General features: G+C 66.1%; 54 protein-coding genes and 2 tRNA genes (1 of these 56 running past the window's edge). 24 read left to right on the top strand and 32 right to left on the bottom strand.

Features of this window, described 5'->3' with window-relative positions:
* Positions 1 to 2: 2 nt before the first annotated feature.
* Positions 3 to 701, bottom strand: coding sequence for an RlmE family RNA methyltransferase (locus B215_RS0108415; protein WP_019369203.1), 699 nt, complete (start codon positions 699 to 701; stop codon positions 3 to 5).
* A 30-nt stretch (positions 702 to 731) separates the two neighbouring features.
* The gene (locus tag B215_RS0108410; RefSeq protein WP_019369202.1) at positions 732 to 1,781 is read right to left on the bottom strand and encodes a Ppx/GppA phosphatase family protein; all 1,050 of its coding nucleotides are present in this window, start codon (positions 1,779 to 1,781) and stop codon (positions 732 to 734) included.
* 179 nt (positions 1,782 to 1,960) lie between these two features.
* Between B215_RS0108410 and B215_RS0108405 the strand changes: the two genes are divergently transcribed.
* The 5 genes from B215_RS0108405 (at position 1,961) to B215_RS21300 (ending at position 4,451) form a co-directional block, all read left to right on the top strand.
* Positions 1,961 to 2,034 (top strand) — tRNA-Gln (locus tag B215_RS0108405).
* A 605-nt stretch (positions 2,035 to 2,639) separates the two neighbouring features.
* Positions 2,640 to 3,125 carry a helix-turn-helix domain-containing protein gene (locus tag B215_RS20595; protein WP_058805444.1) on the top strand — a complete coding sequence of 162 codons (486 nt, stop codon included), beginning with the start codon at positions 2,640 to 2,642 and terminating at the stop codon, positions 3,123 to 3,125.
* 40 nt (positions 3,126 to 3,165) lie between these two features.
* Positions 3,166 to 3,516, top strand: a complete 351-nt coding sequence (locus B215_RS0108395; protein ID WP_152997807.1) for a hypothetical protein — start codon at positions 3,166 to 3,168, stop codon at positions 3,514 to 3,516.
* A gap of 30 nt (positions 3,517 to 3,546) precedes the next feature.
* The gene (locus B215_RS21520; RefSeq protein ID WP_019369199.1) at positions 3,547 to 3,990 is read left to right on the top strand and encodes a hypothetical protein; all 444 of its coding nucleotides are present in this window, start codon (positions 3,547 to 3,549) and stop codon (positions 3,988 to 3,990) included.
* Positions 3,987 to 4,451: a MarR family transcriptional regulator gene (locus B215_RS21300; protein ID WP_160327949.1), complete on the top strand. Its 465-nt coding sequence runs from the start codon at positions 3,987 to 3,989 to the stop codon at positions 4,449 to 4,451. Before B215_RS21520 ends, B215_RS21300 begins: the two co-directional genes overlap by 4 nt.
* Positions 4,452 to 4,478: 27 nt before the next feature.
* On the opposite strand, the gene B215_RS19810 is transcribed toward B215_RS21300, so the two are convergent.
* The 10 genes from B215_RS19810 to B215_RS0108335 form a co-directional block, all read right to left on the bottom strand.
* Positions 4,479 to 5,261, bottom strand: coding sequence for an alpha/beta hydrolase (locus tag B215_RS19810; protein ID WP_019369197.1), 783 nt, complete (start codon positions 5,259 to 5,261; stop codon positions 4,479 to 4,481).
* 67 nt (positions 5,262 to 5,328) lie between these two features.
* Positions 5,329 to 5,829: a DUF6932 family protein gene (locus tag B215_RS0108375; RefSeq protein WP_019369196.1), complete on the bottom strand. Its 501-nt coding sequence runs from the start codon at positions 5,827 to 5,829 to the stop codon at positions 5,329 to 5,331.
* Positions 5,826 to 6,395 (bottom strand): DUF6932 family protein, encoded by a 570-nt coding sequence (locus B215_RS0108370; RefSeq protein ID WP_019369195.1) that lies wholly within the window; start codon positions 6,393 to 6,395, stop codon positions 5,826 to 5,828. Before B215_RS0108370 ends, B215_RS0108375 begins: the two co-directional genes overlap by 4 nt.
* The gene (locus B215_RS0108365) at positions 6,388 to 7,593 is read right to left on the bottom strand and encodes a beta-ketoacyl-[acyl-carrier-protein] synthase family protein (RefSeq protein WP_026009086.1); all 1,206 of its coding nucleotides are present in this window, start codon (positions 7,591 to 7,593) and stop codon (positions 6,388 to 6,390) included. The genes B215_RS0108370 and B215_RS0108365 overlap by 8 nt, the downstream gene beginning before the upstream one ends.
* Positions 7,590 to 7,859, bottom strand: a complete 270-nt coding sequence (locus B215_RS0108360) for an acyl carrier protein (RefSeq protein ID WP_019369193.1) — start codon at positions 7,857 to 7,859, stop codon at positions 7,590 to 7,592. Before B215_RS0108360 ends, B215_RS0108365 begins: the two co-directional genes overlap by 4 nt.
* The gene (locus B215_RS19805) at positions 7,849 to 9,996 is read right to left on the bottom strand and encodes a peptidase domain-containing ABC transporter (RefSeq protein ID WP_082664447.1); all 2,148 of its coding nucleotides are present in this window, start codon (positions 9,994 to 9,996) and stop codon (positions 7,849 to 7,851) included. Before B215_RS19805 ends, B215_RS0108360 begins: the two co-directional genes overlap by 11 nt.
* Positions 9,993 to 11,288 carry an HlyD family secretion protein gene (locus B215_RS0108350; RefSeq protein ID WP_082664446.1) on the bottom strand — a complete coding sequence of 432 codons (1,296 nt, stop codon included), beginning with the start codon at positions 11,286 to 11,288 and terminating at the stop codon, positions 9,993 to 9,995. The genes B215_RS19805 and B215_RS0108350 overlap by 4 nt, the downstream gene beginning before the upstream one ends.
* Positions 11,228 to 12,181 (bottom strand): LpxL/LpxP family acyltransferase, encoded by a 954-nt coding sequence (locus B215_RS0108345; RefSeq protein WP_152997805.1) that lies wholly within the window; start codon positions 12,179 to 12,181, stop codon positions 11,228 to 11,230. The genes B215_RS0108350 and B215_RS0108345 overlap by 61 nt, the downstream gene beginning before the upstream one ends.
* An 84-nt stretch (positions 12,182 to 12,265) precedes the next feature.
* A complete protein-coding gene (locus B215_RS0108340) occupies positions 12,266 to 12,514 on the bottom strand; it encodes a hypothetical protein (RefSeq protein ID WP_019369189.1) in 249 nt (82 codons plus the stop codon).
* Between the two features lie 76 nt (positions 12,515 to 12,590).
* Positions 12,591 to 13,217, bottom strand: coding sequence for a MarR family winged helix-turn-helix transcriptional regulator (locus B215_RS0108335; protein ID WP_019369188.1), 627 nt, complete (start codon positions 13,215 to 13,217; stop codon positions 12,591 to 12,593).
* 317 nt (positions 13,218 to 13,534) lie between these two features.
* On the opposite strand from B215_RS0108335, the gene B215_RS19800 reads away from it, so the two are divergent.
* From B215_RS19800 to B215_RS0108320, 3 genes are all read left to right on the top strand, one after another.
* Positions 13,535 to 14,992 (top strand): TolC family outer membrane protein, encoded by a 1,458-nt coding sequence (locus B215_RS19800; protein ID WP_156804362.1) that lies wholly within the window; start codon positions 13,535 to 13,537, stop codon positions 14,990 to 14,992.
* A gap of 65 nt (positions 14,993 to 15,057) precedes the next feature.
* On the top strand, positions 15,058 to 16,101 hold the full coding sequence (locus B215_RS19795) for a S8 family serine peptidase (RefSeq protein ID WP_160327948.1): 1,044 nt from the start codon (positions 15,058 to 15,060) through the stop codon (positions 16,099 to 16,101).
* Between the two features lie 126 nt (positions 16,102 to 16,227).
* Complete coding sequence (locus B215_RS0108320) at positions 16,228 to 16,899, top strand: phosphatase PAP2 family protein (protein WP_019369185.1); 672 nt, start codon at positions 16,228 to 16,230, stop codon at positions 16,897 to 16,899.
* Between the two features lie 13 nt (positions 16,900 to 16,912).
* Here B215_RS0108320 and B215_RS0108315 read toward each other — a convergent pair whose 3' ends face one another.
* The 3 genes from B215_RS0108315 to B215_RS0108305 all read right to left on the bottom strand — a co-directional run bounded on the left by B215_RS0108315 (position 16,913) and on the right by B215_RS0108305 (position 19,901).
* A complete protein-coding gene (locus B215_RS0108315) occupies positions 16,913 to 17,776 on the bottom strand; it encodes a hypothetical protein (RefSeq protein WP_019369184.1) in 864 nt (287 codons plus the stop codon).
* Positions 17,777 to 17,861: 85 nt separating this feature from the next.
* Positions 17,862 to 19,313, bottom strand: a complete 1,452-nt coding sequence (locus tag B215_RS0108310; protein WP_019369183.1) for an ATP-binding protein — start codon at positions 19,311 to 19,313, stop codon at positions 17,862 to 17,864.
* Positions 19,314 to 19,388: 75 nt separating this feature from the next.
* Positions 19,389 to 19,901 carry a GAF domain-containing protein gene (locus tag B215_RS0108305; protein ID WP_019369182.1) on the bottom strand — a complete coding sequence of 171 codons (513 nt, stop codon included), beginning with the start codon at positions 19,899 to 19,901 and terminating at the stop codon, positions 19,389 to 19,391.
* 109 nt (positions 19,902 to 20,010) lie between these two features.
* Here B215_RS0108305 and recQ point away from each other — a divergent pair, with 109 nt between their 5' ends.
* Positions 20,011 to 21,780, top strand: coding sequence for a DNA helicase RecQ (gene recQ, locus B215_RS0108300; protein WP_026009084.1), 1,770 nt, complete (start codon positions 20,011 to 20,013; stop codon positions 21,778 to 21,780).
* Positions 21,781 to 21,843: 63 nt separating this feature from the next.
* On the top strand, positions 21,844 to 22,269 hold the full coding sequence (locus B215_RS0108295; RefSeq protein ID WP_019369180.1) for a TIGR01244 family sulfur transferase: 426 nt from the start codon (positions 21,844 to 21,846) through the stop codon (positions 22,267 to 22,269).
* Positions 22,270 to 22,523: 254 nt separating this feature from the next.
* Here the strand turns inward: B215_RS0108295 and B215_RS0108290 are convergent, their stop codons facing one another.
* The 4 genes from B215_RS0108290 to B215_RS0108275 form a co-directional block, all read right to left on the bottom strand.
* Entirely contained in the window at positions 22,524 to 23,948 is a 1,425-nt protein-coding gene (locus B215_RS0108290; RefSeq protein WP_019369179.1) for an ammonium transporter, read from the bottom strand.
* Positions 23,949 to 23,962: 14 nt separating this feature from the next.
* Positions 23,963 to 24,301, bottom strand: coding sequence for a P-II family nitrogen regulator (locus B215_RS0108285; protein ID WP_019369178.1), 339 nt, complete (start codon positions 24,299 to 24,301; stop codon positions 23,963 to 23,965).
* Between the two features lie 154 nt (positions 24,302 to 24,455).
* On the bottom strand, positions 24,456 to 25,064 hold the full coding sequence (locus tag B215_RS0108280; RefSeq protein WP_019369177.1) for an LON peptidase substrate-binding domain-containing protein: 609 nt from the start codon (positions 25,062 to 25,064) through the stop codon (positions 24,456 to 24,458).
* Positions 25,061 to 25,957 (bottom strand): tetratricopeptide repeat protein, encoded by an 897-nt coding sequence (locus B215_RS0108275; protein WP_019369176.1) that lies wholly within the window; start codon positions 25,955 to 25,957, stop codon positions 25,061 to 25,063. The genes B215_RS0108280 and B215_RS0108275 overlap by 4 nt, the downstream gene beginning before the upstream one ends.
* 216 nt (positions 25,958 to 26,173) lie before the next feature.
* Here B215_RS0108275 and B215_RS0108270 point away from each other — a divergent pair.
* Both B215_RS0108270 and B215_RS0108265 read left to right on the top strand, forming a co-directional pair.
* A tRNA-Gly gene (locus B215_RS0108270) sits at positions 26,174 to 26,248 on the top strand.
* A 115-nt stretch (positions 26,249 to 26,363) separates the two neighbouring features.
* On the top strand, positions 26,364 to 26,762 hold the full coding sequence (locus B215_RS0108265; protein WP_026009083.1) for a DUF2147 domain-containing protein: 399 nt from the start codon (positions 26,364 to 26,366) through the stop codon (positions 26,760 to 26,762).
* A gap of 14 nt (positions 26,763 to 26,776) precedes the next feature.
* Here the strand turns inward: B215_RS0108265 and B215_RS0108260 are convergent, their stop codons facing one another.
* A complete protein-coding gene (locus B215_RS0108260) occupies positions 26,777 to 27,472 on the bottom strand; it encodes a FadR/GntR family transcriptional regulator (RefSeq protein ID WP_019369174.1) in 696 nt (231 codons plus the stop codon).
* A gap of 66 nt (positions 27,473 to 27,538) precedes the next feature.
* Here B215_RS0108260 and B215_RS0108255 point away from each other — a divergent pair, with 66 nt between their 5' ends.
* Positions 27,539 to 28,369, top strand: a complete 831-nt coding sequence (locus B215_RS0108255; protein WP_019369173.1) for a DUF72 domain-containing protein — start codon at positions 27,539 to 27,541, stop codon at positions 28,367 to 28,369.
* 285 nt (positions 28,370 to 28,654) lie between these two features.
* Here B215_RS0108255 and B215_RS0108245 read toward each other — a convergent pair whose 3' ends face one another.
* From B215_RS0108245 to hemC, 6 genes are read right to left on the bottom strand one after another with little or no spacing between them, the layout of a single operon-like run.
* The gene (locus tag B215_RS0108245; protein ID WP_019369171.1) at positions 28,655 to 29,761 is read right to left on the bottom strand and encodes a CaiB/BaiF CoA transferase family protein; all 1,107 of its coding nucleotides are present in this window, start codon (positions 29,759 to 29,761) and stop codon (positions 28,655 to 28,657) included.
* Positions 29,758 to 30,276 (bottom strand): GNAT family N-acetyltransferase, encoded by a 519-nt coding sequence (locus tag B215_RS19790; RefSeq protein WP_019369170.1) that lies wholly within the window; start codon positions 30,274 to 30,276, stop codon positions 29,758 to 29,760. The genes B215_RS0108245 and B215_RS19790 overlap by 4 nt, the downstream gene beginning before the upstream one ends.
* Positions 30,276 to 31,460 (bottom strand): acyl-CoA dehydrogenase, encoded by a 1,185-nt coding sequence (locus B215_RS0108235; protein ID WP_026009082.1) that lies wholly within the window; start codon positions 31,458 to 31,460, stop codon positions 30,276 to 30,278. The genes B215_RS19790 and B215_RS0108235 overlap by 1 nt, the downstream gene beginning before the upstream one ends.
* 1 nt (position 31,461) lies before the next feature.
* Positions 31,462 to 32,346 carry a hypothetical protein gene (locus B215_RS0108230; RefSeq protein WP_037513402.1) on the bottom strand — a complete coding sequence of 295 codons (885 nt, stop codon included), beginning with the start codon at positions 32,344 to 32,346 and terminating at the stop codon, positions 31,462 to 31,464.
* Positions 32,347 to 32,377: 31 nt separating this feature from the next.
* Complete coding sequence (locus tag B215_RS0108225) at positions 32,378 to 33,040, bottom strand: uroporphyrinogen-III synthase (protein ID WP_019369167.1); 663 nt, start codon at positions 33,038 to 33,040, stop codon at positions 32,378 to 32,380.
* The gene (gene hemC, locus B215_RS0108220) at positions 33,037 to 33,942 is read right to left on the bottom strand and encodes a hydroxymethylbilane synthase (protein WP_019369166.1); all 906 of its coding nucleotides are present in this window, start codon (positions 33,940 to 33,942) and stop codon (positions 33,037 to 33,039) included. Before hemC ends, B215_RS0108225 begins: the two co-directional genes overlap by 4 nt.
* Before the next feature lie 314 nt (positions 33,943 to 34,256).
* Between hemC and tsaD the strand changes: the two genes are divergently transcribed.
* The 3 genes from tsaD to B215_RS0108205 all read left to right on the top strand — a co-directional run bounded on the left by tsaD (position 34,257) and on the right by B215_RS0108205 (position 38,819).
* Entirely contained in the window at positions 34,257 to 35,282 is a 1,026-nt protein-coding gene (gene tsaD / locus B215_RS0108215) for a tRNA (adenosine(37)-N6)-threonylcarbamoyltransferase complex transferase subunit TsaD (RefSeq protein WP_019369165.1), read from the top strand.
* Entirely contained in the window at positions 35,279 to 36,256 is a 978-nt protein-coding gene (locus tag B215_RS0108210; protein ID WP_019369164.1) for an NAD(P)H-dependent glycerol-3-phosphate dehydrogenase, read from the top strand. The genes tsaD and B215_RS0108210 overlap by 4 nt, the downstream gene beginning before the upstream one ends.
* A gap of 1,732 nt (positions 36,257 to 37,988) precedes the next feature.
* Positions 37,989 to 38,819: an alpha/beta hydrolase family protein gene (locus B215_RS0108205; RefSeq protein ID WP_152997764.1), complete on the top strand. Its 831-nt coding sequence runs from the start codon at positions 37,989 to 37,991 to the stop codon at positions 38,817 to 38,819.
* A 63-nt stretch (positions 38,820 to 38,882) separates the two neighbouring features.
* Here the strand turns inward: B215_RS0108205 and B215_RS19785 are convergent, their stop codons facing one another.
* Positions 38,883 to 39,044 carry a DUF1674 domain-containing protein gene (locus B215_RS19785; RefSeq protein ID WP_082664422.1) on the bottom strand — a complete coding sequence of 54 codons (162 nt, stop codon included), beginning with the start codon at positions 39,042 to 39,044 and terminating at the stop codon, positions 38,883 to 38,885.
* 112 nt (positions 39,045 to 39,156) lie between these two features.
* Between B215_RS19785 and B215_RS0108195 the strand changes: the two genes are divergently transcribed.
* The 4 genes from B215_RS0108195 (at position 39,157) to purH (ending at position 44,574) form a co-directional block, all read left to right on the top strand.
* Complete coding sequence (locus B215_RS0108195) at positions 39,157 to 40,437, top strand: RsmB/NOP family class I SAM-dependent RNA methyltransferase (protein WP_019369160.1); 1,281 nt, start codon at positions 39,157 to 39,159, stop codon at positions 40,435 to 40,437.
* 131 nt (positions 40,438 to 40,568) lie between these two features.
* Positions 40,569 to 41,225, top strand: a complete 657-nt coding sequence (gene rpe, locus B215_RS0108190; protein ID WP_019369159.1) for a ribulose-phosphate 3-epimerase — start codon at positions 40,569 to 40,571, stop codon at positions 41,223 to 41,225.
* Positions 41,222 to 42,952, top strand: a complete 1,731-nt coding sequence (locus B215_RS0108185; RefSeq protein ID WP_019369158.1) for a heparinase II/III family protein — start codon at positions 41,222 to 41,224, stop codon at positions 42,950 to 42,952. The genes rpe and B215_RS0108185 overlap by 4 nt, the downstream gene beginning before the upstream one ends.
* Positions 42,953 to 43,005: 53 nt before the next feature.
* Positions 43,006 to 44,574: a bifunctional phosphoribosylaminoimidazolecarboxamide formyltransferase/IMP cyclohydrolase gene (gene purH, locus B215_RS0108180; RefSeq protein WP_019369157.1), complete on the top strand. Its 1,569-nt coding sequence runs from the start codon at positions 43,006 to 43,008 to the stop codon at positions 44,572 to 44,574.
* Between the two features lie 479 nt (positions 44,575 to 45,053).
* On the opposite strand, the gene B215_RS0108175 is transcribed toward purH, so the two are convergent.
* The 4 genes from B215_RS0108175 to nadB form a co-directional block, all read right to left on the bottom strand.
* Positions 45,054 to 46,502 carry a lipopolysaccharide biosynthesis protein gene (locus tag B215_RS0108175; protein WP_082664423.1) on the bottom strand — a complete coding sequence of 483 codons (1,449 nt, stop codon included), beginning with the start codon at positions 46,500 to 46,502 and terminating at the stop codon, positions 45,054 to 45,056.
* Positions 46,503 to 46,558: 56 nt separating this feature from the next.
* Entirely contained in the window at positions 46,559 to 49,315 is a 2,757-nt protein-coding gene (gene polA / locus B215_RS0108170) for a DNA polymerase I (RefSeq protein ID WP_019369155.1), read from the bottom strand.
* 55 nt (positions 49,316 to 49,370) lie between these two features.
* The gene (locus tag B215_RS0108165) at positions 49,371 to 50,480 is read right to left on the bottom strand and encodes a serine hydrolase (RefSeq protein ID WP_019369154.1); all 1,110 of its coding nucleotides are present in this window, start codon (positions 50,478 to 50,480) and stop codon (positions 49,371 to 49,373) included.
* A gap of 133 nt (positions 50,481 to 50,613) precedes the next feature.
* A complete protein-coding gene (gene nadB, locus B215_RS0108160) occupies positions 50,614 to 52,218 on the bottom strand; it encodes an L-aspartate oxidase (RefSeq protein ID WP_019369153.1) in 1,605 nt (534 codons plus the stop codon).
* A 93-nt stretch (positions 52,219 to 52,311) separates the two neighbouring features.
* On the opposite strand from nadB, the gene B215_RS0108155 reads away from it, so the two are divergent.
* Both B215_RS0108155 and B215_RS21295 read left to right on the top strand, forming a co-directional pair.
* Positions 52,312 to 53,205 carry an alpha/beta hydrolase family esterase gene (locus B215_RS0108155; RefSeq protein WP_026009080.1) on the top strand — a complete coding sequence of 298 codons (894 nt, stop codon included), beginning with the start codon at positions 52,312 to 52,314 and terminating at the stop codon, positions 53,203 to 53,205.
* A 328-nt stretch (positions 53,206 to 53,533) separates the two neighbouring features.
* Positions 53,534 to 53,950, top strand: coding sequence for a hypothetical protein (locus B215_RS21295; RefSeq protein WP_152997766.1), 417 nt, complete (start codon positions 53,534 to 53,536; stop codon positions 53,948 to 53,950).
* A gap of 3 nt (positions 53,951 to 53,953) precedes the next feature.
* Here B215_RS21295 and B215_RS0108145 read toward each other — a convergent pair whose 3' ends face one another.
* Complete coding sequence (locus tag B215_RS0108145; protein WP_019369150.1) at positions 53,954 to 54,871, bottom strand: ABC transporter ATP-binding protein; 918 nt, start codon at positions 54,869 to 54,871, stop codon at positions 53,954 to 53,956.
* Between the two features lie 67 nt (positions 54,872 to 54,938).
* On the opposite strand from B215_RS0108145, the gene B215_RS0108140 reads away from it, so the two are divergent.
* Both B215_RS0108140 and tldD read left to right on the top strand, forming a co-directional pair.
* Positions 54,939 to 55,169 (top strand): zinc-finger domain-containing protein, encoded by a 231-nt coding sequence (locus B215_RS0108140; RefSeq protein ID WP_019369149.1) that lies wholly within the window; start codon positions 54,939 to 54,941, stop codon positions 55,167 to 55,169.
* Between the two features lie 49 nt (positions 55,170 to 55,218).
* A protein-coding gene (gene tldD / locus B215_RS0108135; protein WP_019369148.1) for a metalloprotease TldD crosses the window boundary here: on the top strand, positions 55,219 to 55,838 show its 5' end (the start). The gene runs 808 nt beyond the window's last position; the window shows 620 of its 1,428 coding nt (coding positions 1-620); its start codon is at positions 55,219 to 55,221; its stop codon lies beyond the right edge, outside the window.

Here is a 55,838-nt window from a genome sequence, read left to right as displayed (position 1 = left end):
GTTCAGCCCTGCTGCTCCTTCGGCGGCGCGGCATCGTCGCTGCGCCCCTTGAAACCCTGCGCGACGACATACCATTCGACCGAGCCCTTGCGGCTCGCCGGCGGCTTGGCGTGCTTCACCGTCGCGAAATTGCGCTTCATCTCGGCGATCAGCGCCGAATCGGCACCGCCGGCGAACACCTTGGCGACGAAAACGCCACCCGGCGCCAGCGTCTTGATCGCGAAATCAAACGCCGTTTCCACCAGCGCCATTGTGCGCAGCGCATCGGTCTGCGGATGGCCCACCGTGTTGGCGGCCATGTCGGACAGGATCAGGTCGGGCGTGCCGCCCAGCGCCTCGATCAGCCTGTCCGGCGCGGCATCGTCCATGAAATCCATCTGCAGCAGCGTCGCGCCTTCGATGGGATCGACCGGCAGCAGGTCGATTCCCACAACCGCCGCCTTGGGCAGAACGCGGCGCACCACCTGCGTCCAGCCGCCGGGCGCCACGCCCAGATCGACTACGCGCCTGGCGCCCTTCAGAAAGCCGAACTTCTCGTCCAGCTCGGTGAGCTTGTAGGCGGCGCGGCTGCGATAGCCCTCCGCCTTGGCGCGCCGGACATAAGGGTCGTTCAGCTGGCGCTCCAGCCAGCGTGTCGATTGCGCCGTGCGGCCCCGTGCCGTGCGCACGCGGACATGGCCGCGGCCTCCGCCCCTGCTCATCGAATCTTCCTCACACGCTTGAATGCCAGTTTACAGGGGCGCGCCGCCGATCAGCCGCCGCAGGATTCCTTCGCGGATGCCGCGATCGGCAATGCCTAGCCGCTCGGCAGGCCAGATGTCGAGGATCGTCTCCAGGATGGCGCAGCCCGCAACGACCAGATCGGCGCGTTCGTTGCCGATGCACGGCACCTGCGCGCGCTCTTTCACGCTCATCGCGGCAATGCGGGCACTCACCGCGCGCATCGCTGCACTCGGCACGATCAGCCCATCTACCGCGGAGCGATCGTAGGAAGCGAGCCCCAGATGCACGCTCGCCAGCGTCGTTACCGTGCCGCTGGTGCCCAGCAGCCGGCGCGTGCCCTTGGGGGTGCGCAGCCGCGCGACGAAGGGGGCGAAGCTGTCCCGCACCCGCGCGCGCATGTCCGCATAGGCGGCGGCCCGGGCATCGGCGTCGACGGCCTTGCTCTGCCCGGTCGCTTCGCTGAGCGATACCACACCCCAGGGCGCGCTGTGCCAGTCGAGGATATGCGGGATCGGCGCGTGCGAATCGACCAGCACCAGCTCGGTCGAGCCGCCACCAATGTCGAACACCAGCGCCGGCCCGTCGCCGGGTTCGAGCAGCGCGTGGCAGCCCAGCACCGCCAGCCGCGCTTCTTCCTCCGCCGTGATGATGTCCAGGGCGATGCCGGTTTCGCGGTACACGCGTTCGATGAACGCGCCGCCATTGCTCGCCTGTCGGCACGCCTGCGTCGCCACCGATCGCGCCAGCGTGACGTTGCGGCGCTTCAGCTTGTCCGCGCAGACGCGCAGCGCCGCCAGCGTGCGCTCGATCGCGGCATCGGAAAGCCGGCCGGTGGTGGCCAGCCCCTCGCCCAGCCGCACGATTCGCGAAAAGGCGTCGATCACCGCAAAGCCGCCTCCCTGCGGACGCGCGATCAACAGCCGGCAATTATTCGTGCCCAGGTCCAGCGCGGCATAGTGGCGCGCGTCGTTCCATCGATTCGCCGGGCCCTTCGCCGGCCCATTTGCTGCCGGTGGCCCAACAGGGCGGGCATCGGCAACGCGCCCTCCGCGGGGCATTCTGGCGGAGCCATCCCCCATCACATCAACTCGCTTATGCTCTTCCGTCACCGAGCCAAAACGGCTCGGCCGGTGCTTGGATGCGAGGCTAGACGAGCGAACGCTGCAGCGCAAGGCGAGCAGGCGAATGCAGCGTTGACAGCCGCGCTTCCCCGCCCTATCTGCCGCGGCCTGATTGATGCCCCGTCGTCTAAAGGTAAGACTACGGACTCTGACTCCGTCAATTGAGGTTCGAATCCTCACGGGGCATCCACCGCTTCCTTGCCATTGCTTCGATCACGCGTGTTTTTGGGCGCGTTGACTCGCAATGCTATGTGGCGTCTCGCAGCCGACTCGGTGGCACCCTCCGGTAGAAGCCCGGCTCCATCGCTTGCGACGCAGCCCGGCTGGCGCTCGCAGGGCCCTCTTCGCGGCGCAAGCCACGCTTGCAGACTCATGCTGTCGAGGGGATGATCTGTTGTGCCTTCCAACAGAATTTGGCGCCGCCCCAATCATCGATCTTTGCAATTTTTCGCGATGCCTACTACCACGGATATCCATTCCAAGACATGGCTAAGGTTATGGAAGGCACAAGACAATTGTTACACTAAACAGTCCGGTCTTTCTCGAATCCGAAATCATCACAACGTAAATGGCACGGTATTAATCCATTTTCAATATATACATAAAGGATACTTTTATTCGCCGGCAATTTTAACTAAACTAAACCTTCAGTAATCTTTAACAAAATTGCAATGCTCAACCCTGTAGATATGTGGCTTCCTGCTTCATCGGACGGAAGGGTGCCGCTACACTCAACCAGTGCTATCGATAGCGAGTTGTCACTGTCCCCGGTTAGAAGTAAATGGCTCTACTGTGATGAATTCGTTCGAAAACGCGGCAAAGGTTGGCTCGCTCAACGAAACCCAACGTGCCTATCTGCGCCTCGTCGCGCAGGGCATGACTTCGAAGCAGATCGCGTTGGCGGTCCACGGATCACATCATACCGTCAATGCCGAAATCGGGATCGCAATGCGTCTCCTTGGTGCGAAAACGCGCCATGAGGCTGCAGCGATGGTCGGATACGCCGACATTTCCTCTTCATACGAGCCTTCGTACGAGCCGGCTGCGCTTGCTGTTCCGCCGCGAGAGGCAGCAGGATCCGACGAAGATGAGGGGGACGAAGCGGACGCCGGGACGGGCTGGGCGCTACCGGTGGCGACAAGGAAACGGCCAATCAACACGCTGACCACGGGGCAGCGCATCGGCTGGGTTCTGATAATCGCCGCGTTGGTCGCACTTCTATTAGGGGGGCTGGTGAGCGGAATCGCCACGATCCTGGTAAGTCTTCACCGGTTAATGTGACCCTCATCCAGACGGCAACCTGATGAACGGGGGAATAAAGATGCGTCGTGAACGCCGAGCCATTGCCATGAACGTTGCGGAACAGATGTGGGAATCCGAACGGGCGAACGATCTCGCCATCGCCAGCACGGCGCGCCTCCTAGCGACCGCATTGGACGCGCGGCTTCAGCTAAGAGCCGGCGCCTGCATCGGCCATGGAGCGGTGGAAGCGCTGGCGAAGACCATAAGCCAACAGACCGCAAGTCGGCGCGCGCTTCTCGAGGCACATGACGTACTCAACGATATTAAAGGAATCGCAGTTTCTGCCGAAGAGGATTTCGGGGGCCTGAGCGACAAGGACGCCAAGAAGATCCTGGGCGCGCATGTCACGCCCCTGCGGCGCGTTAGCTGATCTGCCAACCGACGACAGCTCGCCAACGGCATGACCTTTTTCCTAGCATTGCGCGTAATCTATGCAGCGTTCCTGATCGCCACGACGGTGTTGGGAATGGCTTTTGGTGGCCGGAGCGAACGGCTTGGGACGATGATCGTCCTGACGGCGTCTCTGGCCACCATTTTTATCGAGATACCAATGCTGTTTGAATGGAACAGCTACAGGTCGGGGCTAATCGCCGTCGATATACTAGCACTTATTGCTTTTCTATGTCTCGCGCTTAAATCAAGGAGGTTTTGGCCATTATGGGCAACAGCCTTTCATCTCATAGCAGTTTGCAGCCACTGCGTCGTTGTGATGGGATTGAGTCAGACTCTGCAGATCTACATCTTGTTCCAGGGGTTCTGGGCTTATCCAATCATGGTGCTCATTATCTTCGGTGCCCTATCACGCCAGCGAAGGCTGAACTCGGGGAGACTCACAACTATTTGACGGTGCGGTCTGCGCTCGATCAGTTGGAGAGCGCTGTCTATAAAGTGCTCGATCGCGAAGTTGGCCCACGCGGCATATCGCTTCGCTTGGTCCATCACGCACGGCGGCAATATGCGATGCGGCGGCAGCGGGACGTCCTCGTTAAGGACATGTTCGGCGAGCCTGCATGGGACATGCTGCTGGAGTTGTTCATCGCGGAAGCGGAGGGTCGGCCCACACCGGTTAAGAACCTCTGCCTGGCGGCATGCGCTTCCGTCTCGACCGCGCTCCGGCGTCTGGATTGCTTGGTCGAGGCGGGACTGGTGGGCAAAGTTGACGACGCGACCGATGCACGGCGGTCCCTGATTCAGCTGACGGATCGTGGCATGGGCGTGATGACCATGCTGCTGCAGTATGAAGTCTTCGAGCGCTTGCCGGCGGAAGGCGGACATCGACAAAGTCACCATGTCTCTCAAAAGTAAATTCGGGTGCAACCATGCCGCAGCACGTTAGTCTTGATGGACGCCGTCCATCGCGATCGCGGCAGCCGGCTGATGTCGCGCTATATGGATCAACTGATCCCAGATCATCCGTGCGATCGGGTCTAGTCGTATCCGGTGTGGGGCGTCGCGCAGAATGATGATCTGCGGCGGCGGGCTGGCCGCCCTTCCGATCTTGGACGCTTCGGCGATGGGAATCGTTTCGTCGCGGGAACCGTGAAGGATCAGGAGTGACGTGCGAAGCCGCCGTGCAGCGGAAACATTATCAAACCGATCCGGAAGAAAGGGCCCCGCCCACCAGGGCGCCACACTTGCCAGGGAAGAGAAGGCCCCAAGTGTCACGACACCATCCACGGGCTGGTCCGCCGCAAGACGCAACGCCACGCTCGCACCTAGGGAAAAGCCGAAGAGGTACAGGTGTTTCGGCGTACCCAAGCGCGCCGCGCGCAGAAAGGCAGCACCATCGCGATAGAGGCCAGCCTCGCTGGGGCGACCAGGATTACCCCCATAGCCGCGATAGGATGCGACGATGATCTCCACGTCGGGACGTCGCAGCGGGGCAGCCATGGCAGCCGCCGTGTAGCGGTTCCCGGCGTTGCCATGGAAAAAGATCAGCGTCGCGAATGAAGCCGTGGTTGCGGGCCAGCGATACCCCTCGATGGTGAGGCCATCCTCAGTCTGTACCCTCATTGGCAGCGGCGGCGGCACCCCCTGCCAATCCAGTTCCGCCGGCAGCGGATCCGGGAAATAGACATGGCTGCGAATCAGCGAGGCGCCGACGCAGGAGGTCAAAAGAACCGTAAGTGGCCCGAGGGTAGCGAACGCTCCATAGCGCCGCCAGGATCTTCGGAGCATCGACTCAGTCCTGCAAGACGATAAGGTAACTCGCCTGGTCTCCGCCGCGATCGCGGGATTGATAAAGTGTGTGAAAGAAGCACGACATTTTGATTAGCGGGACGGGACCTGCATCCCCCGCGACAAAGCGTAGGTCGAGCCCTTCCCGCCGGCGTCGTAGCAAAACATCAATCGCGTCGGGCCGAGCGTCCGGCGCGAGTCGATACACGACTAGCGCGTCCAGATCATTCGGACTTTCCCCGTCACCAACAAAGCTACCCCCGATCAATAGGCACATGGGAGGGACTCCTTGAGACCGCATGAAGTGCAACTCGCTGATCATCGACGTCCAGAGTTGCTGCCGTTTCGGCGCGGCGCAAAACCGCGCTTTGAACGCGTCGAGCCGCATCAGGTGCGGGCTGCTGCGAGTGACGAGAGGAGCGTCGATAGGATCGAGCAACATAGCAGGGCCGGAAGTATCCTGTCTGCGCGACGTCGCGCGCATCGCCGTGATGCTATCGGTCATCTTGAGCGGCCTCCTTTCGCCATGTCGTCCGCAACATCATTGGGCACCACCATCACGCTACCACGCGACAGCGTATGCAAATCCTTGTCGTACCCAAACACGTTGGAGAAGAATAAAAGTCGCTTCACCAATATAATCGGCTCAACATCTACCGGACAGAACTTGAAATCCACTTTTGAAAAGCGCCGCAGATGAGAGCGTATGGCGTGTATCGCTCGCTCGACATCTGCCACGTCCGTCGATGCAAGCGAATAGACGACCAGCGCATCAAGATCGGAGGGAGATTCACCCTCCCGAATGAAACTGCCTCCCACTAGTAACAGGTGCCAGCCCATTCCTTCGCTTCGAAGCGCGTCGAGCGCTGCCTGCGCATCGGCAAGGATCGCAATCCGATGCGCGCTGGTGCCGAACGTGGCACCGAAGGCGGCGAGATCGAAAATATAGGGACCGCTATTCAGCGGCGTTTCGTTCTGGAAGGCAGCCGCGAACGGCGGAAAGCCGGCGGCCGCAGCGGCAGGATTGATAGCCTGGCAAGCGCGGACGAAGTGACCGAGCGGATCAGACACGCTGCACCAGCAGCGATGCGTTTAGGCCTCCGAACGCGAAGCTGTTCGACAAGATCGTCGACACATCGGCATCACGCGAGGCGTGCGGGATGCAATCAATCGGGCAGGCCGGATCCGGCGTCTCGAAATGCGCCGTACACGGTAGGATCTGCTCGCGAAGGCTCATCACCGACATCGCCAGTTCGAAGGCCCCCGAAGCGCCTAGCGCGTGCCCCAGAACCGATTTGTTGGCAGTGACTGGGATGCGGGGAAGACGATCGCCGAAGACGAGGTGAAGCGCGGCGCACTCGGTAACGTCATTCGCCTGCGTCCCAGTGCCATGCGCATTGACGTGATCGACGGCATCGGCGGAAATCCCCGCATCGCCGAGTGCACCTATCATCGCTCGAGCCATGCCGCCCGCGTCGGGCGCGGTGATCGACCCGGCATCGGAACTCATGCCGAAGCCGATCAGTTCGGCCAGGATATCCGCTCCGCGCGCAGCCGCGATGTCATAGGCTTCTAATACGAACATCGCGGCCCCTTCGCCGAGAACGACGCCACGCCGGCCGAGCGAGAAGGGACGACATCCGTTATCGGAGAGGATATGCAGCGCCTGCCATCCTTTCATGCACCCGTGCGAGAGGCACGCTTCGCTGCCACCCGCGATCGCGACATCGACGGTGCCGGAACGGATATCGGCGAATGCCTGCCCCACGGCATGCGCCGCCGAGGCACAGGCGGAACTGACCGCGAAAACTCCGCCCATGATCTTCCTATCGAGAGCGACATGGCTCGCCGCGCCGCTCAACATGATTCGAGGTACGGTCATCGGATGTAGCCGCGCGGCCCCTTCGCCATATACTCTACGCGAGGCCTCGTCGTGGGTCCGCTCTCCCCCGGTGCCCGAGCCGACGATGCACCGCGTGCGCTCGGCGGGTGTGTGGGCGATGTCGATCCCGGCCATCGCCACCGCCTCTCGCGCTGCGATCACCGCAAATTGCGCCACCAGATCAAGGGTCGTCAGCTGACGCCGTTCGAAATGCGCCTCCGCATCGAAATCGCGAACCTCGGCAACTAGCAGATCTGCGGTATCCGCATATCCGGCGGAAGCAGGCCGCAACAGCCACCGCCCCTCCCGAACCGCATGCCAGCTCTCCGCCAGCGTCCGTCCCCCGGGCGAGATCATGCCCGCTCCGGTGATGGCTACACGCCTCATGCCGTTTGGTGCTTCTGCTCAATCAGCAGTCGCACCGCGTCCGCCGCACACCCAACCGTATCGAACGGGAACGTTCCGTCCGTGTTCGCATTAAACTCAACTAAAATATCGTATCGCTCTTCGATCATGAACATCAAATCTACGAAGTCCAATGAGTCAATTCCAAGCATCGATATCTGCGTATTCGGTCCTATTTCCAAGTTATCATCGCGCTTTATATTACGAAGCATCACAGCGATGTCCGCAATGATGACATCATTTTTCATGCAGATTCTCCATTTCTCCGGCAGCGACTGGGCGAATGGTCGCGATATCCACTTCCGTGAGCACGCCGGCCTCCATACGGAAGACTCGGTCGCTCATCGCAACGACGTGGAGATCGTGCGAGGTAATCACCTTCGTCGCAGGGTGAGCGACAAGGTTTCTGAGAATCATGCCGGCTGTATGGTCGTCCAGATTGGCGGTGATTTCATCCAGCAACAGGAGCGGCGGATCATTGTAGAGCGCACGGGCGAGCATCAGGCGTCGCCGCTGGCCACTCGACAACACGCCGTTTTCTTCGCTGACGACCGTTTCGATGTTGCGCGGGAGATCGGCCACGATCTCCGATAGACATGCCAGGCGCAGGGCCGCGTGGACCTTTGGGATATCGGGTTCGAACGAAAACGCCGTAACGTTCTCGACAATCGAGCCATGCAGCAGCTTGTCGGCCCCAAGCAACAACCCGATGTTCCTGCGATACGCAGCGAGCCCCCACGCATGCAGCGGTGTGCCATCCACTTCTATTTCGCCGTCGCTGGGCTTGTACAGCCCGGCCATCACCTTCAGCAGCGTCGTCTTGCCCGATCCGGAAGGGCCCAGGATCGTGATGGTCTCGCCAGATCCCGCCGGTACTTCCAGATCGATCGCATCCAGGATCGGTTTGTCCGCAAAGCCGGCCCGATAGGAAGCCTGCCGAAGCGACACGCCTCGCCGAATCTGGCGTTCCACCATACGATTGACGGGCTCAGGCTCGATCTCCAGGAAGTCGGAAAGGCGCGCCATATTTGCACCGAGCATCGAGATCTGGGTCATGGTGGTGACTAGATTGTCCACCCGGTCGAAGAACATTGTCCGGTACGTGAAGAAGGCGTAGAGCATGCCCACGGTAAGCTGCGCTTGAAGCACGGAGCTCACCCCGAGATACAGCGTCGCTGCAGTGCCGATCCCGGTGACGATCTCCACGAGCAATACGGCGCTCGCCTCCGTCAGCTGCATGTGGAACGATGCGTTCACAAAGCGAACGAAGCTGTCATACCACCGGGCAGCCGCTGGAACCGTCGCGTTTGCCGTCTTCAGCGCGGCGATTGCACGAAGGCTGTCTATCATTTTCGAGCGCTCTTCCGAACGCGCCTTGAGCGACACCGCCCCCTGCCGCTGCATGCGCGGATACAGTGATAGCCGTATCGCGATCACGACCAGGAATATCGAGGAAACGATCAGCGCAAGCTTTGGTGCGTACAGAAACATGATCGCTCCACTGAAGACGATCATGACCAAATCCACTGCTGCGGCCACAAAGGCGTTCGTGACGATGTTCCGGATGAAATCTATCGATTCCAGCCGGGTAACGATATCGCCTGGATGCCTCGCCTCGAAATAGCGCAAGGGAAGCCTTAGCATTTGCCCGACAGCATTGCGCGTCAGTTGCGCGAAGAACGCACCGCCGGCGTTGGCGATAATTCGCTTCTTCAGCCAATCGGCCACCGCGGTTGTCAACGACACCAGCAACAGGCCTATGGCGAGCGCGCCAAGCAGATCGAGATCGCTCTGGGGCAGTACGGAATCGAGCGCAGCTTCGACGAACAGCGGCAGCGTCATCGATACCATGCTGGCAATGATCGCGACGCAGATGATCTGTACGAGCGACGTTTTTAAGCCGTGGGTAAGTGCGAGGATGCGTGCAAGCGGATAGCGCTTTTCCTTCACGATCACCCGGAACGCCTCGGACGGTTGCAGTTCGAGGACGAATCCCGAATAGCTCGCTTCGACATCCTCGCGCGTCAGCGTGCGCACGCCCGCCGCGGGATTATGGATCACGAAGCGGCGGCCACGAACACGCTTTAAGACGACGAAGTGGTTGCCCTCCCAGTGCAGAACGGCAGGCAGCCGCACGCGCTTGAGATCGTCGAGCACATCGACCTTGTAGCCACGGACGTCGAATCCCAGTTGGTCCGCGACCATCGCAAGATTGGCAAGACTAAGACCGCGACGGGTGGTCGGATACGACGCCCGCAGGTTGGTGAGATCCATGCGATGGCCATACCATTGCCCGATCATCGCAAGGCAGGCGAGGCCGCATTCGCCGTTGCTGTCTTGCAGGATCATTGGCAGCCGGCGGCGACCTGTATGAAAGAGGTTCATGTCAGGCGTCCGGCTATGGAAAGGAGGGGGGCGAGCCACCACGCCAGGATGCTGCGGCGCTCCACCTCGATGTCTGCGGTGAGCATCATGCCGACGCGGAGCGGCCGCGGCCGCCCATAGGCGGTGATGAACAGGTCGTCGGGCTTAATCTCAACCAGGAAGCGGCGGTCCGCTTCCGCCTCTTCGGTGGCGGGGCGTTCGCCTTCTAGCGACGCAGCCTCGACGCGGGTGACCCGTCCATAGTGCAGCCCGTAGGTCTGAAACGGAAAGGCGTCGTATTTAAGCGACACGCGCTGGCCCTGTTCGATCAACCCGATCGCCCTCGAAGGAACTTGGAGCACAGCTGTCAGAGTCGCGTCCGGCCGCGCTATCGCGAAGATGCGTTGCCCCTCCTCCACGCGCCCGCCCGTCCGAATATTGACCGCGACAACGACGCCGGATTCGGGGGCTACGATTGTCTGCTCCTGGCCAACTTGCAGGGAAACGAGTTGCTGCTCGATCTGCAGCCGCTGAGTCCGAAGCGTCATGGCCGCCTGGAAGAGTTCGCGGCTTCGGCTCTCCAATGCCCCCACCCGCTCGTCACGGCCCCTGGCAATCTCGTTGATCGTCATGTCCGCGTCGGCGGCTTCTTGGAGAAGCTGCATGGACTGAACTCTTGCCTGATCAACCGCCATCTGCGTCACCAAGCCCTCAGAAGCGAGCGTCTCCAGCCCACCCAGGCGCTTTTGAGCGACCAGCTTGCGCTGCTCGGTCAGGCTGCGGCGCGCGCTCGCGGCGGTGGTCGAGATACTGGCGCCGCGACGGATCTGTGCGATCTGCGCTTGGTTTGCCGCGATCGAGCGCGCGTTGTCCGACAGTTGCAAGTCGATGTTGCGCAGCATCGCCGTGCTCTGCTGAATGGAAAGCTGCGTCGCGTCGCCGCCTGCGACGACGATCTGCGGACGGGTAAGGCGTGCCAGCGCTTGGCCTTTGGCGACGTGTTGCCCAGGCCGTACCAAGATGGCCGCGATTACGCCGCTATGTTCCGCGACAAGCGCGGAGAAACCGCTCGCCGCCGCCACCTCGCCACGTGCGGCAGTGGTGCGGGAATATTGGGTCAGCGAGCAGAAGGCGACAGCGACGATGAAGGTGATGCCGAAAAAGATCGTCAGCACCCGCTCCAGCAGCGGTTGCGCCAGCAGCACGGGAGTCTGCATGTGATAAGCGGTGCCCAGTCCGGGCGTAGTTTTATTCACGATGCGGGGTCCGATTGTTGCTGCAGATACTCTCCGAACCGCGACCACATGTGCCATTGCTCGGGGTAGACGTGCAGGGTTTCGGAAACGAAGCGGGTGATCCGAGATACCGCGCGATTGCGTGAGCCGGCATCGTGGTGCGCGACGTCGAAAATGTCGCCGATCTCGATCCGATCGCCTCGACGATCGGCACGAACGCGAAGCAGCATCAGCGGCGCCCGCCCCATCGCCGCTAGGTCGACGGCGCCCGTCGCTACGGCTACCTGGCGCCCCAGCAGATCGAAGTCGTCGCTGCGGCTGGCGGCCGGCGGCAGGTCCACCATGATGATGACGATCGCGCCTTTGCGCACTTCCTTTATGATACGGTGAAAGTCTAGAAGTGCCGTCGGCGAGACGAATTCTACCTCAGCACCCAGGTTGCCGAGTCGCTCGATCGCACGCGCTTCTTCCCCCGCATTGGCATTCTTGAAGATGATAACCTTGCGGTTCTGAAAATGGGAATGAATCAGCCAGACCAGCCCGAGTGCATAGGGCCCAAAATGCATCGTTCCGATGATCGCGCCGCGTTGCGCGGCAAGCCATTGCAGATCCTCGGCTGCGTCGCTGGAAAGACACTGAATGTCGCTTGCCAGCCCGGCAATGCTCCGTCGGCCAAGGGCAAGCCATTCGATCATCGCGACCATGTCGTAGTACATCTTACGGCCGGCGAACTTTCGTCCCTGCCGCTTCGACGAGGCAAGGATGGTCGCAAACGCACGCGAGGTAGAGTCGAGATCGAGCCCGGCCATCACGGGCGCCAGGAACAGGAACGCGATTCGCAGCGCCTGTCGTCGTAGCCGATAGGGCAAATAGGAAAATGCGTGCAACGACCCGTTCAGCAGAATCAGGAACGTCACCTCAAGTACGCGGCGATACGCTCGCGTCGCCCCGACCAGGGTAGCAGCCATCATGGCTGCATCCGCCGTGTGCCGGTCGCCAACAGGGTGGTGCACCGCCAGGCGCACCACCGCGACGTTTCGCTACGCGATTTCCCGTTAGGAAAGCTTGATCTTCGGGGTCGTGATCGAGACCTTGAAGCCGCCGCCAAGATCGATCGGGATGGTGATCGGCGGAATGGTGAGACCGGCAGCCTGCATCTCCGCGACGCCGCCATTATAATCGGCAGCCGTGACGGTAATGTGCGCATTGTCGCCGTCGAGGACCAGCGACGAATCCCCGTACGCATAGGAGTCGCTGTACCCGCCGACGATGAGTTCCAGTTCAATTGTAGAAAGCTGACGCATATCGATTCCCCTGTTGAAATGCCCTCCTCGAAGTCGTTTTCGAAGACGACACCGCAATGATTACGGAGACCCGGCATCATGGTAAGGTAGTTTCTGCTTCGGATACGGATCGATCCGAAATCGACGGGATCTCGTGCGCGCTACTATGCGCATCTTCTTGATCACCGCTCTGAGAAACTTTGAGCGACATGCGCATCGGCAGGAGCCGGAGGTCGCTCTGCTGATTGAGATATTCGCCGAGCACTGCTTCGGCATAGGGCGTAAGCTTCAGCAAGCGTCTGCGAGCATCCTGAACATCGCCGGAACTGGCGACCAGACCACGCCGCTCCAGTTCCAGGATGGTTCTGTTCGCTGTGGAAGGTGCCCTGCCCAGAGTGATAGACGCCGCCTTGATCGAAACGGGCTTGTTCGAACGCCCGGCGACGAACAGTTCAAGCATCAACAACCATTCGGCATTGCGGAAAAGCGCCGGCGCCCCAAAATCCGGCTGTTGCAGATGGGCCGCAATGGCACGCTTCGACGCATCGACCAGCTTTTCGCCGACATAGGATGGAAGGTCGTCGCGCTGCGACGCCTCATCGGCGGAGGTCGTTAACGTCGCCTTCTCGCGCCCCCGTTGCGCGATGTCCTGGGCAAGGCGCGCCATGCGCTCGGCTGCCCGCACAAGACGAGCAACATCGTCTGCCACGATGGCATGTTGCATCCTGCCCCTCCCAGGAAAATGAACCCGTATGCCGATTTGTGCCGGATCGGCATTTGCCTGTCACCGTCGCACCAGGAACAATAAGCATTCAGATTGGACTTGAAAAACGTCCGGTCATTTGTGGATTTCGGACTCCAAATCTTAGTCAATGTTTCGTCAATCCACTGCGGCTTTCCGATATCGGCAACGAGAAACATTTCAGTTTGGGTGCTATTGATTTTTGAGGCGTACGCTCCCGCACGATACGTGTTGCCGCCATAGGGGGAGCCATAGTGACATCGTCGACGTCGCCTGTTGGAGCGTTACCGTGCACGCATTTGGCCTTGAACCTGGCTAAGGGATGCATCCTCGCCGGCGCAGCATTCGCCACCCTCGCCATGAGCTTTGCAGGAGCGGCGCACGCCGATACGCTGGAAGAGGCCTTGCGTCGCGCGCTGCAGACAAACCCGAATCTGGCCAGCGCCTTCGCTGATAACCTCGCCAGCAGCGAAGGGGTTGTGCAGGCGAAAACAGCCGGGCGACCGCGTGCCGCGTTCACGAGCAGCGAAACCGAGTTTCTGAAGCGGTCCGCCAACAGCGCGTTGTTGCCGGACCGGACGCTCAACGCCGATCTTTCGATCACCGTCCCACTCTATCGTTCCGGCGTGGTCAAGTTCGGGGTGAAGGAAGCGCAGTCGCGCTACGAGGCGACCCGCCAAGGCTTTCGCAGCGTCGTCTCCGCCCTCTTCGCCTCTGTGGTCGAAGTGTATAGCAACGTTCTTCGTGACGAAGCCATTGTCCGGGCCAGTGAGCGGAACGTTGCATCGCTCCAGGCGAACCTTCGCAGCGTCCAGGGACGCTTCTCGATCGGCGACCTGACAGTGACGGATGTATCGCTCTCGAACGCGCGGCTTTTGCTCGCTGAAGGTAGCCTGCAGGCGGCACGGGCGCAGTTGATCAGCAGCCGCGAAGACTATGTCCGGGTCATTGGCGCACCACCCAACGACCTGGTCGATATTGGCGATTGGTTCGATAAACCATTGATGGTTGAGGACGCGATCAACGAGGCGATACGCGACAATGGATCGCTTTTAGCAGCACGGATGAATGTGAACGCTGCCGAGTACCGGATACGTTCCGCGCAGGGAGAGCGCGGGCCCCAGGTTTCCGCCTTTGGTTCCGGAAGCTATTTCAACAACCTCCAGTCGGTCTCCAGCCAATCGATCTTTCGGCCTCAGGATCGCGGCACAGCGGCACAGGTAGGTATTACCGTCAGCCTTCCGCTATACCAGGGCGGATTGCCGGCCTCTCGAGTGCGCCAGGCCCATGCGGGCTTGAACAGCGCCATTGAGCAAGTGATTGCGCTGGAGCGAGACGTGGTCGCGCAAGTGCGGTCGGCGTACGCGACCTGGCGGTTATCGCTCGACTATCTGCAGAAGGCGCAACAAGCCATCGCCGCGAATGAAACCGCGCTCAAGGGCGCCAAGTCCGAGAACAATATCGGCGCACGGACCTTGTTGGACGTTCTCGATACCGAGCGGGAGATATTCAACAACTATGTGACAGCTGCCATGGTTCGCAGAGACGTCAATGTCGCTTCTTTCAGATTACTGGCGCTGATGGGCCGGGCGGACCCAGGGGATCTTCGCCTGAGCGATGTCGCAACAACGCGATGGGCCTTGCCGGTCCGCCCGCGCCAATCGTTCAGCGATTGGGCGGACGGCCCGTCGCGCTACGCTTCCGACAGCACCGCCACCGAATCTGTTCCCCCCCAAGACGGAAACGTCCATCGATGAGCAAGGAAGCGAGAATGCAACCAGCGAAGCCGCGTTCACCTGCCGCCTGCGCGTATGGCATGGCCTTGGCAGGCGCCCTCCTGGCCGGTGGATGCGGCGGCGGGTCAGGCCAGGGCACGGTCGTCGTTCCCGGACCTCCAGCCGCCACGCCGACGCCGAGTCCGACCCCTACTCCGACGCCCCCGCCGACGGCGGAACTGCTCGAAGAGCAACGGTCGAACGCGGCGGTCGCATCGGCGGCTAGTGCCGCCTATCGCGCGGGAGCGACGGGACGCGGCATCAAGATCGCCATTCTAGATACCGGGATCGCACCGGGTCTTGGCGAATTCGGCGGCCGGATCGATCCCGCCAGCGCCGATATGGCGGGCACTCGCGGCCTGGTCGACAGTAGCGGGCACGGAACGTTCATGGCGTCGGTGGCAGCGGCCGCGCGCGACGGCAGTGGCATCCACGGCATTGCCTACGACGCGACGATCGTCTCACTGAATATCTCCAATCCAAGCACGTGCACCTCGCTGGCGAATTGCACCATCATGAGCTTCCCCTTGATCGCGTCGATCGATGCCGCGATCGCCGCCAAGGTGCGGGTGATCAATCTGTCGTTCGTATTCGACGAAAGCTATGACCTGTTCCTCGACGCCGTTCGACGCGCAGCTGCGGCAGGGATCGTGGTGGTCATTAGCGCCGGCAACAACGATGCGGGAGGGCAGGAACCGCTGCGGATGGCGCGCAGCTTCGCCGAAGCCGCACCCGGCTGGGTCATCATCGCGGGCGGGCACGATGCTGCGGGCAATTTCGATTACACGTATGCCAATCGCGCGGGCAGTGGTCCGTCGTCGGTCTGGTATCTCGCTGCCCTGTCGCGCGATGTGAACATGATCGCGCCGGACGGACGCACAGTGACCTACAGCGGCACGTCCCCCGCCGCAGCCGCGATAAGCGGTGCGGTCGCGCTTGTTGCCCAGGCCCGTCCCAAGCTGACCGGCGCGCAGATCGTGTCGCTGCTGCTCGACAACGCCACCGATGCAGGTGCGCCCGGTCGGGATCCGGTTTTCGGGAACGGCATCTTGAACCTGTCCAAGGTCTTTGCGGCGCTCCCGCCGCAGTGACGGCTCGACCCACGCGCCAGCCCGGTGGCGCACGTGCAACTTGCACAACTGCAGCCATTTGGCCACATCGCCGCTGATTCCGGTGGCGCCTTGCCGCTGCCGCCGAGCCCTGCAGAACGGAGTATCATGACCAGCCGTCCCCAGCACCGACGCGACCAGTGGCTTTGGCCCGCCCTCGCGTTGCTCGCTCTGTCGCTCACCGGAATAGCAGTGCATCTCGCGCTCGGTTTTGCCACCGGCTTCGCAATCGACAGCCGCATCCTGCTCGCGCTGCGCGAGCCGCAGGCGCTGGGCACGCCGATCGGGCCGCGCTGGCTGCTGCAGTCGGCGATCGACATCAGCGCGCTGGGTGGGTTCACCGTGCTCTGCCTGTTCGGCGTCGCTGCCGTGCTGTTCCTGTTCGCCTTCGGCCGCCGCGCCGAGGCGCTGCTGCTCGCCGGATCGATGCTCGGCGCCTCGACCTGCAACGCGCTGCTCAAGCTGGTGTGGCAGCGGCCCCGTCCGGAGCTGGTGCCGCATTTGGCCGAGGCGTCGAACGCCAGTTTTCCCAGCGGCCATGCGATGACGTCGGCCGCCGTCTACCTCACCCTCGCGGTGATGCTCGCCCAGACCGAATCGAGCCGCTGGGCGCGCGCCTATCTGCTCGCCTTCGCCACCCTGCTGGTGCTGCTGATCGGCTGCAGCCGTGTCTATCTGGGCGTCCACTGGCCGTCGGACGTGCTCGCCGGCTGGTGTTTCGGGGCCGTCTGGGCGCTGTGCATTTTTGCGATCAACGCGCGGATCCACCGCCGCCGGTGAGGGCAATGCGGCGCTAACGGCAGCGCAGCGTCACCTGTTTCGCGGCCTTGTCGAACAGGATCGATGCGCAGCGCGACAGAAGCTCCGCACCGATCGCCAGCGTAAGCGTCGGCTTGCCCTTTGCCTTGCCGGTAACGACGATCTCGTTCGGGTCGACATCGCCTTCGGGAATGGTGCTGGTCGAACCGAAGTCGCTGGTCCGCACCAACATGCCCGCCAGCCGCAGCGGCCCGATCGCCAAGGGCTGATCAAGCGCAAGGTGGCGCACCGGGCGTTCGACGCCAAGCTCGATCGGCATGCCGTGCGGCGCGGCGTCGAAATGCCCGCCCTGTGCCGACGCCAGTGCCGCACCCGCGCCGGCAGTAGCGAGGCTTTCGGCGCGATACGGCGCGAAGGCGACGTGCATCACTTGGCCCGCCACCGCGATTTCGATGCCCAGCCCGTTATAGCCCCAATCGGCCATGGCGAAGCGCGCGATCTCGTCTTCGGGGCTGTCCGGGCGCAAGCGGAACAGGATTCGCGGTTCGGGCAGGCCGCCCGGCCCGATGATTCCATCGGCCCCGGTCACGACGGGTGCAGCGAACCATGTCACGCGCCGCTTGAATTCCCCTCGTTCGAAATCCAGCCGAACCACCGCCGACTTGCCGGGAACCTTTACCGGCCCGATCGCCGCCCGGGTGCCGAACAGCCCGGCTTCAAAACCGGCACGGCTGGCAAATTCCGGGTTGAAGACGGGAATGGTGGGCGCCGCCGGATCGATGCGCAGCGTTGCGGCCGTCGCCTTCACGGTCGCACGCACCGGCGCCATCGCCAGTTCCAGCGGCGGCGCATCCGCCGCCAGCCCAAAGACTGCTACGACCGCAACGAACCGCCCCATGCCCCACGCTCCCCCAGCCGACGTGCGATTTTCCACACGCAATGCGGCGAAATGCAGGCGGGGGCATGGTGGCCGTCGCTAAAGCTCAGCCGTCCGAAGCCTGAGTCGTCCAGCCCAGCCGGGGAATGGTGATCGATCGCTTGCCCGACAGATCGACGCGGGTGACGAACAGGCCCTTGCTCTCGATATACTGCATCAGCCGCCGCACGCGGCCGAGCGAGCTGGTGCCGTAGCTGGTCGCGATATCGGTATCGCTCGGGCAGGGCAGCCCCTCGCGCGCCGCCTTGGCGACGAGCAGGAAAGGCCCCAGCATATCGTCGGGCAGCGCCCGCGCCGCTTCCAGTGCCTGCGCCCAGTCGTCGTCGGGATCGCCATGAATGCCGGCGCGCGCTGCGGAAAGCCGGCGCACGAAGTTGGAGAGGTCCAGCGGCGGGCGGGTAAGCCCCACCATCCGGCAGCGCACCTGAAAATCCTGGTACAGCACCGAAGGCGAACGCAGCGCCGATTGCTCGTCTTCGACGATCGCGCGCAACACATCGGCGACGAGGCCGGCGACTTCCTCCGGATCGCGGTCGGGCTCGACTTCCATCGGTGCGGGCACCGAGCGGGCGAGCGCCTCGAGCATCGTCTCCGAATGGGCATAGGTCGGCGCGGGCGGCGGGGCCGGCGGCACCCATTCGGGCTCGGCCGGCGCCAGCAGCAGGTCCTTCATGTCGTCGGTGGGCGCCTGGGGCAGCGGCGTCAGCTTCGGCGAGGAGCTGCGCGCGCTGGTCTCGACCGATCCGATGCGGATCGCCACCGGGCGGCGCGTGATCGCGGGCCCCAGCCCGAGGAAATGTCCGCGCGCCAGGTCGCGGATCGCCTCGGCCTGGCGGCGTTCCATGCCGAGCAGATCGGCGGCGCGCTGCATGTCGATGTCGAGGAAGGTCCGCCCCATCAGGAAGTTCGACGCCTCGGCCGCGACATTCTTGGCGAGCTTGGCCAGGCGCTGCGTCGCGATCACGCCGGCCAGGCCGCGCTTGCGGCCGCGGCACATCAGGTTGGTCATCGCCGACAGCGAGGCGCGCCGCACCTCTTCCGCCACTTCGCCGCCACCGGCTGGCGCGAACAGCTGTGCTTCGTCGACCACCACCAGCGCCGGATACCAATGGTCGCGCGGTGCATCGAACAGGCCGTTGAGGAAGGCGGCGGCACAGCGCATCTGCCCCTCCGCTTCCAGTCCTTCGAGGCTGAGCACCACCGAAGCACGGTGCTCACGAATGCGCGCGGCGAAGCGGGCGACGTCACGCTCGCTATGGTCGACCGCCTCGATCGCGAGATGCCCGTAGCGATCGGAGAGCGTGACGAAATCGCCTTCGGGATCGATCACCACCTGCTGCACATGGCCGGCGGATTGTTCGAGCAGCCGCCGCAGCAGGTGCGACTTGCCCGATCCGGAATTGCCCTGGACGAGCAACCGGGTCGCAAGCAACTCCTCCAGATCGACCGGCACGGGGCTGCCCGTGCCGTCGACGCCCATGTCCACGCTGACGGTCATCGCCGCCGCTTTGCCGGATCAAGGGGGGCAGCGGCAAGGGCGCCCGCGCGAAAAGCTGTGGGTGTTTGTTTCGTCTCAGGCAGCGTCGGCCGCCGAGAGCCGCTGGCGGCGGCGTTCGAGCGCCGCCATCGTCTTCTCGGCGAGCAGCGTGAGCCGAGCAGTGTCCTGCTCGGTCAGCTGCGGGCGGGCTGTGCTGTCGATCACGCACAGCGTGCCGATCCGCTTCCCCGTCGCCGTGCGCAGCGGCGCACCGGCATAGAAGCGGATATTGGGATCGCCGGTAACCAGCGGGTTTTCCGAGAAGCGGGGGTCCGCCTTGGCATCGTGCACCACGAACACGTCCGGCCCGCGGATCGCATGGGTGCAGAAGGAAATCGAACGCGGCGTCTCCTGCGGCTCCAGCCCGACGCGCGCCTTGAACCATTGGCGGTTCTCGTCGATCAGTGAAATGAGCGCGATCGGCACGCCCAGCGCGGCGGCCGCCTCGCGAACGATCGCGTCGAACTCGGCCTCGTTGGGCGTGTCGAGCACGCCATAGCCCTTGAGCTCGGCGAGGCGGGCGGGTTCGTCAGAGGGTTCCACCGGCATCGTCTGTCTTCCTGCGTTTGCGCCCCCCGGCACATTCGGTCTACTACCGAGCCACAAGTTAACATTTGCTCGACAGTGCAAGCATGTGCCGGGCAGTCTGATGGCAGCCATGCATCCCGATCCCATTGAACATCTCCGCCGGGTTTTCGGCTATGACGCCTTTCGCGGCGTGCAATCCTCGGTGGTGGAGCGCGTGCTCGCGGGCCAGCGCACGCTGGCGGTGATGCCCACCGGTGCGGGCAAGTCGCTCACCTATCAGCTGCCTTCGGTGATGCTGGACGGCACCTGCGTCGTCGTCAGCCCGCTGATCGCGCTGATGCACGATCAGCTGCGCGCCGCGGAGGCGGTGGGCATTCGCGCCGCCACCCTCACCTCGGTCGACGACAATCGCGCCGAGACGATCGAGCGGTTCCGTGCCGGCGAACTCGACCTGCTCTACATCGCGCCGGAACGTGCCTCGGGCGAGGGGTTCCGCAACCTGTTGACGCAGGCGCCGCTCAGCCTGTTTGCGATCGACGAGGCGCATTGCGTCTCCGAATGGGGGCATGATTTCCGCCCCGATTACCGGCTGCTCCGCCCGCTGCTCGATCGCTTCCCCGAGGTGCCGCGGCTGGCGCTGACCGCCACGGCCGACGCGCATACCCGCGCCGACATTCTCGAGCAGCTGGGCATCCCGGAAGACGGGCTGATCGTCGCCGGCTTCGATCGGCCGAACATCCGCTACCATATCGCCCCGCGCGAAAACACGACGCGGCAGATCATCGACGTGGTGGCGGAGAATCCCGGCCCTGGCATCGTCTATGCCCAGACGCGCAAGGGCGTGGAGCAGCTCGCCGAGAAGCTGGCGGCAGAGACCGGGCGGCCGGTGCTCCCCTATCATGCCGGGCTCGATCCCGACGTGCGCCGCCGCAACCAGGCGCAGTTCGTCGCCAGCGAGGACATGGTGGTGGTCGCCACCGTCGCGTTCGGCATGGGCATTGACAAGCCCGACGTGCGATTCGTCGCCCATGCCGGGCTGCCCAAGTCGATCGAGGCCTATTACCAGGAAACCGGTCGCGCCGGTCGCGACGGCGATCCGTCGGTCGCGCACCTCTTCTGGGGTGCCGATGATTTCGCCCGCGCCCGCCAGCGGATCGGCGAGGTAGAGCCTTCGCGCCAGCCGGGCGAGCGCACCCGGCTGACCGCACTCGGCGCGCTGGTCGAGACGGCAGGGTGCCGGCGTCGCATTCTTCTCAAGCATTTCGGCGAGGACGCGCCCGAGACCTGCGGCAATTGCGACAACTGCCTCAATCCGCCCGCCGCGATCGACGCGAGCGTCACTGCGCAGAAATTCCTCTCGGCGGTGTTCCGCACCGGCATGCTGTACGGCGTCGGCTATATCGAAGGCATCCTCACCGGGGTGTCGACGGAGCGCAGCCTGATGAACGGGCATGAGAAGCTGTCGGTATTCGGCATCGTTGGCGGCGACGAAGTGGCGATGCTCAAGCCGGTGTCGCGGGCGCTGCTGCTGCGGGACGCGCTGCGCACCAACGAACATGGCGGGCTGGAATTCGGCCCGGAGGCGCGTGCGATCCTCAAGGGTGAGGCCAAGCTGGAGCTCGTCCTGCCGCCGCGCCGCGAGCGTCGTCGCCGCGGGGCCAAAGGCGCCGTGCCGAATCCGGTCGGCAACCCGCTTTTCGAAGCGCTGCGTGCCAAGCGTCGCGAGATTGCACAGGAAACCGGCCTGCCGCCGTACGTGATCTTCCATGATTCGGTGTTGCGCGACATGGCGATGGCGCGACCCGACTCGCTGGCGGCGCTCGGCCAAGTCTCCGGTGTCGGCGCGCGCAAACTCGACGCTTATGGGCAGGACTTTCTGAACGTCATCCGCCAGTTCTGATCGGCTTTCGCGGGGGGACCGCCCGCGCTACAGCACGCCGGCAATTCAGAAGGAGGACCTGCCATGCCCAACAAGATCGACGACCGTATCTCGGTGGCCCCGCAGATCCGGCCCGAAGACGTGCCGGCGCTCGCGGCGGCGGGCTTCGTCCACATCATCAACAACCGACCCGAAGACGAGGAATTCGGCCAGCCGAGCGGCGCCGAGATCGCCGAAGCGGCCGAGGCGGCGGGCCTGGGCTATACCGCGATTCCGGTAACGCCGGGCGGCTTCTCGATGGCGCAGGTAGAGGCAATGGCGGAGACGCTCGGCTCGGTGCAGGGACCGGTGCTGGCCTATTGCCGCTCGGGAACCCGCTCGTGCAACCTCTGGGCACTGGCCACCGCCTATAAAGGCGGGGAGCCGGAGGCGCTGGTCGCGAAGGGTGCCGGCGCGGGCTACGACCTGTCCGGGATTCGTCCGGCGCTCGAGCAGCTTTCCGGGCGCTGAGTCCTTCGCTCTTTCGCTCCCCTCCCGCTTGCGGGAGGGCTCGGGGGAGGGATTGACAGGGACGTAGCACCATGACGCTCCAGCCCCTCCCCTAGCCCCTCCCGCAAGCGGGAGGGGTACGCTTGCCGCAAGCGGCGAATCGCATCCCCGCGCACAAAAAATGGGCTGGTGGTTGCCCACCAGCCCAGTCGTCCGCAGGAGGAACCTCGGTGGGGCGCCGCGGGGGAAGAGGACCCGCGCGGCGCCCGAACTCGTCAGTAGTTGTAGGCCCGCTCGCCATGCTCGTTGATGTCGAGCCCTTCGACTTCGACTTCCTTCGAGGGGCGGATGCCCATGGTCAGCTTGAGGCCGTAGAACAGGGCCGCCGAAACCAGGCCCGACCACAGCAGGGTGATACCCACCGCCTGGAGCTGGACCAGCAGTTGCGTGCCGATGCTGTAGCTGGCGGCCGGAACCGCCGGGAACTGGGTGTAGTCGATCACGCCCTGGCCGCCGAGCGCCGGATCGGCGACGATCGCGGTGCCGAGCGCACCGATGATGCCGCCGATGCAGTGCACGCCGAACACGTCGAGCGAGTCGTCATACTTCAGCTTGTTCTTCACCGTGGTGACGAAGAAGAAGCAGATCGGCGAGACGATCAGGCCCAGCAGGATTGCAGTCATCGGCGCGGCGAAGCCCGAAGCCGGGGTGATCGCAACGAGGCCGGCGACCGCACCGGTCACGCCGCCGAGCAGCGACGGCTTCTTGTGCACGACCTGCTCGATCACCGCCCAGCTCACCGCCGCCGCCGCCGTGGCGACGAAGGTGTTGATGAAGGCGACTGCGGTCACGCCGTTCGATTCGAGGTTGGAACCGGCGTTGAAGCCGAACCAGCCCACCCACAGCAGCGAGGCGCCGATCATCGTCATGGTCAGCGAGTGCGGCGGCATCGGCTCGCTCTTGAAGCCCACGCGCTTGCCGATCACGAGGCAGCCGACCAGGCCGGCGATGCCCGCATTGATGTGCACGACGGTGCCGCCGGCGAAGTCGAGCGCGCCCTTGCCCCACAGGAAGCCGTAATCGGTCGGCGCGTCGACCAGGAAGTCCGGGCCCGCCCAGTACCACACCATGTGCGCGATCGGGAAATAGACGATCGTCATCCACAGCACGGTGAAGATGATCAGGGGGGTGAACTTCACGCGCTCGGCAAAGGCGCCGACGATGAGCGCCGGCGTGATGCAGGCAAAGGTCATCTGGAAGCAGACGAACGCGAATTCAGGGATATAGACGTTGTTCGAGAAGGTCGCGGCATAGGTGCTGCCGCTCACCCCGATCAGGAACGCCTTGGAAAGCCCGCCGAAGAACTGGTTGTCGCCGCCGCTGGTGAACGCGATCGAATAGCCCCAGCAGCACCAGACCAGCGCCGCGACCGAGACGATCATGAAGACCTGCATCAGCACCGACAGCATGTTCTTGGTGCGCACCAGGCCGCCATAGAACAGCGCCAGTGCCGGCACCGACATCATCAGCACCAGCGCCGAGGAGATCAGCATCCAGGCGGTGTCGCCCTTGTTCACCATCGTCGCCTGCTGCGCGGCGTCGGGCGCCTTCACCAGTGCGGTCTGCGCCCATGCCGGCATCGCCGCGACCAGCGCGGCCGCGCCGAGGCCGAGCCCGGCGGTCTTCCATCCTTGCTTCATTGCTACCCCCTTGCTCACAGCGCCGTCTCGTCGGTCTCGCCGGTGCGGATGCGCACGGCCTGGCCCATGTCGAGGACGAAGATCTTGCCGTCACCGATCGCCCCGGTGCTCGCCGCCGCCTGGATCGCCTCCACGGCGCGGTCGGCAAGATCGCTGCCCACGGCGACCTCGATCTTGATCTTCGGCACCATGTTCGTGCTGTACTCGGCGCCGCGATAGATTTCGGTCTGGCCCTTCTGGCGCCCGAATCCCTTCACCTCGGTCACGGTCATGCCCGTCACGCCGACGCCGGTGAGCGCCTCGCGCACCTCGTCGAGCTTGAACGGTTTGATGATGGCGATGATGAGCTTCATTTCGCCCCCTCTCGGCGTTTGTCCCGAGAGTAACTTTGCAAGGGGCGTGCCAAATGCGCCGCACAGAGGCGCTGCGCGTTTCGACGGCAGAATTGTTACCTAGTGGTGAATTTTTGGGTGCAGTTCGGCGGCACCTGCCCAAAAATCGGGCAGATCACTGGAGCGTCGCGCGATCCTCGCCGTGCCGCCCGAAGAAACGCATCAGCTGCACGATCAGGTCCGCCCGGTCGGACAGCCTGGGGGCCTCGAGCAGCGCCTGCTTCGACGCGGCATCGAAGGGCGCGATCTGCGCAATGCCGTTAACCAGCGACTCATCGTCCAGGCGCGTCACCGCTTCCCAGTCTACCGCGTAGCCGAGACCGTCGGCGAAGCGCCGCGATTCGAGCTCGATCGAGGCGCGCTCCGCCAGCCCCAGCGTTTCGGGTTCGTGCACCGCTTCCAGTTCGGCCTCGACCTGGCGGAACGGCGTCGTCACCGCCAGCTCGCGCAGGATGGTGAAGCGTGCCACGCCTTCCAGCACGATATTATAGCGCCCGTCGTCCAGCGCCTCGACATCGGCGATGCGGCCCACACAGCCGATATCGAACAAGGCCGGCGGATCGCTATCGTCGCGCGGCTGGACCATGCCGATCCGCCGGTCGCGCGCCAGCGCCTCCGAAACCAGCGCCCGGTAGCGCGGCTCGAAGATGTGCAGCGGCAGGTGCATGCGCGGAAACAGCAGCGCACCCGCCAGCGGAAAGACCGAGAGGCGCTTGCCCTTCATCCGAACAGGATGGCCGAAAGCTTGCGACGCTGCGCACCCACCCAGGGATCTTCCAGCCCGATCACCTCGAACAGCTTGAGCAGCCGCTGGCGGGCTGCCCCGTCGTTCCAGCTCCGGTCGTCGCGCACCATAGCCAGCAGCGTGGCCGCCGCAGCCTCGCGGTCGCCCGCCGCCATCTGGCCGCCGGCAAGCTCGTAACGGGCTTCCATGTCTTCGGGATGGGCTGCGGCACGCGCGGCCAGCGCGGCGAGATCGTCGACCGGCTGCGCCTCGCGCGCCAGGCTGAGCGCGGAACGGGCCCGCTCCACTTCCGGGGCCTTGGCGGCATCGCCTTCCAGCGCATCGAGCGCCGCCTGCGCCTCATCGTGGCGGCCCAGTGCGGTCAGCGCCCGTACGCGCCCGGCGATCACCAGCGCATGGTCCGGTGCGATCTCGGCGATCTGGTCGAAGATCGACAGCGCGCGTTCGGCATCGCCTTCGCCCAGCACCTGCTCGCCCATCGCGATCAGCGGCTCCAGCTCCGCCTCGCCATCGGCCTCTTCGCCCGCCAACGGCAACTGGCGCAGGATCTGATCCAGCATCGTGCGCAGCTGCGATTCGGTTCGCGCACTGGTCAGGTCGGCAACCAGCTGGCCCTGGAACATCGCATAGACGGTGGGGATCGAGCGAACCTGAAATTGGCTCGCGATGAACTGATTCTTGTCCACGTCGATCTTGGCCAGCATCACGCCCTTGCCGGCATAGTCGGCGGCGACCTTTTCCAGCACCGGGCCCAGTGCCTTGCACGGCCCGCACCATTCCGCCCAGAAATCGATGATGACCAGCTTCGCCATCGAAGGTTCGACAACGTCGCGGCGGAAGGCGTCTACGGCCTGTTTGTCGGCAGGGCTCAATCCAAGCGTGGCCAAAATGCGCTCCTCGAAACATGCAGGTGCCGCGCGCCTCGCGGGCGTCACGGCGTGTTGCTGCCTATTTGGGCGCTCGGAGCCAAAGCGCCAAGCCTTTTCCAAAAACTGCGATAAGGGGCTTGCGCAGTGCGAAAGCCGCTGTTAGTTGGCGCGCCTCACCCGCCGGGAGCGCTTCGAAACGCCACCGGCCACAACGCCAGAGCGGGCGTAGCTCAGGGGTAGAGCACAACCTTGCCAAGGTTGGGGTCGAGGGTTCGAATCCCTTCGCCCGCTCCAGCGGTTTCGGCGCAGGGCGCCGTCTTCCCGCCACATCGAACCGCGTTGATCAGGGTCACTGGACCTTCATCTTTTGCGTGATACAGCGCCGCGCTGGATTTCGGGAGTTGCCGCCATGCCACCTTTGCCCCTCGCGCTCGCGCTGGCTGCGTTTTCCTTCGGCGCTGCCGACCTGCCCGAGCCTTCGGTCTGGCGGAACCCCAGCAACAGCGTGCACGTCCGCGCAGCGCCCTGCGGCCAGGGCGGCATGTGCGCCACCGTGATCTGGGCGAGCGACAAGGCCAAGGCCGATGCCCGCCGCGGGGGCACCGATCCGCTGATCGGCGTGCAATTGTTCCAGAACTTCAAGATCGTGCGCGAAGGCGAATGGAAGGGCACGGTGTTCGTGCCCGATATCAACCAGCGCTTTTCGGGTACGATCACCGTGGTCGACGAAAACACCATCGTCGGCAAGGGCTGTGCGCTGCTCGGCCTGATCTGCAAATCGCAGACCTGGACGCGCGTCCGCTCCTGACGGCGTAGCGCCGCTTACGGCATCAGCCGCTTGCGTCCTTCGGAAAGGTGCCAGCGCATCGCCAGCGCGGCGCCGTCGACATCCTGGGCGCGGATCGCCTCGACGACCATTTCGTGCTCGCGCACCATCGCCGCGATCGGCTCTGCCTCACGCAGTCGGGCAATGTCCACGCCGGCGCGCATGATCCGCATCGTTTCCTCATGAAGATGCTCGAACGCCTTTTCGAACGCCGGATTGGCAGTGGCGCGGACGATCGCGTGGTGCAGCCGCCAGTCCTCGTCATGCGCCGGATCGCTCGAAAGAAGCGCCTTGCGCAGATCGGCCATGGCCTCTTCGATTTCGGCGAGTTGCTCCGCCGACCGGCGGCGTGCCGCCAGTCGCGCCGCTTCCGCCTCCAGCACGAAGCGCACTTCATAGGTGCCCAGCGTCGCGGAGAGTTCCTCGAACGCCATATGCGCACCCAGCCGAAGCGAAGGGCGCCGCATCACATAGGACCCCGCCCCGCGCCGCGATTCGGTGATGCCGTCGGCGGCCAGCCGCACCAGCGCCTCGCGCACCACGGTCCGCGACATGCCGAAGCTTTCCGCCAGCCGCGATTCAGACGGCAGGCGATCGCCGATGCCCAGCCCGTCCAGGATGATCTCGACGATGCGCGAATAGGCTTGGTCGGCAAGACGCTGATCGGCAGAGGGTACGTGGTTTCGCGGCATCACGCCCTACGATACGTACGCGGCGCGAAATGGCGAGTCGCGTGATGGTGGTAGGGAGAGATACGGATGAGCAGCGCACCGATCCGCGTCGGCATCGGCGGATGGACGTTCGAGCCCTGGCGTGGCACCTTCTATCCCGAAAAGCTGCCGCAGAAGCGCGAGCTGGAATATGCCGCGAACGCGCTGACCGCGATCGAGATCAACGGCACCTATTATTCCAGCTTCAAACCGGCCAGCTTCGCCGGCTGGGCGGCGGCGGCGCCCGAAGGGTTCGTGTTCACGGTGAAGGGCTCGCGCTATGTCACCAACCGCAAGCTGCTGGCGGAGGCGGGTGAATCGGTCGCGCGCTTCGTCGGCCAGGGGCTGGTCGAACTGGGCGACAAGCTCGGCCCCATCCTCTGGCAGTTCATGGCGACCAAGAAGTTCGATGCAGCCGATTTCGGCGCGTTCCTTGCTCTCCTGCCACGCTCGCAGGATGGCGTTGCGCTGCGCCACGCGGTGCAGGTGCGGCACGAAAGCTTCCACACCCCCGAATTCGTCGCGCTCTGCCGCGCGGCGGGCGTAGCCATCGTTTTCGCCGATTCGCCGCAATATCCCGCGATCGCCGATGTCAGCGGGGATTTCGTCTATGTCCGCCTGGAGGCCGGCGAAGACGACAATCCCCTCTGCTATCCCGAAGCCGACCTGCCGCGCTGGACAGACGCTGCGCAGCACTGGGCGGATGGCGGTCAACCCGCGGGACTGCCCTATTTCGCGGAAGCGCCTGCGCCGGTGCATCCACGCGAAACCTTCGTCTTCTTCATCCATGGCGGCAAGGTACGTGCGCCTGCCGCCGCGCAGGAACTGATTCGCCGGCTCGGCGGATCGAACGAACCTTTGCGCGCACCGCTTCGTTGATCGCCGGCAACCCAGGAGGCCAGCATGATCCACGATCCCGAACAGCAGACGCCGCAGGACGACGAAGCCGAAGCGATGGAAGAAGCGCAAAAGGACGCCGCCGAAGAGCGCGAGGAAGACGGCGGCTACCAGTAAGCAGGGGGGCAATCACCCTCCCCCTTCCCATTGCTGGCTGAATGGCCCCCCTTCCCTCTCCCAACGGAAGAGCGAGCAAAACACCTCTCCTGTGGAAGAGGGAGGGGCCGCGCCGACGAAGGCGGTGGGAGGGTGAAGGTGCGCCTTCCTCTACGGCCGATGCGGACTCGCACGATCGGCGACCATGCGTTCGCCATCGATCGTGATCGGGCTCGCCAGGCCGGGCATCCCCTCACGCACGATCGCCATGCCGCGCGCGACTACCTGCGGATCGGCGAACACTTCGTCGACGCGGTTGATCGGCCCGGCGGGCACCCCGGCGGATTCCAGCGCCTCGTACAGATCGGCCTTGGCCCAAAGGAGGATAGCGCGGGCCAGCTGCGGGATCAGCGCGTCGCGGTTCGTCACCCGCGCCGGATTCGTGGTGAAGCGAGGGTCGTTCGTCAGATCGAGCCCAAGGATCTCGCAGAGCCTGGCGAACTGCGAATCATTGCCCACCGCGACGATCAGCTCGCCGTCGCGGCAGGCAAAGGCCTGGTAGGGCACCAGATTCGCATGGCCGTTGCCCATGCGGTGCGGCACCTTGCCGATCGCCATCCAATTGAGCGCCTGGTTGGCCAGCACCGCCACCTGGGTGTCGAGCAGCGCCATATCGATATGCGCGCCTATGCCCTCCACGTCCCGCCGACGCAACGCGGCGAGGATCGCCACGGCCGAATAGACGCCCGTGAAGATGTCGGCATAGGCGACGCCCGCCTTTTGCGGCGGGCCGTCGGGCTCGCCGGTGAGGCTCATCGCCCCGCCCATGCCCTGGATGATGAAGTCATAGCCGGCGCGGGCCGCATAGGGCCCGGTCTGGCCGAAGCCGGTGATCGAGCAGACGATCAGCCGCGGGTTGGCCGCCCGCAGGCTGGCGGCATCGAGCCCGTACTTCACCAGCCCGCCGACCTTGTAGTTCTCGATCACCACATCAGCCTCGGCGATCAGCGCCTTCGCCGCCGCCTGGCCTTCGGGCGTGGCGATGTCGATGCCGACGCTGGTCTTCCCGCGGTTGCAGGCGTGGAAATAGGCGGCGTCGCGGTTCGTGCCCTTGGCATCGTGGAGGAAGGGCGGCCCCCAATGGCGGGTATCGTCGCCCGCCCCCGGCCGCTCGACCTTGACCACCTCGGCGCCGAGATCCGCGAGCAGCTGCCCGCACCAGGGCCCGGCGAGGATACGGGCGAGCTCGACGACCTTGATGCCGGCGAGCGGCTTCACGGGCGCCGGATCGCGTAGACGACGTGATCCGGGAAGACCTGTCCGCCGCCACGATGATTGCGCCCAGGGATCAACTCCCCGCCGATCTTCGCCATCGCCCCGCGCGACCGGACATTATGCTCGCCCACCAGGAACACCACCGTCCCGACGTATCGATGGATATGGTCGAGCATCAGCCGCTTGACCTCCCGATTGTAGGTGCCGCCCCAATAGGCGCGGGCGAGGAAGGTCCAGCCGATCTCGATCTCATCCGCTTCGGGCACATGATAGTCGTAGCGGCTCGAGCCGATGATCGCGCCGGTCGCCTTGTCCTCGATCGCCAGCCCGCCGCCGCAGGCCAGCGCCTCCGCGAAGAACTGGCGGAACACCGGCTCCTGCCAGCGATCCGGCCGCGGATGCACTTCCCAGATCAGCGGATCGGAGGCGACCGCATAGAGCGCCTCCCAATCCTCTGCGACCAGCGGCCGGATGCGGACGAGCGCGCCCTCCAGCACCGGCTGCCGATCGGGCGCCATCAGAACGCCGCGATGCCGGTGATCGCCCGGCCGAGGATCAGCCCGTGCACGTCGTGCGTGCCCTCATAGGTATTCACCGTCTCGAGGTTGATCGCGTGGCGGATCACGTGGAATTCGGCCGAGATGCCGTTGCCGCCATGCATGTCGCGCGCGACCCGGGCGATCTCCAGCGCCTTGCCGCAATTGTTGCGCTTGATGATGCTGATCGCCTCGGGGCTCAGCGTGCCGGCGTCGAACATCCGCCCGCAGCGCAGCGCCGCCTGCAGCCCGAGCGCGATCTCGGTCTCCATATGGGCGAGCTTGAGCTGCACCAGCTGGGTCGCGGCGAGCGGCCGGCCGAACTGGTGGCGATCGAGCGTGTACTGCCGCGCGGCGTGGAAGCAGGCCTCGGCCGCGCCCATCGTGCCCCAGGCGATGCCGTAGCGCGCGCGGTTGAGGCAGCCGAACGGGCCCTTGAGCCCCTGGACGTTCGGAAGCAGCGCGTCTTCGCCGACTTCCACCCCGTCCATCACGATCTCGCCGGTCACCGAGGCGCGTAAGGACAGCTTGCCCTCGATCTTGGGGCTGGTGAGGCCCTTCATGCCCCGCTCCAGCACGAAGCCGCGGATCGCGCCGTCATGCGCATCGCTCTTCGCCCAGACGACGAACACATCGGCGATGGGCGAATTGGTGATCCACATCTTGGCGCCGGTGATGCGATAGCCGCCGTCGATCTTCTCGGCTCGCGTGCGCATGCCGGCGGGATCGGAACCCGCATCCGGCTCGGTCAGCCCGAAGCAGCCGACCCATTCGCCGCTCGCCAGCTTGGGCAGGTATTTCCGCCGCTGCTCCTCGCTGCCATAGGCATGGATCGGGTGCATGACGAGCGAGCTCTGCACGCTCATCGCCGAGCGATAGCCCGAATCGACCCGCTCCACCTCGCGCGCGACCAGCCCGTACGCGACATAGCCGAGCCCGGCACCGCCATAGGTTTCGGGGATCGTCGGTCCGAGCAGGCCCAGCGCGCCCATCTCGGCCATGATCTCGCGGTCGAACCGCTCCTCCAGATAGGCGGAGGTCACGCGCGGGAGCAGCTCGCCCTGCGCGTAATCGCGTGCGGCGCCCTGCACCATCCGTTCCTCGTCGGTCAGCTCGCCGTCGAGCCCGAACGGATCCTGCCAGTCGAACCGGCCCATCTCTGCCATTTCAGTCGTTCCTCGGTGTCTCCGGTGCCGGGGCGGGGGCGGCTGCCTGCGCCACGACCGGTGGTCTGGGCGGCGTTGCAGCTGCCGCCTTCTCTATTTCGTCCAATGCCTTGCGGGCATTTACATAGCGGGTCGCGGCGCTCGTCCAACCCTCGGCAATCGAAGCGCCGGGCATGTGCGCGATTTCCGCGATGGCGGTTTCGACATTGCCCGCCGCCAGCGCACCGCGGGCGCGCCGCAGCCGCTCGGCCGGGCGCGGGCTCGGCATGCCGGCCTGGTGCAGCACGAACAGATCGCCGACAAAGGCGCGGAAGCGCATCCACAGGCTGTCGTCCGGCCCGGCGCCCAGGCGCGGCGCGATGGTGTCGAGCGCGATCCGCAGATCCTCGAGCGTCAGCGGATCGGCCGCCGCCGTCACGATCGCCGCCACCGCCTGCGGGTGGCGCTCGCCGAAGCGGGCGCGCAATTGCTGCTCGAGCGTGCCGAGCGGCTGTCCGCGTTCCACTGCGCGGCGCACCGCGGCCGCGACCATCAGCCGTTCGGCCTGGGTGGAATATTGCGCCGCGTTGCGCGCGCTCGCATCGGCATCCTGCAGCCGCCGCTCCAGCGCGTCGAGCCGGCCGGCCAGCGCCGCTTCGCGCACGTCCAGCGTCGCGACGTCGGTCGCGGCGGGCATGCTGGGCGGCGTCACCAGTACCGGCGTGACCGGCGCGGTCGCTGCCGCCGGCCGGGTTGCCGGCATCGGCGTGAGATGCGTTCCGGCCAGTTCGATCAGACCGGCAGTCAGGGCAACACCGCCCAGAAAGCCCAGCCCTCCCGTGATCATTCGGCTGCGCAGCAAGGAAGGGTTGCGGACCGGCTCGGGCGCCAGGGGCTCGTCGCTCATGCCGCCCTTTTCGCCGGGCGGGGCCGCGCGGTCAATCATAGAGCGCAATCGCCGCTTCGATCAGCGCCTCGGTCTCGGGAACCGGCGCGATCGCGACGGCGGCCCAGCCCTCGCCCGCTGCAGCCGCCGCCGCCGCGCTGATCGCGGCGAGCGCGATGCCGGCGCGGTCGGGCGCGATCTCCGCCAGCCGCACGCCCGCCCGCGCCGACTGGATCAGCGCGACGCTGCCCGAAAGCGCCGCCACTGCCTCCGGCGAGACCGGCAGCGTCTCGCTGGCATAGACCGGCACCACCGCCGCGACGATGCCACCCGCCTCCAGCGTCCGCTCGCGCCCGGTCAGGTGCAGCGCGCGCCGTACGCCCGCCGCCTCCGCCGCCGTCGCCAGCGCTGCGGCTCCCGCCTGCCCCACCGCCGCGACCTCCAGGCCTGCGCGGCGCGCCGCCGATGCGGTCGCCTCGCCCACCGCATAGACCGGCAACCGCTGCAGCGCCGCCAATCCCTCGCCCGCCCAGCGCACCGCATTGGCGCTGGTGAGGATCAGCGCATCGAACGCCGCCGCGTCGGGCACGCCCCATGCGATCGGGCGCGTGGCGAACAGCGGCAGCCGGATCGCCCGCCGCCCGCGTCCCTCGATCGCGGCGGCGGTGATGCGGTTGCCGGGTTCGGGCCGCAGCACCGCGATCGGCCGGCTCATCCGGCGAACAGCGCGCGCACCGCCGCCGGCGCGCGATCGAGCAGATCGCGGGCCAGCACCGCCGGCAGCATCGCATCCTCGGGCGCGCCTTCGATCATGCCATGGACATGCGCGCTGCCGTCTTCGGAAAAGAGTTCCGCCTCGATCGTCAGGATCGCGCCTTCGATCGTCGCCAGCGCCGCCACCGGCGAGTGGCAATCGGCCATCAGCGCGGCGAGCAACGCCCGCTCGGCCAGCACGCAGGCATGCGTCCGGGGATGGTCGATCGCTGCTAGCAGCGCCAGCATCCGCGTGTCCCCCGCCCGCGCTTCGATCCCCACCGCGCCTTGCGCCGGCGCGGGCAGCATCACGTTGGTCGGCAAGATATGGCCCACATCCTGCCGCCCCAGTCGCTCCAGCCCCGCCGAGGCGAGCAGCGTCGCGTCCGCCTCGCCCGCCGCCAGCTTGGCCAGCCTTGTGTCGACATTGCCGCGAAACAGCACGGTCGACACATCCGGCCGATGCCGCCGCACCTGCGCGGCCCGGCGCGGCGAGGCGGTGCCGATCACCGCTCCCTGCTTCAGCGCGTCGAGCGATTCGGCCCCCACCAGCCGATCGCGCACGTCCGCGCGCGGCAGCATCGCGGCGATGGCGATCGCGTCCGGCCGGGTCGTCTCGACATCCTTCATCGAATGCACCGCGCAGTCGATCTCGCCAGCGAGCAGCGCGCGGTCCAGCTCCTTCGTCCATAGCGCCTTGCCGCCGATCTCGGCCAGCGGGCGGTCCTGCACCTTGTCGCCCGTGGTGCGCACCACGACGATCTCGCCCTCAATCCCATGCGCCGCCTTCAGCGCGTCGCGGACCATATTTGCCTGCGTGAGAGCGAGCGGCGAACCACGCGTACCGATACGGAATCCAGTCATGCGCCAATTGCTAGGGGTGTGGGCTGGCAAGGGCAATGGGGGGGATGCCGGAGGTTTTTGGGTCCACGCGAAGGCACGAAGAGATGTTTCGCGCAGAGGCGCAGAGGGCGCAGTGTGGGCAGGCATCGCTGCGGCGCCAGCTGCCGCAAAGGGCGTGGCAGCGATAGGGCCGCTGGCGCGGCGGAGGGCACACGCTCTCTGCCTCCTCCGCGCCTCTGGGCGAAATCTTCTTGTCTTCGTGCCTTCACGCCTTCGCGTGCACCAAAAACCACCCGCCCTCTGGACCACGCGCCCGAGCAGCTTAGATGGGAAGCATGGCACTCATCCTCGGCCTTGAATCGAGCTGCGACGAAACTGCAGCCGCCCTTGTCGACAGCGACGGCACGATCCGCGCACACAAGCTGGCGCGGCAGGAGGAGGCGCATCGCCCCTATGGCGGCGTCGTCCCCGAAATCGCCGCCCGCGCGCATGTGGAAATGCTGGGGCCGCTGGTCGAAGCCGCCCTCGCCGAAGCCGGCGTCACCCTGGCAGAGGTCGACGCGATCGCCGCCACCGCCGGGCCCGGCCTGATCGGCGGCGTGATGGTCGGTCTCGTCACCGGCAAGGCGCTGGCGCTCGCGGCGAACAAGCCGCTCGTCGCGGTCAACCATCTCGAGGGCCACGCGCTGTCCCCCCGCCTCGGCGACCCGAGCCTCGCCTTCCCCTATCTGCTGCTCCTCGTCTCGGGCGGCCATTGCCAGTTGCTGCTGGTCGAAGGCGTCGGCCGCTATCGCCGTCTCGCCACCACGATCGACGATGCCGCGGGCGAGGCGTTCGACAAGACCGCCAAGCTGCTCGGCCTCGGCTTTCCCGGCGGTCCGGCGGTGGAAGTCGCCGCCGCGCGCGGCAATCCCCGCGCCGTGCCCCTGCCCCGCCCGCTGGTCGGTTCGGGCGAGCCGCATTTCTCCTTCGCCGGCCTCAAGAGCGCCGTCGCCCGGGCGGTGAACGACTATAGCGCCGAGGATCTTGCCGCCTCGTTCCAGCAGGCGGTGGTCGATTGCCTGGTCGATCGCACCCGGCTGGCACTCGCCGTCACCCGCCCGACTGCGCTCGTCGTCGCCGGCGGTGTCGCCGCGAACACCGCGGTGCGCACCGCGCTGGAGGCGCTGGCCCATGCGCATGATCTGCCCTTCGTCGCGCCGCCCTTGTGGCTGTGCACCGACAATGCCGCGATGATCGCCTGGGCCGGCGCCGAGCGCTTCGCCCAGGGGCTTACCGATCCGCTCGATGTCCCGGCCCGCCCGCGCTGGCCGCTGGATCCGGATGCCGAAAAGGTGCGCGGCGCGGGAGTGAAGGCATGAAGATCGGCGTGATCGGCGGCGGCGCCTGGGGCACTGCCTTGGCGCAGGTGGCGGCACGGGGCAGCGAACCGGTGCTGCTCTGGGCACGCGAGGCGGAGGTGGTGGAAAGCATCAACACCGCCCACGAAAACCGTGCCTTCCTGCCCGGCGTGCCGCTCTCCCCCACGATTCGCGCGACCGGCAGCCTGGCCGATCTTGCCGGCCTCGACGCGCTGCTCGTCGTCGCCCCCGCCCAGCATGTCCGCGCGGTCCTCGCCCAGGCCGCGCCGGGTGCGACCCCGCTGGTGCTCTGCGCCAAGGGGATCGAGGCGGGCACCCGGCTGCTCGTCGGCGAAGTCGCGCGTAGCGCAGCGCCCGATGCGCCGATCGCCGTGCTCTCGGGTCCCACCTTCGCGCATGAAGTCGCCGCCGGTAAGCCAACCGCCGTCACCCTCGCCTGCGACGATGAAGCCCTGCGCACCCGGCTGGTCGAGCGCCTCGGCGCCCCCGCCTTCCGCCCCTATGCCTCGGCCGACGTCACCGGCGCGGAGATTGGCGGCGCGGTGAAGAACGTCCTCGCCATCGCCTGCGGCGTCGTCGAAGGCGCCGGCCTGGGCCTCAACGCCCGCGCCGCGCTGATCGCGCGCGGCTTTGCCGAAATGACCCGCTTCGGCCTGGCGCGCGGCGCGCAGGCGGAAACGCTGACCGGGCTGTCGGGCCTCGGCGACCTCGTCCTCACCTGTTCCTCCACCAATTCGCGCAACTTCTCGCTCGGCGTCGGCCTGGGCCAGGGCCGCAGCGCCGCCGAGCTGCTGGCCGATCGCAAGACGGTAGCAGAAGGCGCCTTCACCGCCCCGGTGCTGCGCGAAGCCGCGGCCGAAGCGGGCGTCGACATGCCGGTCACGGCGGCGGTCAACGCCCTGCTCGAAGGCGCGCCGGTGGCAGAAGTGATCGAAGCGCTGCTCAGCCGCCCGCTCAAGCCGGAGGCAGTGTAGGATTTCCTACCTGCGGCGATCGCTACATGCTCCGCATCGGTCGTTGACAAGGGTGGGTAGGAACGACGCGGAAGCTGGAAGTCGGCTCGCGCCCCGCGTTCCGCCGCCGGAGATCGGGTCGCAATGCGGACCTGGTGCCGCGAAACGCGCTGCGACGCATTCCACACGATCTCTCAAAACGGTGCGGGCACGTCCCGCCGTATAGTAATGTAAGGCGGTCGGGCTGCGTTGAAGCGGACCTCGGTGACGATGCCACCGGGCACACCCATCCAGACGAGCGTGTCATTGGCATCGCGGGTGATTGCCCAAGGCGATAATGTCCGTAGCGAAGACCTGATGGCGTTGCTGTCGGTGCAGAGCTTGGACGATGTAGTGTCAGAACAACGGACCTGCGCGTGCCCCCTGCCGTCGATAAATTCTTTAAGAGTGGCAAGTACTTTCCATCCCCCCTCTAGGCTGACGCCGGGGTTCAGGCGCACATATCCCCGAGATGCGCAGATAGCATTAGACGCCGGGGCAATTTCCTGCGTGCTGTACATGCTGTCGACGGTAGCAGTTCGGATATCTGCCCCGGGCACGGCCCGGAATCGCACAGTCCAACGCTTTCGGACGCACCCCGGGCCGTTTGCCACGGGCCGCTCCACCAGCTGCCGTTCGATAACGCCTGGAGCGTTCACCCCACCATGCGGCGCCTCGAACGTTTCGATCGGGCCGTGCTGCTGATCAGGCAATATGGCGTCGCCTGCCACTGCGGGCGGCAACGCCCGAACCTGCGCGAACGTGAGAGTAGGAGCGGCCTGCCCCAGTAAGAACGCTAGCGTGATCACCTGCCATACTCCGGCGAGTTGGCAGCCTTCATACGCGCCGGCGCGAAGCTCTACTAGTCCGCTTTGCACACCACATTCGGCCATTGGCGGAAATCATCGCCCGCACCGATCCTTGCAGCGGCCGACTTGCGCCTGCTGCGCTGTTTCCCATATCCACCAGACTGTCCTTCTGGGGGCGGCCGCTCTTTGATAGCGTTTGGCAACGTCCTCGTGCGCGCGAAGCGACACACCTCGTGAACCCGGCCATTGTTGAGGCGGTCCGCGCGCGCATGGTCATGCGCGTAAACGTCCTAAACTTGCATCTCCTCGCCGGGCCATTGCCGAACCCGCCGAAACGCGCACACGCCTAAACTTCCTAAACTTCGGTCGGTGGGCACCTCTCAGGCGCGGCGGTTCTCGTCCGCTTGCAGACATTTGAAGTGTCGATAAATTGCCGGACATGGTTTCTCTGGCGCCTCCATGTCCCACCTGTGGCAAACCAGTTCCATTCATGAAGACCCAATGGAGCCTTGGTACACCGTTTGCCTGCAAGGGCTGTGGGATACAACTTGTCATTCCGAAGAACCTTTGGATTGGCGTGGGCGCGGTTGTGGCCTTCTGGCTCTTGGAACATCGAATGACTTCGCCGGCCCAGACGGTGATGCTGATTGCCGGTCTTGTTGTCGCGGTTCTCGTCATGTCGCGATTGTTTCTACGCCCGCGGAGGGCGTAGAATCGCGTGCATCACTCTGGGTAAGGACATTCCGAACGACAGCTGATCACCGGCTCCCAACCGCCGCTGCAACGCGCACGAGCCTAAACTTCCTAAACTTAGCGATTGATGCAGGTCGCCAATATCGGCCGTGGGACAGATCGCAGCAGGCGTTCGTTGGCGTGGCGGCACCAAAGCTTGCGGAGACCCCCCGTTGCGTTTTCTGACGTCTCTCTTCTTGGCGCTCGCCCTGTGCGGATGCACCGTCACGGTCGGGCAATCCTCGCTGCTGCCGGCCATCCAGGAAAAGCCGCGCGACGCGGTGGCGCCGCTGGCGGGCTATAGCCGGCAGGATCGCATCCTCACCCTGCCCGATCTCGGCAACGTCCATGTCGTGCGGCTGGCGAAGCCGGGCAATCGCACGACAATCCTCTACAGCGGCGGCAACCGCTATCTGATCGCCTATACCGGCAACCGCCTGAATGAACTCGCGGCGATGACCGGCGCAGACATCGTGACCTTCGACTATCCCGATCGCGGCGGGACGACGGTGCCCAAGACCACCGATGCCCTGATCGCCTTCGGTCCCGCGCTGGTGGCAGCATTGCGGCAGGAAGGGTGGATCGGCAACGGGCCGCTCTATGCCCATGGCTTCTCGTTCGGGGGCGCGATGGCGTCGAACATGGCACGCACCGGCGGCTTCTCGGGGCTGATCCTCGAAGCGACTGCGGCGGATATCGGTGCGGTGGCCCGCAACATGGTGCCCACCCTGCTCAAGCCGTTTCTGTGGGTGAAGGTGTCCAAGGAAATCCGGCGCTATGACTATGCCGGCTATGCCCTTGCCGCCCGCGCGCCGATACTCGTCTTGGCGGGGAGCGAGGACAAGACTGTCAGGCCCCGGATCGTGCGGCGCTTCGCGGAGCGGCTGCGGAGCGCCGGTGCGGCGGTGACCTTCGTCGAAGTACCCGGCGATCATGGCAAGGCATTGGCATCGCCGCAGGGACGCGAGGCGCTACAAGGCTTTATGCGCCGCGCCTCGGAATAGTGGCGCCCGCCAGAAATATGCTCACGAGCCTAAACTTCCTAAACTTAGCAAATCGTGCAGATGTCAGAAGTCGATCGCAATGCCCTTCAATTCCCAGTCGCCATAGCGCACCGGGTCCTTCTCCAACGGGTCCTTTTCGGGCCGCTGCATCGGTTCGGGCTGGGGCACGGGGGGGCTCTTCGAAAGATATGCCGGCGGCTTCACATGCTCGGGTCGCTTGCCCATCGGGTTGCCTTCCTTGGTTGCCCGGCCCATGTCGGCGGCCGAAGGAGCATGGTCAAGTGAACCCTTGGGTAGCGCAGGTACGAGTAGAAGTTTCGATGGGAGCGCGCTGATCATGGCCCGTCCGAACACCCGCCGCCCGGCCGGCGCCGAACCCGATGCTCCCGGCGTCCCCGCCCGCCGCGCGGCGCTGAAGCTGCTCGATGCGGTGCTACGCCGCGGTCTCGCACTCGAACAGGCCCTCGACTCCGCCGCGCAAGGCTTGGCGCCGAACGACCGCGGCCTCGCCCACGCCATCGCCGCCGAGGCGCTGCGCCGCCTCCCCGATCTAGACGCGCTCATCGATTCCGCCACCCGCCAGCGCCTGCCCGACGACGCCAAGGCCCGGTTCGCGCTGCGGATCGCGCTGGTCCAGGCAATCGCGCTCGGCACGCCGGGCCATGCTGCGATCTCGACCGTTCTGCCGCTGGTGGATGGCGGCCCGCGCAAGCTCGTACACGGCGTGTTCGGCACGCTGATGCGCGGCAATGCCACGCTGCCCGACGTGCCGATGCTCCCCGATCCGGTGGCGCTGCGCTGGCAGGCGCATTGGGGCGATGCGATGGTACAGGCAGCCTGCGAGGCGATCGCCTCCCCGCCCCCGCTCGACCTGAGCCTGAAGAGCGATGCGGTGACGGTCCCCAGCGCGACCAGCCTTGCCCCGCGCCACGCCCGGCTCGAACCCGGCACCAGCGTTCCCGAGCTGCCCGGCTTCGCCGAGGGCGACTGGTGGGTGCAGGACCTCGCCGCCTCGATCCCCGCCCGGCTGATCGGTGCGGGCACCGGCACCGTGCTGGACCTCTGCGCCGCCCCCGGCGGCAAGACGCTCCAGCTCGCCGCCGCCGGCTGGCAAGTGACGGCCGTGGATGTTGCCGAGAACCGCCTCGCACGCCTCCGCGAAAATCTGGAGCGCACTGGCCTGACGGCACAGATCGTCACCGCCGATCTGCTGAGCTGGAGCCCCGCCGCCCCGGTCGACGCGGTGCTGCTCGACGCGCCGTGCAGCGCCACCGGGATCTTCCGCCGTCACCCGGACGTGCTCCACCGCGTCCGCCCCGCGCTGATCGCCGAGATGGCGGAGCTCCAGGCCAAGCTGCTCGACCGCGCCGCCGCCTGGGTAAAGCCAAGCGGGACATTGGTCTTCGCCACCTGCTCGCTGGAGCCCAAGGAAGGCGAAGCCCACCTCGCGCCCTTCCTCGCCGCCCATCCCGATTTCGCGCTGGTGCCGGCCACCGCCGACGAGCTTCCGGCGGGTATTTCGCCCCGCGAGGACGGTTCGGTGCGCGTCCTGCCGGGCATGCTGGCGGAGCAAGGCGGGCTCGACGGCTTCTTCATCTCCCGCTTCCGCCGTCGCTGATCGCACGTCCGGGGCCCTTCGTCCCCGTCGCGCAGCAAGCTGTGGATAAATCTGTGGAGAATTGGTGCGCAACCCGTGGGTCCCCGTCCCCTCCGGTTGCGCCCGACTCGCCCCTTGCCTAGGAGACGACCATGTCCGTCCGCATCGCCCCTTCGATCCTCTCGGCCGATTTTTCACGGCTCGGCGAGGAGATCCGCGCCATCGACGCCGCCGGCGCCGACTGGATCCATGTCGATGTGATGGACGGGCATTTCGTGCCGAACATCACCATCGGTCCCGCGGTGATTAAGGCGCTGCGCCCGCACACCGCCAAACCGTTCGACGTCCACCTGATGATCGCGCCGGTGGATCCGATGCTCGCCGCTTTCGCCGAGGCCGGCGCGGACACGATCTCGGTCCATCCGGAAGCCGGTCCTCACCTCCACCGCACGCTCCAGACGATCAAGGCGCTGGGCAAACGCGCCGGCGTAGTGCTCAACCCGGCGACGCCGGTCGACGTGATCGACCATGTGATGGACATGGTCGATCTGATCCTGGTGATGAGCGTCAATCCCGGTTTTGGCGGCCAAAAGTTCATCGAGAGCCAGCTGCCCAAGATCACCGAGCTGCGCCGCCGCATCGAAGCGAGCGGCCGGGCAATCGATCTGGAGGTGGATGGCGGCGTCGACCGCGAGACTGCGCCCCGGGTGATCGCTGCCGGTGCAGATGCGCTGGTAGCTGGCACCGCGACCTTCACCGGCGGGCCAAGCCAGTACGCCGCCAATATCGCAGGCCTCCGAGGGGCTTGACCGATCCGACGCCGGACTCCGCCGCCGACGGAGTCGAGGAAGGCAAGCGGCTGATCCGGGTAGGCGGCGATCGGGGCCTGTCATTGGCCGACCGGATCGCCGATCGCTTCCAGCGTCTCGCCTGGCGCTCGCCTTTCTATGCCATGCGGCTGAAGGGGCGGCATCCGCTCAAGCTGCTAACCGTCGCCGACGATCCCTTTTTTGGCGACCCGCGGCGTGGCAATGCGCTGCTCGACGGCGAGCTGCAGCTGTGCGGCGAGGTTCGCGTGATCGAGACGCTCGACTTCGCCAAGCCCGATTGGTCGCCCGCCTTCACCCAGCATCTCCAGGGTTTCGCCTGGCTGCGCGACCTGTCCAGCGTCCCCACCCGCCAGCAGGGCGCGCCGATCGCCGAGGACATCATGCGCCGCTGGCTGAAGGTGCATGGCGAGCAGGTCGCGGACCCGGCCTGGCGCCCCGATCTGGTCGGCCGGCGCATCCTCGCCTGGGTGGCGCATGCGCCGCTCATCCTCTCCTCCACCGACCAGGTCTATCGCTCGGGCGTGATGCACGCGCTGGCGCGCGGTGCCCGCCATCTCGACCGCAGTGCCGACAAGGTGCCGGCGGGCGTCCCCCGGCTGGCGGCCTGGGCAGGCCTGACCGTCGCGGGGCTGGTGCTGCCCGGCGGCGATCCGCGCCGCGCCTTTGCCGAGGCGGGGCTGAACCGCGCGATCACCGCCTCGGTCCATGAGGATGGCGGCACGGTCGGCCGCTCGCCGGATGGCCAGCTCGACGCGATCCAGCTGCTCACCCTGCTTTGCGAAACCTATGCCGCCCGTCGCATCGAGCCGCCCGCCTTCGTGCTCGGCGCGCTCAACCGGATGGTCGCGGCGCTGCTCGGCGTGTGCCACGGGGATGGGGGGCTGGCCAGCTGGCAGGGCTGCGCGCCCGTCAGCGGCGAGTGGATCGAGCAGGCGATCGAGGCGACCGGTGTCCGCACACGCCCGCTCAAACAGGCGCGAGAGTGGGGCTATCAGCGCCTCGCCTCGGCCGGCACGGTACTGATCCTCGACGCTGCGCCGCCGCCCGACGCCAGGGTAGCCCAGACCGGTTGCGCTTCCACGCTCGCTTTCGAACTTTCGGACGGCGCAGACCGGATCATCGTCAATTGCGGCGGCAGCCGCGCCGCCGATGCGCGGCTTCCCGCCGAACTGGTGCAGGGCCTGCGCACCACCGCCGCGCATTCTACGCTGGTGCTGGGCGACAGTAACTCCACTGCGATCCATGCCGATGGCACGCTCGGCCGCGGCGTAAGCGAGGTCGAGTTGGTCCGGCAGGAAACCGAGCATGCCAGCCGGATCGAGGCGGCGCATGACGGCTATGTCCGCCGCTTCGGGCTGCTCCACCGCCGCGAACTCACCCTCTCCCACGACGGGCGCGACCTGCGCGGCGAGGATCTGCTGCTGCCCTCCGGCAAGCGACGCATCGACTCCAAGCCCTTCGCGCTGCGCTTCCACCTTGCCCCGCAAGTGGAGGTATCGCCCACCGCCGACGGGCATGGCGCGATCCTGCGCACTGCCTCGGGCATGCTCTGGCAGTTCCGCGCCAGGGGCGGCACGCTCAGCATCGAGGAAAGCCTGTGGATCGACGCGCGGGGCCGTCCGCACGCCACGCAGCAGTTGGTGATCCAGGGCGAGACTCCGGCGGGCGGCGCCAGCCTGACCTGGGTGTTCCACCGTTCGAAATAGGCGCTCCAAATAGGGCTTGCCCCGCGCGGCCTGATCCGGGAGAGGGGCGGGCCATGGACATCAAGATCACCCGCGCACTCCTCTCGGTCTCCGACAAGACCGGGATCGTCGAACTCGGCCAGGCTCTGGCCGCCCAGGGCGTCGAGCTCGTCTCGACCGGCGGCACCGCTACCGCCCTGCGTAATGCCGGACTGGAAGTCCGCGACATCTCGGACCTGACCGGCTTCCCCGAGATGATGGACGGCCGGGTGAAGACGCTGCATCCCAAGGTGCATGGCGGCCTGCTCTCGGTGCGCACCAATCCCGAGCATCAGGCATCGATGGCCGAGCACGAGATCGCACCGATCGATCTCGTCGTGGTGAACCTCTATCCCTTCGCCCAGACCGTCGCCAAGGGTGCCGACCGGGACGAGATCATCGAGAATATCGACATCGGCGGCCCGTCGATGGTCCGCTCGGCCGCCAAGAACCATGAATCGGTGGCGATCGTCACCGACCCGGCGGACTATGCACTGGTGATGGGCGGCACGACGACGCTGGAGCAGCGCCGCAAATTCGCCGCCAAGGCCTATGCCGCCACCGCGGCGTATGACGCGATGATCTCCAGCTGGTTCGCCTTCGCCGACCAGGGCGAAGCCTTCCCGGAAACGCTCAATATCTCGCTCAACCGCGGACAGGCGCTGCGCTATGGCGAGAACCCGCACCAGCAGGCGGCCTTCTACGCTGCGACCGGTGCGTCGGCGCGCGGCATCGGCCAGGCCCGGCAGGTGCAGGGCAAGGAGCTGAGCTACAACAACTATAACGACGCCGATGCGGCGCTCGAGCTGGTCAGCGAATTCCGCGACGGCCCGCCGACCGCGGTGATCGTGAAGCACGCCAATCCCTGCGGCGTGGCGAGCAGCGCGACCCTCGCCGAGGCCTATGCGGCGGCGTTCGCCTGCGACACCGTCTCGGCGTTCGGCGGCATCATCGCGGTGAACCGCCCGCTCGACCGCGCGACCGCCGAGCAGATCACCGGCATCTTCACCGAAGTGGTGGTGGCGCCCGACGCCGACGAGGAAGCGCTGGCGCTGTTCGCGGCGAAGAAGAATCTCCGCCTGCTGCTGACCGGCGAACTGCCGGACCCCGCTCGTGCAGGTTTGTTCGCCAAGTCGATCGCCGGCGGCTGGCTGGTCCAGGGCCGCGACAACGGCATCGTCACGCGCGACCAGCTCAAGGTCGTCACCAAGCGCCAGCCGACCGAGCAGGAACTGGCCGACTGCCTGTTCGCCTGGACGGTGGCCAAGCACGTCAAGTCGAACGCGATCGTCTATGCCAAGGACGGCAGCACGGCAGGCGTCGGCGCCGGCCAGATGAATCGCCTGGAAAGCGCCCGCATCGCGGCGTGGAAGGCGAAGGACGCAGCGGACAAGGCCGGCTGGGCCACGCCGCGCACGATCGGCTCGGCGGTGGCGTCGGACGCCTTCTTCCCCTTCGCCGACGGCCTGCTGGCGGCAGTAGAAGCCGGCGCGACCGCGGTGATCCAGCCGGGCGGCTCGATCCGCGACGACGAAGTCATTGCCGCGGCCGACGAAGCAGGGCTGGCGATGGTGTTCACCGGCATGCGCCACTTCCGGCATTAAGGCAGCGGGCGCCGCGCCTCTGATGGGCGCGGCGTGCAGCCTTAAGTTTAGGAAGTTTAGGTTCGTGTGCGGTTTTTGGCCGAGCCTAAGTTTACGAAGTTTAGGCGCCTGCGCAGTTTTCGGCCGAGCTTAAGTTTAGGAAGTTTAGGCTCTCGCGCGATCGTGCGGGGGTGCAGTTCGGGATATCGCGCGTGTGCGGAACGCGCGCGACAGGGTGGCTCACGGGTTCAAAGAGCGAAGAAGAACATATGGGGATCAGCGGGGGCGGAACAAGGTTGGTGCGCTCCGCTCTCCGCCGCCCTCCCGGCGCCGCCGGGTTCCATTTGCCTTTCGCTGCGAGCAGGCGCCGATATGGAGACCCCAAGGATTGCGGCTTTCGCCCGAATTGGGAGTGGCTGCCGTCAGGCGCCAGTACCGCCTGCCCCTACACGCGTCGCGCCGAATGGGGGCCCTTACCCAGCGCTGCCGGGGGGAAACGCTCAGGCCGCTTCCGCCGCGACCGCCTCGGCGCGCGGCACCTTGCGGAACAGCGCGCGGTCTTCGGGGCCGAAGCCGAAGCGGATGATGACGTAGAGGAATGTCGCCACCATGGCCGGCATGCCGAAGGTCATTTCCGCCCATTCATAGTGGTGCGGCAACGACATGAAGGCCGCGCCGACCAGCCCGGCGATCGCGATCGCCGCGAAGAAGCTCGGACGGATGGTCACCACCGGCGCGCCGAGCTTGGCCTGCAGCAGCAAGCCCTTGGCCACCGATCCGATCGTCAGCGCCAGCGCCAGCGCCACCGCCGGCGCCGCCGACTGGATCGGCACCGACCAGCCCTGGCCACGCGCGACGACAATCAGTGCGAAGCTGAGGCCGATCTGGAGCAGCAGCACGCCGACCGAGATCATCAGATTGGTGTGCCGGGCGATATAGACCAAAGCGGTTTCGCAGACTGCGCCGGGCGAAGCGAACACCTCGGCGAACAGCAGGATGCACAGCACGCCGGCGCCGATCACGAATTCGCGGCCGAGCAGGCCCATCACCCCTTCGGCGGGAACAGAGAACAGCACCGCCAGCCCGGCCTGCGCGCACAGGATCCAGAAGCCGACCTGGCGCACCTGACGCGCCACCGCCGGCCGATCGCCAGCCGCCAGGCTTTGGGTGATGACCGGGCCGAGGATCGGATCGAAGCTCGATTTCAGCCGCTGCGGCACCGAGGCGACCTGCTGCGCCATGTAATAGATGCCGACCACCGATGGCGCGAAGAGCAGGCCGAGGATGAAGCGATCGACGTTGCGCGTCGCCCATTCGATCGCGTCCGCGCCCGCGAGCGGGGCGTTCAGCCGAGCAAGGCCCCAGATTTCCGCGAGCCGCGGCCGCCAGCCGACCGGCAGGCCATATTCGCGCACGAACGGCACGATCGAGGCGATCAGCGCCGCGCTCATCGACAGGACATAGGCCATCAGCAGCCCGTCGCGCGTCGACACGAAGGAGAAGGCCCAGGCGGCGATGCTGATCGTCCAAGGCTCGACGATCGCCCGCGCGGTGACCGAGGCGCCGATATTGTGACGATAGGCGAGCGCAGACAGCGACACATCCGACAGGGCGATCGCGATCACCACCAGCGGCAGGAAGCGTTCCAGCCCCATTACGGCGCTGTTGGGAAACAGCGCCTGGGGGAAAAGGATCAGCACGAAGCTGGCGATCAGGCCGGCAACCAGCGCCACCATCATCGCATCCCACACGACATGGGTGTGCGGGCGGCTGGTGCTCGACAGCGCCTGGGCGAGGCCGCGCTTGAGGCCCAGGGTGGCGACGAGCGCGACGAATTCCACCACCAGCACGACAATGGCGTAACGACCGACAATCTCCGGCCCATAGGCGCGACCGGCGATGAACAGGAAGGGCAGCCGCGCGACCAGCCGGATCAGGAAGCCAAGCATGTTGGTGCGCCCGCCCTTGGCGAGCGCGTTGATGTCCTTGGACGCTTCTGCCTGGCTCAATGCGCGGCGCCCCAGCTGGGCCCGACGCCGATTTCGACGCCGAGCGGCACGGTCAGCCGGATCGCGGGTTCGGCAGCGGTGGCCATCACCCGCTCGATGATCGGCCGGGCGGCCTCGACATCGCCCTCGGGCAGCTCGAACACCAGTTCGTCGTGCACCTGGAGGAGCATGCGGACGTTGTGCAGCCCCGCCTCGCGCAGCGCGGGCCCCATCCGGGCCATGGCACGCTTGATGATGTCGGCGCTGGTGCCCTGGATCGGCGCGTTGATCGCGGCACGCTCGCTGCCGGCGCGCTCGTTGGGATTGGGCGACTTGAGCCTCGGGAAGTGCGTCTTCCGGCCGAACAAGGTGGTGGTGTAGCCGCGCTCCTTCGCCTCGCGCAGCGTGTCGGCGATGTAGCGATTGATGCCCGGGAAGCGCTCGAAATAGCGATTGATCATCGCCTGTGCCTCGTCCGGCGTCACGTCGAGCCGACCGGCCAGGCCCCAGCGCGAGATGCCGTAGAGGATCGCGAAGTTGATCGTCTTGGCGCGACCGCGGGTATCGCGGTTCACTTCGCCGAACAGCTCCATCGCGGTCATGCTGTGGATGTCGTCGCCGTTCGCGAACGCGGTGCGCAGCGCCGGCACGTCGGCGATGTGCGCGGCGAGACGCAGCTCGATCTGCGAATAGTCGGCCGAGAGGATGACATTGCCCGGCTCGGCCACGAAGGCGTCGCGGATCTGGCGGCCGGTTTCGGTGCGAACGGGAATGTTCTGCAGATTCGGGTCGGTCGAGGAGAGCCGCCCGGTCTGCGCGCCGGTGAGGCTGTAGCTGGTGTGGACCCGGCCCGTCTGCGGATTGATCTGCGCCTGCAGCGCATCGGTATAGGTGGACTTGAGCTTGGAGAGCTGGCGCCAGTCGAGCACCTTGAGCACCATCTCGCGGCCGGGCGAATCCTTATCGGCGGCGATGCGCTCCAGCTCGTTGACGTCGGTGGAATAGACGCCCGACTTGCCCTTGCGCCCGCCCTTGATCCCCATCTTGTCGAACAGCACGTCGCCGAGCTGCTTCGGGCTGCCGATGGTGAACTTGAACCCCGCGATCGCGTGGATCTCTTCCTCCAGGGTCGCGATCTGCTGCGCAAAGTCGGACGAGAGCTTCGAAAGCACCGCGGCATCGACCTTGATGCCGGTGCTCTCCATCTCGGCGAGCACCGTGACGAGCGGGCGATCGACGCTCTCATAGACGCGGGTCACGCTCTCATAGGCGAGCCGCGGCTTGAGCCGCCGCCACAGCCGCAGCGTGACGTCGGCATCCTCGGCGGCGTAGCGTGTCGCGGCCTTGAGATCGACCTGGCCGAAATGGAGCTGGCTCTTCCCCGTGCCGACCACGTCCTTATAGGCGATGCAGCTGTGCGCGAGATGGGTGGCGGCGAGCTCGTCCATGCCGTGGCCGTGCAGGCCGGCATCGAGATCGAAGCTCATCACGATCGTGTCGTCATAGGGCGCCACGCGGATGCCCGCGCGGCCGAGCACAATCATGTCGTACTTCAGGTTGTGGCCGATCTTGAGAACGGCGGGGTCCTCCAGCAGCGGCTTCAATCGGGCGAGCGCCTTGGCCCGATCGATCTGCACCGGCTTCTCGGCGAACATGTCGGTGCCGCCATGGCCGAGCGGGATATAGCAGGCGAGGTTGGGCGCCAGCGCCATGCTGACCCCGACGAGATCGGCCTGGGTCGCGTCGAGCCCGGTCGTCTCGGTGTCGATCGCCACCCAGCCCTGATGGCGCGAGACGGTGATCCAGCGATCGAGCGCGGTCAGATCGGTGACGGTCTCATAGCCGTCATGCGCGCAGGGCGGGTCTTCCTCGACGCCGGGCGCGTCGTGTGTCTCCACCGGCGCATCGGCGACAGAGGACAGGCGAGAGAGCAATGTCTTGAAGCCGTGATGCTCCAGGAACGCGCGCAGCGGCGCGTCGGGGATGCCCTGCAGCTCCAGCGCGTCGAGCGGTTCGGGCAGCGGCACGTCGCAGGCGAGCGTGACGAGCTGGTGGCTGAGCCGCGCCATCTCGGCATGCTCGATCAGATTGTCGCGCAGCTTGCCCTTCTTCATGTCGGGCGCGGCGGCGAGCACCGATTCGAGATCGCCATGCTCCAGGATCAGCTTGGCGGCGGTCTTGGGGCCGATGCCGGGCACGCCGGGAACATTGTCGACGCTGTCGCCCATCAACGCGAGCACTTCGCCGAGCTTCTCGGGCCCGACGCCGAACTTCTCGCGCGTGTCGTCCGGGCCCATGCGCTTGTTGTTCATCGTATCGAGCATGTCGACGGACGGATCGGTCATCAGCTGCATCAGATCCTTGTCGGAGCTGACGATCGTCACCGCCCAGCCCTGCGCCAGCGCCGCCTTGGTATAGCTGGCGATCAGATCATCGGCCTCCCAGCCCAGTTCCTCAATGCAAGGCAGGCTGAAGGCGCGCGTGGCGTCGCGGATCATCGGGAACTGGGGGACCAGATCTTCCGGAGCCGGCGGCCGGTGTGCCTTGTACTGATCGTAGAGATCGTTGCGGAAGGTGTGCTCGGACTTGTCGAGAATCACCGCCATATGGGTGGGACCGTCGGCCTTGTGCAGCGCATCGACCAGCTTCCACAGCATGGCGGTGTAGCCATAGACCGCGCCCACCGGTTCGCCATGCTTGTTCGTCAGCGGCGGCAGCCGGTGATAGGCGCGGAAGATATAGCTGGAGCCGTCGACGAGATAGAGGTGGGGCATGCGAGCGGGAGATAGCAGCGCACGGGCCCCGCGTCATCCCGCCGGGCCCTTGTTTTCAGACGCCTGCCTGATGCTCGGCGACGATCGCGCGCACCACGCCCTGCATCAGCAGCTGGCGCTCGTTGATCGGCCGCGGCGTATCGCCGATCATCACCGCCAGCGCATAGGAACGGCCGTCCGGCGCGGTGAGCAGCGCGACGTCGTTATAGCCCGCCGTGCGGCCGAACAGATCCTGCCCGGTGCCGGTCTTGTGGGCGAGCTGCCACCCCGGCGGCAGCGCGCCGCGCAGGCGATACTTGCCGGTGTGCGAGGCCTGCATCGTCGCGATCAGCCACTGCGTGGAGACGGGCGAGAGCAGTTCGCCGCGCTTCAGCCGGGCGAGCGCGCCGGCGATGGCGAGCGGCGCCGCGCCATCGGGCGGGTCGGCGACATAGGACTGGAAGGCGGCGACGCGGGTGGCGCGCGGCAGCTGGGCACGCGCGACGGCGAAGGTGTTGCCCATCGAATATTCGGGCTTCCAGGCGGGCAGCCCCGAGGTGCCGAGCTGGAGCAGCTTCTCGCCCGGGCCGAAGCGGATCGGCCCCAGCGCGTTGCGCGCGATGAACGAGCGCACCGCCGGCGGCCCGCCGACCAGCCGCAGCAGCTTGTCGTTGCAGGTATTGTCGCTCATCGTCAGCGCGCGGCGCAGGATTTCGCCCACGGTGCTGTGATAGCCTTGGTCGCCCTTGACCAGCGAGGCGACCGGCTGATGGAACAAGGTGAAATCGGCACGGGTGATGACCAGCGGATCCTCGAGCCGGATGCGGCCCTGATCGACCTGGTCGAGCACGGTCATCGCCACCCACAGCTTCGAGACGCTCTGCTGCGGCAGCTTGCGCGCGCCGCCTTGCGACGCGGTCCAGTTGCGGTCGACGCTGGTCACCGCGATGCCGACGACGCCCTCGAACCCATGGGCGAGATCGGCGAGGCGATTCACCAGCCCTGTCGGCGCGGGCACTTCGGGGCGCGGCGCGGCATGGGCGGGCGGGATCGGCAGCAGCACGCCGTAACTGGGGGCAGGCAGATAGGCGGCGAGTTCGGGACGTTCGTGCACCGCGCAGCCCAGCAGCACCGCCGGCCCTAGTCCCGCGACGGTCAGCGCACGCTCGACCTTGGAGAACCGCATTTTACGCACCGCAACCAACCTCTTGCCCACTCCCATCATGCGTCTGCACCGAAGATGGGCAAAGCGCGGGCTTCCCGCAATACGACGAACCGAGTCGAGGGAGCGACGAGATGTGCGGCCGCCCGCCGCGCGATCACGGCACCAGCACCGTATCCACCGCCTCCGCCAGCGTGTCCGGGTAATCGAGCGTATAGTGCAGGCCGCGACTTTCCTTGCGATGCAGCGCGGAGCGGACGATCAGGTCGGCGCTTTCGAGCAGATTGCGCAGTTCGATCAGATCCGGCGTAACGCGGAAATGGCCGTAATAGTCGGCGACTTCCTCGCGCAGCAGCTTGATGCGGTGCGCGGCGCGTTCCAGCCGCTTGGTCGACCGGACGATGCCGACATAGTTCCACATGAACCGGCGGATCTCGGTCCAGTTCTGCTTGATGACGACTTCCTCGTCGGAGTCTGTCACGCGGCTTTCGTCCCAGGGCCGGATCGCCGGCGGCGGCGCGAGATCGCCCCAATGCGCGCTGATGTGATTCGCCACCGCCTCGCCGAACACGAAGCACTCGAGCAGCGAGTTGGACGCCAGGCGATTGGCCCCGTGCAGGCCCGACTGGCTTACCTCGCCCGCCGCATAGAGGCCCGGCAGATCGGTGCGCCCGTCGCGATCGATCACCACGCCGCCACAGGTGTAATGCTGGGCGGGGACCACGGGAATCGGCTCCTTGGTCATGTCGATGTCGAGGTCGAGCAGCCGGTGGTAGATGGTCGGGAAATGGTGCTGGACGAATTCGGCACCCATGTGACTGATGTCGAGATGGACATAGTCGAGGCCGAGCCGCTTAATCTCATGGTCGATCGCCCGCGCCACGATGTCGCGCGGGGCCAGCTCCAGCCGGGGATCGAAATCGGGCATGAAGCGGTGGCCCGCTTCCTCGCCGGCATCGGGGGGCAGCAGCAGATGCCCGCCCTCGCCGCGCACCGCCTCGGTGATCAGGAAGTTCTTGACGTCGAGATTGTAGAGGCAGGTCGGGTGGAACTGCATCATCTCCATGTTCGAGATGCGGCAGCCCGCGCGCCACGCCATCGCAATGCCGTCGCCGGTCGCGCCGCGCGGGGCGGTGGAGAAGAGATAGGTGCGCCCCGCCCCGCCCGTCGCCAGCACCGTCGCGCGCGCGGTGAACAGCTCGACGCGGTTGGTCGCGCGGTTGAAGGCATAGACGCCCCAGACGTTGCCCGCGCCCGAATAGCGGAGTTCGTGCCGGCTGGTGGCGAGGTCGATCACCACCATGTCGGGCACCAGCGTGATGTTCGGATGCGCCTGCGCGGCGCGGAGCAAAGCGGTCTGCACGGCGAGGCCGGTGGCATCGTCGACATGGGCAATACGCCGATGGCTGTGGCCGCCCTCGCGGGTGAGGTGGAGCGCATTGCCCTCGGTGTTGAACGGCACGCCCAGTTTCACCAGCCGCTCGATCGCGGCGGGCGCGTTCTCGACCACCATCTCCACCGTCGCGCGGTCGTTGAGGCCGGCACCGGCGACCATCGTGTCCTCGATATGGCTTTCGAAGGTGTCGCCGTCTTCCAGCACCGCGGCGATGCCGCCCTGCGCCCAGGCGGTCGAGCCCTCGGCGAAGCCCCCCTTGGCCAGCACCGTCACCTTGAACCGGTCGGCCAGATGGAGCGCGGTGGTGAGCCCCGCCGCGCCGGAACCGAGGACCAGGACATCGCTTTGGTGGGTGGTGTCGGACAAAGAGGCACTCCTTTGCGGCGCTTTAAGCCCGCATGGGGCGGGTTCCGCAATCCCTACCCTTGGACCATAGGGGTTAGCGAAGAGGAGAGATGCATGCGGTTAGGCTGGTGGATCGGAGTGGCGGCGCTGTTCGGCAGCGGCTCGGCGCAGGCGGCGACATGCCGGCTTGGGCCAGCGGGGACGACGGTGCCGGTGGCGATCGAAGGCACCGGGCGCTCGATGCTGGTGCATGTGCCTGCCGGTCGCAGCGCCGCCCGGCTGCCTTTGGTGTTCGTGTTCCACGGCAGCACCGGCAAGGGCCGCGACATCCTCGCCCAGTCGAAGCTGGAGGCGACCGCGGACCGCCACGGCTTCCTTCTCGCCGCGCCCGATGGCGGCATCCCGGCGGAAGGCGGTTTTGTGTGGAACATCCCGGGCGTGCCGACGGTGACCGGCAAGGTTCCCGGACCGGCCGACGCCGACGACGTCGCCTTCGTGCAGACCGCGATCGACCAGCTGGCGACCAAGGGCTGCGTGGATCGCGCGCGCATCTACGCCACGGGCTATTCGGGCGGCGGGCGGATGACCTCCTGGCTCGGCTGCGTCGCGGCGGACCGCTTCGCCGCGATCGCGCCGGTGGTCGGCCTGCGCGCCGGCAATCCGCGCAAGGACCTGCCCCGCGTCCCCGATCCGGCGACCTGCACGCCCGCGCGTCCGATGCCGGTGCTGGCCTTCGCCGGCGACGCCGACACCACCAACCCGGTGCAGGGCGGCGGCGCGGGCTATTGGCAGTACACGATGCACACCGCGCTGGCCCGCTGGGCGGACCTGAACGGGTGCCGTGTTGGGCCGGTGGAGCGCGAAGTTTCGACCGACGTGAAGGAGGAACGATTCAGCCGCTGCTCGGGCGGCGCGGAGGTGGCCGGCCGGGTGAAGCACGGCGCCGGTCACGTCTGGGTGGCGGACAACGAGGCGATGTGGGGCTTCTTCGTGAAGCATCGGCAGTGAGCAAGCTTGACGTTCAGCGGGACGCCGAGCCGCACCTCGTTGCGGATATCTGGCTGTACGAAACCGCGAATGGCGGGAGGGCCGGCCCCGCCCTCCCGGGCTTCGGGTGCCTCCTGATCGTATCAAAGGAGCAACCGATATCCGGATGGGACTCGCTTCTCCTGCTGCGCGACCAACCGCTACATCCGGGCGAACGGCGACGGATCGGCTTTGCATTCCTCAGCCCCGAACAGGCGGTGCCAGCGCTTGCGGAGGCTGGACATTTCTACCTCTGGGATGGGCGCATCATCGGCGAAGGCTCAATAGCTGCTACCGACGCGAGCACCCTATGAAGACGAGACTTCTTCTTTGCGGCGTGCTGATCCTTCCCAGCGGTTGCGGCAGGGATTCGCTTTGCTCCTCGGAAACGTTGCATGTCGCTCGTGATCCGGGGAGCAATCGTATCGCCGTCACGTCTGTCAGAAACTGCGGCGCAACGTCCGATTACGCAACGGTAGTTAGCATTCGTCGCGCTAGTGACTCTCCAAGCGCAGCGATCGATGTCTTTGTTGCCGATAGCGACCATGGAGCCGCCGCTGATGCCGGCGGTGGGGCGGTCTGGACGAGCGTCGCCTGGGTCGCACCCGGCAAGCTATCCGTCGCCCGCGCTTCGAAAGCGCGCGTCTTCAAGCAGCTGTCTTCTGCAAAGGGAGCAAACATCACCTACAAGGCGAGTGATCCGCTTTCAGCGCCCGCAGTCGATTGAGCCCTACGCCGCCCGCGTCAGGTTCAGGAACACATCCTCCAGATCCGCCTCGCGCGTCGACACATCGACGATCCCCAGCCCCGCCGCCTGCACCGCGCCCAGCACTTCGCCGGCGTTCGCCTGATCCTTGCGATAGGTGATCACCAGCACCCGCTCGCCCTTCAGCTCCACCTTCTGGAAGCAGGCATTGTCCGGTGCCGCGGCGATGTCGCGGTCCACCGTCACCTCGACCACCTTTTCCTGCGCCATGCCGACCAGCTCGCGCGTGGGCTTGTTGGCGATCAGCTGGCCGTGGTTGATGATCGCGATGCGGTCGCACAGCTCCTCGGCTTCCTCCAGATAGTGCGTCGTCAGCACCACCGTGACGCCGCGCTGGTTGAGCTGCTTCACATAGGCCCAGAGCTGCTGGCGCAGTTCCACGTCGACGCCCGCGGTCGGCTCGTCGAGCACGATGATCGGCGGCGAATGGACCATTGCCTTGGCGACCATCAGCCGCCGCTTCATGCCGCCCGAAAGCGTGCGCGAATAGGCATGGGCCTTGTCTTCCAGATGCACCGCGCGGAGCAGCGCCATCGCATCGAACCTGTCCTTGGTCACGCCGTACAGCCCCGCCTGGATCTCCAGCGTCTCCTTGGGCGTGAAGAAGGGATCGAACAGGATCTCCTGGTTGACGATGCCGATGCTCGCCTTGGCATTGCGCGGGTGCGCATCGATGTCGAAGCCCCAGATCGAGACCTTGCCGTCGGTCTTGTTGACCAGCCCCGCCAGGATGTTGATCAGCGTCGACTTGCCGGCGCCATTGGGGCCGAGCAGGCCGAAGATCTGCCCGCGCGGCACCTCGAAGCTCACCCCGTCCAGCGCGCGCTTGCCGCCGGAATAGGTCTTGCAGAGAGTGTCGATCGCGATCGCAGCCTGGGTCATGGGGCGCAGCTTTAAGACCCTGCGCATCCGATTGCGAGCCCCCGCGCGCTTTGCTAAGGCGCGGGACATGATCGCCCCGCCCGAAGTCATCCGTACCGCCCACGCCCGCGTTGCCTGCGACGGCACCGGCCCCGGCCTGCCCGCAGCGCTCGGCCATCCGCGCGTCTATCTTCAGATCGACGAGAGCGGCTATGTCGATTGCGGCTATTGCGACCGCCGCTTCGTGCTGATCGGCGGCCCCGCCGACGGCGCCGACCAGAGCCAGCTGCCCGATCATCCGGCAGGCGCCAGCATCTGATCGTCGCGGGAGCGCGTGACTCTGCGCACGCGCCTCCTATATCGGGTGGATGAGCATTCCCACCGATCCCCGCGCCTTCCTCTATCGCGACGGGCTCGATCCCGACGCTGCCGTTCGCCTGACCGCCGATGCGCTGGGCCAGGCCGAGGATGGCGAGCTCTATCTGCAATATCGCAAGTCCGAAGCATTCGGCTTCGACGACGGCCGGCTGAAGACCGCCGCCTATGACACGCAGTCGGGCTTCGGCCTGCGCGCGGTCTCGGGCGAGACGACGGCGTTCGCGCACGCCAACGAGATCAGCGCCGCCGCGATCCGCCGCGCTGCCGAAACGATGGCGCTGATCGATCCGGCCAAGCAGGGCAAGGCGCCGCCGCCGCAGGGCAACAACCGCCACCTCTACACCGATGCGGATCCGCTCGACCTGGTGCCCTTCGCCGACAAGGTGAATTTGTGCCAGACGATCGACGCCGCCGCCCGCGCGCGCGATCCGCGGGTGAAGCAGGTGTCGGTGAGCCTCACCGGCCAGTGGAGCGTCGTGGAAGTGGTGCGCGCCGACGGCTTCGTCGCCACCGATGTGCGGCCGCTGGTGCGGCTCAACGTTTCCGTCGTGGTCGAGCAGAATGGCCGCCGCGAGACGGGCAGCTTCGGCACCGGCAGGCGGGTGGTCTA

The organism is Sphingomonas sp. ATCC 31555 (genome assembly GCF_000282895.1).
Lineage (GTDB): Bacteria > Pseudomonadota > Alphaproteobacteria > Sphingomonadales > Sphingomonadaceae > Sphingomonas.
The sequence above is the reverse complement of the archived record's forward strand: the minus strand, read 5'-3'. Positions and strand labels throughout refer to the sequence as shown.

Coding starts and splice junctions, on each gene's coding strand:
- B215_RS0108415 (WP_019369203.1), bottom strand. CDS start 701: ATGAGCAGGGGCGGAGGCCGCGGCCATGTCCGCGTGCGCACGGCACGG.
- B215_RS0108410 (WP_019369202.1), bottom strand. CDS start 1,781: ATGCCCCGCGGAGGGCGCGTTGCCGATGCCCGCCCTGTTGGGCCACCG.
- B215_RS20595 (WP_058805444.1), top strand. CDS start 2,640: ATGAATTCGTTCGAAAACGCGGCAAAGGTTGGCTCGCTCAACGAAACC.
- B215_RS0108395 (WP_152997807.1), top strand. CDS start 3,166: ATGCGTCGTGAACGCCGAGCCATTGCCATGAACGTTGCGGAACAGATG.
- B215_RS21520 (WP_019369199.1), top strand. CDS start 3,547: ATGACCTTTTTCCTAGCATTGCGCGTAATCTATGCAGCGTTCCTGATC.
- B215_RS0108375 (WP_019369196.1), bottom strand. CDS start 5,829: ATGACCGATAGCATCACGGCGATGCGCGCGACGTCGCGCAGACAGGAT.
- B215_RS0108365 (WP_026009086.1), bottom strand. CDS start 7,593: ATGAGGCGTGTAGCCATCACCGGAGCGGGCATGATCTCGCCCGGGGGA.
- B215_RS0108360 (WP_019369193.1), bottom strand. CDS start 7,859: ATGAAAAATGATGTCATCATTGCGGACATCGCTGTGATGCTTCGTAAT.
- B215_RS19805 (WP_082664447.1), bottom strand. CDS start 9,996: ATGAACCTCTTTCATACAGGTCGCCGCCGGCTGCCAATGATCCTGCAA.
- B215_RS0108350 (WP_082664446.1), bottom strand. CDS start 11,288: ATGGCACATGTGGTCGCGGTTCGGAGAGTATCTGCAGCAACAATCGGA.
- B215_RS0108345 (WP_152997805.1), bottom strand. CDS start 12,181: ATGATGGCTGCTACCCTGGTCGGGGCGACGCGAGCGTATCGCCGCGTA.
- B215_RS0108340 (WP_019369189.1), bottom strand. CDS start 12,514: ATGCGTCAGCTTTCTACAATTGAACTGGAACTCATCGTCGGCGGGTAC.
- B215_RS0108335 (WP_019369188.1), bottom strand. CDS start 13,217: ATGCAACATGCCATCGTGGCAGACGATGTTGCTCGTCTTGTGCGGGCA.
- B215_RS0108320 (WP_019369185.1), top strand. CDS start 16,228: ATGACCAGCCGTCCCCAGCACCGACGCGACCAGTGGCTTTGGCCCGCC.
- B215_RS0108315 (WP_019369184.1), bottom strand. CDS start 17,776: ATGGGGCGGTTCGTTGCGGTCGTAGCAGTCTTTGGGCTGGCGGCGGAT.
- B215_RS0108310 (WP_019369183.1), bottom strand. CDS start 19,313: ATGACCGTCAGCGTGGACATGGGCGTCGACGGCACGGGCAGCCCCGTG.
- B215_RS0108305 (WP_019369182.1), bottom strand. CDS start 19,901: ATGCCGGTGGAACCCTCTGACGAACCCGCCCGCCTCGCCGAGCTCAAG.
- recQ (WP_026009084.1), top strand. CDS start 20,011: ATGCATCCCGATCCCATTGAACATCTCCGCCGGGTTTTCGGCTATGAC.
- B215_RS0108295 (WP_019369180.1), top strand. CDS start 21,844: ATGCCCAACAAGATCGACGACCGTATCTCGGTGGCCCCGCAGATCCGG.
- B215_RS0108290 (WP_019369179.1), bottom strand. CDS start 23,948: ATGAAGCAAGGATGGAAGACCGCCGGGCTCGGCCTCGGCGCGGCCGCG.
- B215_RS0108285 (WP_019369178.1), bottom strand. CDS start 24,301: ATGAAGCTCATCATCGCCATCATCAAACCGTTCAAGCTCGACGAGGTG.
- B215_RS0108280 (WP_019369177.1), bottom strand. CDS start 25,064: ATGAAGGGCAAGCGCCTCTCGGTCTTTCCGCTGGCGGGTGCGCTGCTG.
- B215_RS0108265 (WP_026009083.1), top strand. CDS start 26,364: ATGCCACCTTTGCCCCTCGCGCTCGCGCTGGCTGCGTTTTCCTTCGGC.
- B215_RS0108260 (WP_019369174.1), bottom strand. CDS start 27,472: ATGCCGCGAAACCACGTACCCTCTGCCGATCAGCGTCTTGCCGACCAA.
- B215_RS0108255 (WP_019369173.1), top strand. CDS start 27,539: ATGAGCAGCGCACCGATCCGCGTCGGCATCGGCGGATGGACGTTCGAG.
- B215_RS19790 (WP_019369170.1), bottom strand. CDS start 30,276: ATGGCGCCCGATCGGCAGCCGGTGCTGGAGGGCGCGCTCGTCCGCATC.
- B215_RS0108235 (WP_026009082.1), bottom strand. CDS start 31,460: ATGGCAGAGATGGGCCGGTTCGACTGGCAGGATCCGTTCGGGCTCGAC.
- B215_RS0108230 (WP_037513402.1), bottom strand. CDS start 32,346: ATGAGCGACGAGCCCCTGGCGCCCGAGCCGGTCCGCAACCCTTCCTTG.
- B215_RS0108225 (WP_019369167.1), bottom strand. CDS start 33,040: ATGAGCCGGCCGATCGCGGTGCTGCGGCCCGAACCCGGCAACCGCATC.
- hemC (WP_019369166.1), bottom strand. CDS start 33,942: ATGACTGGATTCCGTATCGGTACGCGTGGTTCGCCGCTCGCTCTCACG.
- tsaD (WP_019369165.1), top strand. CDS start 34,257: ATGGCACTCATCCTCGGCCTTGAATCGAGCTGCGACGAAACTGCAGCC.
- B215_RS0108210 (WP_019369164.1), top strand. CDS start 35,279: ATGAAGATCGGCGTGATCGGCGGCGGCGCCTGGGGCACTGCCTTGGCG.
- B215_RS19785 (WP_082664422.1), bottom strand. CDS start 39,044: ATGGGCAAGCGACCCGAGCATGTGAAGCCGCCGGCATATCTTTCGAAG.
- B215_RS0108195 (WP_019369160.1), top strand. CDS start 39,157: ATGGCCCGTCCGAACACCCGCCGCCCGGCCGGCGCCGAACCCGATGCT.
- rpe (WP_019369159.1), top strand. CDS start 40,569: ATGTCCGTCCGCATCGCCCCTTCGATCCTCTCGGCCGATTTTTCACGG.
- purH (WP_019369157.1), top strand. CDS start 43,006: ATGGACATCAAGATCACCCGCGCACTCCTCTCGGTCTCCGACAAGACC.
- B215_RS0108175 (WP_082664423.1), bottom strand. CDS start 46,502: ATGCTTGGCTTCCTGATCCGGCTGGTCGCGCGGCTGCCCTTCCTGTTC.
- polA (WP_019369155.1), bottom strand. CDS start 49,315: ATGCCCCACCTCTATCTCGTCGACGGCTCCAGCTATATCTTCCGCGCC.
- B215_RS0108165 (WP_019369154.1), bottom strand. CDS start 50,480: ATGCGGTTCTCCAAGGTCGAGCGTGCGCTGACCGTCGCGGGACTAGGG.
- B215_RS0108155 (WP_026009080.1), top strand. CDS start 52,312: ATGCGGTTAGGCTGGTGGATCGGAGTGGCGGCGCTGTTCGGCAGCGGC.
- B215_RS21295 (WP_152997766.1), top strand. CDS start 53,534: ATGAAGACGAGACTTCTTCTTTGCGGCGTGCTGATCCTTCCCAGCGGT.
- B215_RS0108145 (WP_019369150.1), bottom strand. CDS start 54,871: ATGACCCAGGCTGCGATCGCGATCGACACTCTCTGCAAGACCTATTCC.
- B215_RS0108140 (WP_019369149.1), top strand. CDS start 54,939: ATGATCGCCCCGCCCGAAGTCATCCGTACCGCCCACGCCCGCGTTGCC.